This is a genomic window from Streptomyces graminofaciens (assembly GCF_030294945.1).
Lineage (GTDB): Bacteria > Actinomycetota > Actinomycetes > Streptomycetales > Streptomycetaceae > Streptomyces > Streptomyces graminofaciens.
In genome coordinates this window covers 6,485,442-6,543,112 of the sequence record NZ_AP018448.1, presented here as the reverse complement: position 1 = coordinate 6,543,112, position 57,671 = coordinate 6,485,442, and the positions used below count along the sequence as shown (strand labels likewise).

Genomic DNA, 57,671 nt, shown 5'->3' with positions numbered 1-57,671 from the left:
GGCATGGGTCGCCGGCGAGATCACCGAGCGCGGCGACCACGCCACGGGTGCCGAGCTGGTCGGCGACTACGCGAGCTGAGGTTCGCGGAGTACGCGAGCTGAGGTTCGCGACCGACGGCAGCACAAAACCCGGTCCGGCGGGGGTGACCCACCCGGACCGGGTGAAGCGCAGCTAGAGCGTCAAGCTCCGCGACGATGCGACGTGGGACCGGACTGGTCGTCCTCGTCCTCATCGTCGTCGTTGTAGAGATCCGCGTACTGGGCGTACGGGTCGTCTTCCTCGTCGTCGTCCTCGAAAGGCTCGCCATTCGGCGGCTGATTCGAAGTCGAAGCGCCCAGCTCATTGGCCAGACGCGAGAGGTCAGTCCCGCCGCTGCTGTACTTCAGCTGGCGGGCGACCTTCGTCTGCTTGGCCTTTGCCCGGCCGCGCCCCATGGCTCGACCCCCTCGGATACGGGGCTCGATGGCCCCAGAGTCTTGACACGCGTTCATGATCTGGAACGGGCTCTCCGTGGAGAGACCGGTCCGTAGGGCTTCCACGGTACCTGAGCCCACGCCCATACGGTACGTCGCCCGCAGGACGTGCCCGTGCCCAGAACCCTCGGGGTGCCCTGTCCCCGCTGGTCAACCGCGATTTTAACCAGTTCTTGGCGGGCGACCCGCCGATGGAAGTGAGAGTTCTCTCGAAATCCATCGGCGGGTACCGGCGTGACTTCTACGAGGCGTCCGCGGCGGGTCGGCGACCGCGCGCGGCGGCCGCCTCGTGCATCCGCTGCTCGGCGATCCGGTCGGCCGCCGCAGCAGGTGGAATTCCGTCCCGCTTCGCCTTCGCGAATATTGCCAGCGTGGTGTCGAAGATCTTCGCGGCCTTCGCCCGGCACCGCTCGAAGTCGAACCCCTGGAGTTCGTCGGCGACCTGGATGACCCCGCCGGCGTTCACGACGTAGTCCGGCGCGTAGAGGATCCCGCGGTCGGAGAGGTCCTTCTCCACGCCCGGATGCGCGAGCTGGTTGTTGGCCGCCCCGCAGACGACCTTGGCGGTGAGCACCGGCACGGAGTCGTCGTTCAGGGCCCCGCCCAGCGCACAGGGGGCGTAGATGTCGAGGCCCTCGGCACGGATCAGCGCCTCGGTGTCGGCGACCGCCGTCACACCCTCCGGATGCCGGTCGAGGATCCGCCGTACGGCGTCCTCGCGCACGTCCGTGATGACGACTTCGGCGCCCTCGTCCCGCAGGTGCTGGACCAGGTGGTGCCCCACCTTGCCGACGCCCGCGACGCCGACCCGGCGGTCGCGCAGCGAGGGGTCGCCCCACACGTGCTGTGCGCTGGCCCGCATGCCCTGGTAGACGCCGAAGGCGGTGAGGACCGAGGAGTCACCGGCGCCGCCGTTCTCCGGGGACCGGCCGGTGGTCCAGCGGCACTCGCGGGCCACGACGTCCATGTCGGCGACGTACGTACCGACGTCGCACGCGGTCACGTACCGGCCGCCGAGCGAGGCCACGAACCGTCCGTAGGCGAGCAGCAGCTCCTCGCTCTTGATCCGGTCCGGGTCCCCGATGATCACGGCCTTGCCACCGCCGTGGTCGAGCCCGGCCATGGCGTTCTTGTACGACATGCCGCGCGCGAGGTTCAGCGCGTCGGCGACGGCCTCCTCCTCGGTCGCGTACGGGTAGAAGCGCGTACCGCCGAGGGCGGGGCCCAGCGCGGTGGAGTGGATGGCGATGACGGCCTTCAGGCCACTGGAGAGGTCCTGGCAGAGCACGACTTGCTCATGACCGCCCTGGTCCGAGTGGAACAGGGTGTGCAGGACGCCGGCTGATACTTCGGTCACTGTGGTGACTCCTGGGCAAGTAGCGGCGGTTGGAGCAGCTCCCGTAAGGGTGGCGGGGGCTGTGGCACGAGATTAGGGCCTGTGGTGGCCCGAAAACGGCACACGCTCAGGATCACCCACTCCTGGAGTACGGCGATCGTTCGATCCGTACAGCTTTCGGGCCTGCTTGTGAGCGGATTCGGCAGGTTTCCCCGGTGGCTCGCGGGGGAGGGAGCAGGGGTGCCCAAGGTGTCCTCGGTGATCGTCCCGTACGCGTCCTACCTGCGTGTGTACGAGCCACTGGCCGCCTTCCCGGAACCGGAGCGCACCCACTGGGGCCGCTACGCCCGGCGCACCGACCGGCCCTCGTACCAGGACGAGCTGCGCCGCTCGCTGGCCGATCTGCTGCCCACTCCGCCGGTCCCGGTGCCGGTGCACGAGAGCGGCGACGCCTTCGTGCTGGATGTCGAGGGCGTGGTCTGCGTCTGCCCCTGGCGCACCCGGCTGCGCGGCTGGCAGGCGCTCGGAAGTCTGGCCGAGGAACTGCCCACCCCGGTCCTGGACGCGGTGCTGCCACCGGTCGTACGCCGCCAGGCCGGCCAGGACTACGAGCGCTGGCTGGCCGGCAACCCCGACGCGCGCCCCTGGATCCGCACCTCGACCTGGCATGTACCGCTGAACTGGTTCGTGCTCGTCTCCGACGAGGAGCGGACGTACGAGAAGGGTTCGGCGGAGGCCTCGCCGGTGCTTCGCTACCGCACGCCCATGGTCCAGGCCCGGCGCCGGGTGGCGCGGGGCCTGAGGGCCCTGCGGGAGAGCCTCGACGAGGGGCCGCTGATCGACGGGCTGGTGGACGTGGGCCGCTGGCTGGAGGAGTTCCACCCGCGCTCACTGGTCGAGCTGGACTACGGCGGGCTGGTGCACGTCCTGCCGGCGGCGGAGCTGGACGGCGATCATTCGGCGGCGGACGTCGCCGAGGGCATCGAGGCGCTGCGCGGCGGGGACGAGGAGGCCGCCACGGAGGCGTACGGGCGGCTCGTGGAGCGGTGGCGGGCGGTCCGGGACCGGCGCTCGGCCAACTGAACCGATCCTGACCGAATCGGTCTGAACCGATCCGCCCCCCGGTTCGTATTTGTGACTTGTGGGGCTCCTGAGGAAAAGGCTTTCCAGGAGGCCCGAAGCATGGTGAACTGTCCACTCTTGGCCTGAGCTTGACACAACGCACAGGTCCGTGGGGGGCATCGTAGGACTTAGGTCCCGATCCGGGCTTTTGCGTCAAGCTGTCGTCAAGCGTGACGGATTGCACTTACGTGGGCCTTGCCTCTTACGCACCTCCTCATGCCAAAATAGGACAAGGAGTCCGGGGGAGACTTCTTCTGCCCATGTATGGGCGGAATCTCAGCATTGCACGCTTTGGGGGGTCCTGTTGACTCCTGATCGCCACTGTGACTGATCGTCACAGTGGCGTGACTGTCCGCTATGGCATGGTCCATCGGCATCCGTCGCTGATGAACACCTGGGAGGGCAATTCCATCGGTTTGGCCGACGCGGCTGGACAGATGGTGTAGTTGTAGTGCCGAGGACAAGCCGTTCGTCCTATAACCGACTCGACTCGCGTCCGCCATTTCGGGCAACGCGGGTCAAGGTGCAGAATTTAGAGGAAAGAACCGAGAAGGTTCGGTTCTCCCGAGGAGGCCGCTCATGACCGCTCGCACCCCTGATGCCGAGCCGCTGCTGACCCCGGCTGAGGTCGCCACCATGTTCCGCGTGGACCCGAAGACGGTCACGCGGTGGGCGAAGGCCGGCAAGCTCACGTCCATCCGCACGCTCGGTGGGCATCGCCGTTACCGCGAAGCCGAGGTCCGCGCACTGCTTGCGGGTATTCCGCAGCAGCGCAGCGAGGCCTGAACAACTGCATAGAGGGGCATTTCGGAGGGTTCCCCCAATCAGCCGAGACGCCCGAATCCGCAGCTCAGTCGCTACGGCACCGAGTTGCTCAACCGCTCCAAACGACGCGGGCCCTGCCCCAACAGGTCCCACGCCCAGGCTCTTCAAGTACGTCTGAGGGTGCGTCGTCGATCGCGCTGGACTCCGCCGGGTCCAGCGCGATTTTTTTGTGCGCGGTGTGGGGGGCGGGTCCGGGGTGTGGGGGGTTCCGAAGCCCTCGGCGCGCCCGTCTGTGACCGGTCTTGTCGGACTCTGGGGAGGGCTGTCGGATCTCCTGCGAAGAGCTTACGAGGGTGGTGCAATTGCACATATTAAATTGACCAGTTGTAGGTGGGGGGTAAGTTCCACAGTTCTGAAAACTTATGCGGTGACACCCGTCACATGCCGTGCGCCTTGTTGCCGGAGCAGCATCCGCGGTATTAGGGGCGAGAGTTGAGGGAGGGGCGCCGCAGACTCGGGGCGGCTCGGGGCGGTTCGGTTCGGCTCGGCTCGGTTCGGGGCGGCTCGGTGAGGCTCAGGCCTTGGACGGGCTTTCGCTCTCCGTCGTTCCCTCGGTGCCGTCCTCGGCGCCTGAGCCGGGTTCCATGGCCAGGCGGAGGAGTTGGTGGCAGACGGGGCAGTGCCGCGTGAGATGGCGGTACGAGGAGGCGGCCGACAAGTGGGCGCGGAGTAACGCGCGCGTCTCGTGCCGAGCCGTCGCCGCCATGCGCCACCTCCGGGTCCGGGAGCCCTTGTCTCTGAGGTACCGACTGAATGTGACGCCGTCAAGCCTCCGGTGACTGGGCCGTTGACGGAGGAGGGATACGGAGGAGGAATTCCGCGCGGCCGCCGGACGCCGGCCGGCAGCCGACGAACCGGCCCCGGGCGAGGAAACTCCGTCAGGCACCCGTGGCCCGACACACGCGAGAGGCCCGCATCCTCACCGGATGCGGGCCTCTCGTAATCAATGCGGTCCTGACGGGATTTGAACCCGCGGCCTCCACCTTGACAGGGTGGCGAGCACTCCAAACTGCTCCACAGGACCAGGTTTCGCAGTCCGCGCCGTTTTTCCTGCGCTGGCCTGCGAGAAGAGACTCTACAGGAGTGGCGGCCCCTCGGTCGAACTCACCCAGTGTGCGGGCTCCGTCACAGATCCCGCTACGGCACCGCCGCGTCGATCGCCTTCACGATCCGCTTGTCCGACACCGGATACGCCGTCCCCAGCGCGTGCGCGAAGTAGCTGACCCGCAGTTCCTCGATCATCCAGCGGATGTCCAGGACGGTGGAGGGCACGGGCCGGCCCTGTGGCAACTGCTCCAGCAGCCACAGATACTCGTCCCGCATCTCATGGACCTTTTCCATGCGCGTCGTGTCCCGCTGGACGCCCGTCGGCATCTGCTGCAGCCGGCGGTCCGCCGCGACCAGATAGCGCATCAGGTCGGGCAGGCGCCGCAGCCCCGCCTCCGTCACGAATCCCGGCTTCACGAGCGCGTCCAGCTGCGCCCGTACGTCCGAGAGGTTCGCCAGCAGCGCCGCGCTCCGTGTGGCCTTCAGACGGCGCTCACAGGCCTGCCAGGCGGCCAGCACCTGCTGCACCTGCCCGACCGTACGGACCGTCGTGTCGACGATCTCGGCGCGCACCTTGTCGTACAGCTTGCGGTACGACTCCTCGTCCCACGCCGGCCCGCCGAAGTCGGCGATCAGCTTGTCGGCCGCCGCCATCGCGCAGTCGTCGAACAGCGCCTGGATGGAGCCGTGCGGGTTCGCCGACAGCGCCAGCTTCTGCGCGTTCGTGAGCTTCTCGGAGGCGAACTTCGCCGGGTTCACCGGGATGTTGCGGAGGATGAGCCGCCGCATGCCCTTCCACATGGCCTCCGCCTGCTCCTCCTCGGTGTCGAAGAGGCGGACGGAGACCGTGTCGCCGTTGTCGACCAGCGCCGGGTACGCCTTCACCGGCTGGCCGGCGCGACGGGTCTCGAAGACGCGGGTCAGCGAACCGATCGTCCAGTCCGTCAGGCCCGTCCGCTCCAGCGACTCGCCGCCCTGGCGCTCCGCCGTGGCGGCGGCCGCCTGCGAGAGCGCCTGGCGCGCCTTCGGCTTCAGACGGAGCCGCAGCGCCTCCAGGTCCTTGTCCTCGGCCAGCTTCCGGCGCCGCTCGTCGACGATTCGGAAGGTGATCTTCAGATGGTCGGGGAGGCGGCCCCAGTCGAAGTCCTCGGCCGTCAGCGGGACGCCCACCATGCGCTTCAGCTCGCGGGCGAGCGTCATGGGCAGCGGCTCCTGAAGCGGCACGGCCTTCTCCAGGAACGCCTTCGCGTAGTTCGGGGCGGGGACGTAGTGACGGCGGATCGGTTTCGGCAGGGATCTGATCAGTTCCGTCACCACCTCCTCCCGCAGGCCCGGGATCTGCCAGTCGAAGCCCTCGTCCGTCACCTGGTTGAGGACCTGGAGCGGCACATGGACCGTCACACCGTCCGCGTCCGCGCCCGGCTCGAACTGGTACGTGACACGGAACTTGAGCTGGCCCTGCCGCCAGGAGTCCGGATAGTCGGCCTTGGTGACCGCCTCCGCCGACTCCCGGATGAGCATCTCCCGCTCGAAGTCCAGGAACTCGGGCTGCTCATGCCGCTTGTGCTTCCACCAGGAGTCGAAGTGGGCGCCCGACACCACGTGTTCGGGGACCCGCTGGTCGTAGAAGTCGAAGAGCGTGTCGTCGTCGACCACGATGTCCCGGCGCCGGGCCCGGTGCTCCAACTCCTCGACCTCGCTGAGGAGTCTGCGGTTGTCGGCGAAGAACTTGTGGTGCGTACGCCAGTCGCCCTCGACGAGCGCGTTGCGGATGAAAAGCTCGCGGCTGGCTTCCGGGTCGATACGGCCGTAGTTGACCTTCCGCTGGGCGACGATCGGCACGCCGTACAGCGTGACCTTCTCGTACGCCATCACGGCTGCCTGGTCCTTCTCCCAGTGCGGTTCGCTGTACGTCCGCTTCAGGAGGTGTTCGGCGAGCGGCTCGACCCACTCGGGCTCGATCCTGGCGTTGACGCGGGCCCAGAGGCGCGAGGTCTCCACCAGCTCCGCGGACATCACGAAGCGCGGGGGCTTCTTGAAGAGGGCCGAGCCCGGGAAGACCGCGAACTTCGCGTTGCGGGCGCCCAGGTACTCGTTCTTCGCGCCCTCCTTCACGTCCTTCATGCCGATGTGGGAGAGCAGACCGGCGAGGAGGGAGAGATGGACGTGCTGCTCCGGTGCGTCGTCCTCGTTCAGATGGATGCCCATCTGCTTCGCGACCGTACGCAGCTGGCTGTAGATGTCCTGCCATTCGCGGATGCGCAGGAAGTTCAGGTACTCCTGCTTGCACATCCGGCGGAAGGACGACGAGCCGCGTTCCTTCTGCTGCTCGCGGACGTACCGCCAGAGGTTGAGGAAGGCGAGGAAGTCGCTCGTCTCGTCCTTGAAGCGGGCGTGCTGCTGGTCCGCCTGGGCCTGCTTGTCGGCGGGGCGCTCGCGCGGGTCCTGGATGGAGAGCGCGGCGGCGATCACCATGACCTCGCGGGCGCAGCCGTTCTTGTCGGCCTCCACGACCATGCGGGCCAGGCGCGGGTCGACGGGCAGCTGGGAGAGCTTGCGGCCCATCTCGGTCAGCCGCTTGCGTACGTCCTTCTGCGCCGGGTCCAGGGCTCCCAGTTCCTGGAGGAGCTGGACGCCGTCGCGGATGTTGCGGTGGTCCGGCGGGTCGATGAAGGGGAACTTCTCGATGTCGCCGAGGCCGGCCGCGGTCATCTGGAGGATGACGCTCGCCAGGTTCGTACGGAGGATTTCGGCGTCCGTGAACTCCGGGCGGGCGAGGAAGTCGTCCTCGGAGTAGAGGCGGATGCAGACACCGTCGCTCGTACGGCCGCAGCGGCCCTTGCGCTGGTTGGCGCTGGCCTGGGAGATCGGCTCGATCGGCAGGCGCTGCACCTTGGTGCGGTGGCTGTAGCGGGAGATGCGGGCGAAGCCCGGGTCGATGACGTACTTGATGCCCGGGACCGTGAGGGAGGTCTCGGCGACGTTCGTGGCCAGAACGATCCTGCGCCCCGTGTGCGCCTGGAACACGCGGTGCTGCTCGGCGTGCGAGAGGCGGGCGTAGAGGGGCAGGACCTCCGTGAAGCGGTACTGCTTCTTGATGAGGGCGTCCGCCGTGTCGCGGATCTCCCGTTCTCCCGAGAGGAAGACGAGGATGTCGCCCTTGCCCTCCCCCTGAAGCTCCTCGACGGCGTCGCAGATCGCGGTGATCTGGTCGCGGTCGGCGTCGTCGCCGTCCTCTTCGAGGAGGGGGCGATAGCGCACCTCGACGGGGTACGTACGGCCGCTGACCTCGACGATCGGGGCGTCGCCGAAGTGGCGGGAGAAGCGCTCGGGGTCGATGGTCGCGGAGGTGATGACGACCTTGAGGTCCGGGCGCTTGGGCAGCAGCTGGGCCAGATAGCCCAGCAGGAAGTCGATGTTGAGGGACCGCTCGTGGGCCTCGTCGATGATGATCGTGTCGTACGCGCGCAGCTCGCGGTCCGTCTGGATCTCGGCGAGCAGGATGCCGTCCGTCATCAGCTTGACGAAGGTCGCGTCCTGGTTGACCTGGTCGGTGAAGCGCACCTTCCAGCCGACGGCCTCGCCGAGGGGCGTGTTCAGCTCCTCCGCCACGCGCTCGGCGACCGTACGGGCCGCGATCCGACGGGGCTGGGTGTGCCCGATCATGCCGCGTACGCCGCGTCCCAGCTCCATACAGATCTTCGGGATCTGGGTCGTCTTTCCGGAGCCGGTCTCGCCCGCGACGATGACGACCTGATGATCACGGATGGCGTCCGCGATCTCGGCCTTCTTCTGGCTGACGGGCAGCTGCTCGGGGTACGTGATGGCCGGTACGCGCGCGGCGCGCTCGGCCATCCGGGCCTCGCCCTTGGCGACCTCCGCCTCGATCTCGGCGAGGACGGCGGCCCGGGCCTCGGGCTTGCGGATCTTGCGCGCGCCTTCGAGCCTGCGTCCGAGCCGGTGCGCGTCGCGCAGGGTCAGCTCGGCCAGGCGAGGGGCGAGGGCGCCGAAGGCGGGGGCGGGGTGAGTGGACATACGCGACCCAGCTTCTCACCTGAACGAAACGAGGGGCGAACGCTTTTGCGCTCGCCCCTCGTCACGTGTCTGTTGCGTGCGTCACCGTACGTCGACGTAGTCCTCGGCGCCGGCGCCCGCGTAGTGCTTGCTGTCGGGCTTCAGGAAGGCGGGCACCCAGGTGCCGTCGAGCTGGGCCTTGAAGCTCTTGCTGAAGGAGCCGTTCGCCTTCGTCTTGACCGTGCCCATCAGGTACCAGGTCTTCTCGCCCTTGGGCCGGAAGATGATCTGCACCGTCTTGGCGCCGTAGCCCTTCCAATCGTTCCAGCCCGGTGTGCTCGCGGGCTTCGCCTCCTGGAGGACGCCCGTCACGGTGAGCGCACGGCCCTTGCGGACCGGCTCGGGGGAGGCGTTCGCGCCCTTGACCCGGACGAGGGCCCGGTTCTTGCGCACGGCCTTGCTGATGGCGCCCTTGATGTCCTTGGTGGTGGACCCGGCGTACCGCAGTCGGAAGTAGCCGTCCCCGACGGTCTCGATGCCCTCGGCGCTGAACTGGCTGCCGAAGGTGGTCTTGATGGTCTTCTTGGTGCTCCAGCCGGTGCTGCCGTCGGCCGACCACTGGACGTCGACCTTCACCTGGCTGTCGTCGTAGTCCCCGACCAGGGCGAGCCGGCCGGTCACACTGAGCTGGGCCATCTGGTCCATCGACGCCGTGAACTCGGTGAACTTGGTCGTCGAGGTGACCTTGATGCTCACGTCGACGGCCGCAGGGCGCTTGAGCCAGGAGTGGATCGGGTACGGCGGGAAGGCCACCTCGTACGTGTTGTCGCCGTACGGACGCTTGACGAGGCTGAAGCGGCCGTTCGTGTCGGTGGTCGCCTCGGCCGGGTCGGTGATGCTGCCGTACTTGTAGTCCAACTCGACCGGGATGCCGGCCAGCGGCTTCCACTCCGAGCCGATCTGGTACTCCAGCTTGCCGGTGACGGGCACCTCGTCGCCGGCCGTGACGTGGAAGCTGGTCTTGTCCAGGACGAACCGGGTCGGCGCGTACTGGGGCGTGATGTCGATGCGCGGGGACGAGGCGGGGCCGTCGTCGCTCTGGTAGCGGGCCCAGGCCGTGCCGTTCTGGGTGACCTCGCGGGCGAGGGAGAAGTGGCCCGCCTCGTTCGTGGTGACGGTCTCCTGGCTCAGGCCCGGCAGGGAGACGATCACGGAGGCGCCGGGCGCCGGTGCGGTCTCACGGGTGCTGGGGTCGCGGAAGACCAGGTCACCGGCGGCCGTGACGATCTTGTTCTCGACGTTCGGCTCGGTAGGGGTGACCGAGAAGTCCTTGAACAGGGGCTGCTTCACATAGCGCAGCACGCCCACGTTCTGCTGGGCGGTGGTCTCGCCCGCGGTGTTCGTGGCCTCGATGTCGATCGTGTACTCACCGAGCGTGTCCAGGTGGACGGGCGAGGAGGCCCAGGTGCCGTCCGTGGCACCAGCCTGCTGCTTGGTGAAGTCGGTGATCGTGGCCACCGGGGTGTCCGTCTCGGCGCTGCCGAGGGGGCGCAGCTTCGCGGTGATCTTGTCGATCTCGGTGCTGTAGCCGAGGTTGACGTCGATGACCGACCAGTCGTCCTGGTCGCTGGCCGCACTCTTGATCGTCGGTGCCTCGGCGTGGGCCGTTCCGGGTATGGCGAGAGTGGAGAACAGGACGGCGCCGACCGTCACAAGTCCTCTGGTGATGCGTCGCAAGAACCCCCCAGGTTCTCGGTGAGCACTAAGGCTCTCTGTGAGCGACGAAAACCCCCTCCGGTTGCCCGGAAGGGGTTTACGTACGTTGTGGCTGGGGCCGGGGTCGAACCGGCGACCTATCGCTTTTCAGGCGATCGCTCGTACCAACTGAGCTACCCAGCCACGAGGTTTCACGTGAAACATGTAACCTCAGCGGTCCTGACGGGATTTGAACCCGCGGCCTCCACCTTGACAGGGTGGCGAGCACTCCAAACTGCTCCACAGGACCAAGATTGCGTACGACAGTGTCGCACACGTTCTTGCGTGCCCCCAACGGGATTCGAACCCGTGCTACCGCCTTGAAAGGGCGGCGTCCTAGGCCGCTAGACGATGAGGGCTATCGGCCCGCCTGGGCGCTTCGTCAGCGCGTCGGGGACGTGTGAAGCATATGGGATGGCGGGGGGTATCGCCAAAACGGTTTCCGCGGCCGGTTCGGGGGCGGGTTCTGTGGGCCTCAAGGGGTGGCTTTCGCGGGGCTGGGGGACGGGTGGCGCCCGGTTGCCCGCGGCGGGGCCGCTAATCGATGAGGTCTTCCGGCAGGTGGCGGCTGACCTCGGCCGTCGTCAGGCCCAGGCCGCCCAGTTCGATCTCGTCCCAGGCCTGGAGGCGGTGGGTGTCGGCGTCCAGGTAGAGGACCGAGGTCTGGATGGGGTCGGGATGGACGCCTTCCACGGCGCGCAGGCCGCTGCCGCCGGTGGAGCCCTCGACGCGGAGCCGGGTGCCCTTGCTCAGGACCTCCGTCTCGGGGTGGTGGATGTGCCCGGCGAGGACGAGCGGGACCGCGCCGTCCGTCTGGCGGGCGGCGTCCGGGTTGTGGGCGACGGCGATGTCCACCGGGGTGCCGGCCGCCTTCTGGGCGCGCAGGGCGTCGGCCAGGCGCTGTCCGGCGGCCTCCTCCGAGGGGAGGCTCGCCTGGTCGACCGAGCGGTCCGGGGTGAACTGCGGGTCGCCCACCCCCGCGAAGCGCAGGCCGCCCACGGTCACCGCCCGGCCCTCGTCGAGGACGTGTGCGTTCTTGATGCCCTCCAGATAGCGCTGGGTGGCCGTCGAGTCGTGGTTGCCGCGGACCCAGACATACGGAGCCCCGAGGTCGGCGATCGGGTCGAGGAAGGCGTTCTCGGCGGCGGTGCCGTGGTCCATGGTGTCGCCGGAGTCGACGATCACGTTGATGTCGTACTGCTCCACCAGCGAGGCGATGATCTTCCAGCTCGCGGGGTTGAGGTGGATGTCGGAGACGTGCAGGACGCGGATGGTGCTCGGGTCCGGCTGGTACGTGGGGAGGGTGGAGGTGACGTCGTAGAGCTTGGTCACGTTCGTCACCAGGCGGGCCAGTTCCTTCTGGTAGACGTCGAACTCGGTGACGATGCTGCGCGCGTTGCCGACGATCGAGGGGGCCGAGGAGAGCAGGCCGGAGAACTTGGGCTCCAGGACGGAGTTGGGGTTCCAGGTGGCGGCGGCCGTGCCTCCGGAGGCGGCCAGCAGGGCGAGGGCGAGGCCGCCGGCGGCGAGGGCGCGGCGCGGGCGGCGGTAGACGGCGAGGCCGAGCGCGGTGGCACCGGAGACGACCGCGACGCCGGAGCGTACGGCCAGGTCGAGGGTGCCGTGCTGGACGTCGGAGGCGATCTCGTCCTGGAGGCCGGAGATCCGCTCGGGGTGGTCGACGAGGGCCTGGGCGCGCTCGGGGTCGAGCTGGTCGACGTTGACGTCCAGGCGTACGGGGGCGTGGTGGCTGCGCAGCTCCAGGGCGCCGAGCGGGGAGACGTTGATCTTTGTGCCGCCGGTGAGGGAGGGGCGCAGGGTCATCGTGGTGTTCATGGGGCCGACGGGGGCGCGTACGTTGCCCACGATCAGCAGGCCCAGCCAGGCGCCGACGAGCACGACCGTGATCAGGCCCAGTGCGCGGGCCCAGGGGTGAGGGCGGTCGGCCGGTTCCAGGGTGGGGCGGGGGCGGTGGGTGAGGGCGCGCGGGAGCTGCCGCAGCCGGCGCAGGGCGGCGGGCGGGTCGGCTGGTGCGGCGGGGTCGCGGGCCATTGGTCCCGTATGCCCCGGGGCGGGGGTGGGTATGCGGCGGTCCGGCCGGTGTTCGTGGCTCCCGTACGAGCGTGGGGGGTGTGTCGTACCCGACAATGGCCGTGTGCTGGAGATGACGCGCGAGGAGTTCGAGGAACTGGTCGCCGAGGCGCTGGACCGTATCCCGCCGGAGCTGACGCGGTTGATGGACAACGTGGCGGTGTTCGTCGAGGACGAGCCGCCCGCCGACGATCCCGAGCTGCTCGGGCTGTACGAGGGGACTCCGCTCACGGACCGCGGGGAGTGGTACGCGGGGGTGCTGCCGGACCGGATCACGATCTACCGGAACCCGACGCTGCGGATGTGCGAGACGCGGGAGGACGTGGTCGCCGAGACCGAGGTGACCGTCGTGCACGAGATCGCGCACCACTTCGGGATCGACGACGCGCGCCTGCACGCCCTCGGGTACGGGTGAGCCTGTCGGTGAGGAGCGCGCGTGTCCTCTTGCGGGCGGCGGGAGTTGGGCAGGGGGACTCCCCCATCCGCCCCCCTCGGAGGTGGCCGCCGTGCGCGCCTTGTACGTACCTGTCCGTCTGGCCGCCACGGTCCTGGCCGTCGCGGCGACAGCCGGCTGTATGAGCGTCGGGGGTGACGGGCACAGGCCCGGACCCTCGCCGTCCGCCGGACAGCTGGGCGGTGAGCGGCCCGACGGGGGGACGGCGGTCACGGGCGGGGGCGGAACCGGGGACCAGGTGAGGCGGAAGGGGGCCGCCGCGGAGCCGGACGAGTCCGCCTCGGGGTCGGCGTCCGCGTCGGCGTCGGCCGCCGGGCGCGAGAAGCCGTCGCGGAAGGCGAAGCCGCCGAAGGGCGGGAAGGGGGACGGCAAGGGCGAGGGCCCGGCCGTCACCGAGCCTCCGAAAGGTGAGCCTTCTCCCACTCCGACGGTGGTGGAGTCCGAGCCGGGACCGTCGAATCCGGTGGAGTCGCCCGTGCCGGAGCCGTCCGTGGCGGAGCCGTCGTCGTCCGCGCACGAGCAGGAGACGCAGTTGGTGGAGCGGGAGCCGGCGCCGTCTGCGGGGGATGCGGCGGAGTGGTGAGGCCTGGTCGGGGGCGTTGCCGAGAGGGTTCCGCGTGAGGCTGTTGACCTGCGGTTATGCGCTCAATTTGCCTTGATGGGGTGAGGGTGCGTATGGTGGTAGATCGTTTGATCCCATTTGCCCGGCGCCAACGCAGAGCGCGCCGTGTGGCGCGTACTCTCCCTTGCCGTGGCGGACCGCATAGAGGCGGTCGTGTGCGAATCACGGAGTTGACGGGCGCGTGCCGACGAGACTCCGGAAGGTTTCGCATACGCATGTCCATTTCCAGTACTGATCACGTCGTCGTGCCCGAGAACGGCGAAGACGTCGACACCATCGACACCGTCGAGAACGTCGAGAACGCCTCCGTCGAGGAGACCCCCGAGGCCACCTTCGCGGATCTCGGTCTCCCCGAGGGCGTCGTGCGCAAGCTCGCGCAGAACGGCGTGACCGTCCCCTTCCCGATCCAGGCCGCGACCATCCCGGACGCCCTGGCCGGCAAGGACATCCTGGGCCGTGGTCGCACCGGCTCGGGCAAGACCCTCTCGTTCGGTCTGCCGACCCTGGCCACGCTGGCCGGCGGTCGCACCGAGAAGCACAAGCCGCGCGCCGTCATCCTGACGCCGACGCGTGAGCTCGCCATGCAGGTCGCGGACGCGCTGCAGCCGTACGGGGACGTCCTCGGGCTGAAGATGAAGGTCGTCTGCGGCGGTACCTCCATGGGCAACCAGATCTACGCCCTGGAGCGCGGCGTCGACATCCTGGTCGCCACCCCGGGCCGTCTGCGCGACATCATCAACCGCGGTGCCTGCTCGCTCGAGAACGTCCAGATCGCCGTCCTCGACGAGGCCGACCAGATGTCGGACCTGGGCTTCCTGCCCGAGGTGACCGAGCTGCTCGACCAGGTGCCGGCGGGCGGTCAGCGGATGCTGTTCTCCGCGACCATGGAGAACGAGATCTCCACCCTGGTCAAGCGCTACCTGGTCGCGCCGGTCTCGCACGAGGTCGACGCCGCGCAGGGTGCCGTGACGACCATGTCGCACCACATCCTGATCGTGAAGCCCAAGGACAAGGCGCCGGTCACGGCCGCCATCGCCGCCCGCAAGGGCCGGACGATCATCTTCGTCCGTACGCAGCTGGGCGCCGACCGTATCGCCGAGCAGCTCTGCGACGCCGGTGTGAAGGCCGACGCGCTGCACGGCGGTATGACGCAGGGCGCGCGTACCCGTGTGCTCGAGGACTTCAAGAAGGGCTACGTCAACGCGCTCGTCGCGACCGACGTCGCCGCCCGCGGTATCCACGTCGACGGCATCGACCTCGTGCTCAACGTCGACCCCGCCGGTGACCACAAGGACTACCTGCACCGGTCCGGGCGTACTGCTCGTGCCGGGCGGTCCGGCACCGTCGTGTCGCTGTCGCTGCCGCACCAGCGTCGCCAGATCTTCCGGCTGATGGAGGACGCGGGCGTCGACGCCTCGCGCCACATCATCCAGGGCGGTACGGCCTTCGACGCCGAGGTCGCCGACATCACCGGCGCCCGGTCGATGACCGAGGTCCAGGCCGAGTCGGCGGGCAACGCCGCGCAGCAGGCCGAGCGTGAGGTCTCGCACCTGAGCAAGCAGCTGGAGCGGGCCACGCGCCGCGCCGCCGAGCTGCGCGAAGAGGCCGACCGGCTGACCGCGCGCGCCGCGCGGGAGCGGGGCGAGGACCCGGAGGCCGCTGTCGCCGCCGCTGCCGCGGAGGCCGCCACGGCCGCCGTCGAGGCGGAGAGCGCGTCGGCGACCGAGGCTTCGGCCGCGATCGTCGAGCAGCCGGCCGAGCGGCAGGAGCGTCCGGCCTACGAGCGCTCCTCGTACGAGCAGCCGCGTCAGCGTCGTGACGAGCGGGGCAACTACGAGCGTCGTGACCGGGACAACGACCGCGGTGACCGGGGTGGCTTCCGCCGGGACAACGACCGTGGTGGCTTCCGTCGGGACGACCGTCGTGACGGTGACCGTGGTGGGCGTACGTTCGAGCGGCGTGACAACGAGCGCGGTGGCTTCGAGCGTCGTGACGACCGGGGCGGGCGTTCCTTCGACCGCAACGACCGGGGCGACCGGGGCGACCGTGGCGGCTTCCGCCGGGACGACCGTCGGGACGACCGGCGTGACGGCGACCGTGGTGGGCGTACGTTCGAGCGGCGTGACAACGACCGTGGTGGGTTCCGTCGGGACAACGAGCGCGGTGGCTTCGAGCGTCGTGACGACCGCGGTGGCCGTTCCTTCGACCGCAACGACCGTGGCGGCGACCGTCCTGGCTTCCGTCGGGACGGCCAGGGCGGCCAGGGCGGCCAGCGTTCCTTCGAGCGGCGCGACGAGCGCGGTGGGCACCGCGGCAGCGACCGTCCGTTCAACCGTGACCGTCAGGGCGACCGCCCGGGCTTCCGCTCCGGCGGCCACGAGCGCCCGTACGGCCGTCGTGACGACCACCGTGGCACCGGCTCCTCTTCCTCTTCTTCTTCCTCCTCCTTCGGCCGTCGTGACGACAAGCCGCGCTGGAAGCGCAACGGCTGACGTTCAGTAGGCAGTAGGGCCGGCAGTAGGTACTGAGCGCCGTGGCCCCCACCGATCCGGTGGGGGCCACGGCGTTTTTTCGGTCTTCCGCGCATGGGGGGCGTGTTTTAGCCATCCTGTGACGTGTGTCACGACTCCGGTGAGGGAATTGCTGGGGGCATGACAGATGACGCCATAGTGAGCGGGCGGTCGGACACCGCCGCCCCGGCACGTGGGTTGTCGGACGAGGAACGCCTGGCCCAGCTGGGGTACACCCAGGTCCTCGCCCGTCGTATGTCCGCGTTCTCGAACTACGCGGTCTCCTTCACGATCATCTCGGTCCTCTCCGGCTGTATGACGCTGTACCTGTTCGGCATGACCACGGGCGGCCCCGCGGTGATCACATGGGGCTGGGTCGCGGTCGGCCTGATGACGCTGTTCGTCGGCCTGTCGATGGCCGAGATCTGCTCGGCGTATCCGACGTCGGCCGGTCTGTACTTCTGGGCGCACCGGCTCGCCCCCGAGCGGAGCGCGGCGGCCTGGGCGTGGTTCACGGGCTGGTTCAACGTGCTCGGCCAGGTCGCCGTGACCGCCGGCATCGACTTCGGCGCGGCGTCGTTCCTGGGGGCGTATCTGAACCTCCAGTTCGGCTGGGAGGTGACGCCGGGTCGGACGATCGTGCTCTTCGCGGCGATCCTGCTGCTGCACGGCCTGCTCAACACCTTCGGCGTACGCATGGTCGGTCTGCTCAACAGCGTGAGTGTGTGGTGGCACGTGGTGGGCGTGGTCGTCATCGTCGGCGTGCTGGCCGTGGTCCCGGACCACCACAGGTCGGCGTCGTACGTCTTCACGGAGTTCGTGAACGAGACGGGCTGGAGCAGTGGTGTGTACGTCGTGCTCCTCGGCCTGCTGATGGCGCAATACACCTTCACCGGGTACGACGCGTCCGCACACATGACCGAGGAGACGCATGACGCGTCGACGGCGGGCCCGAAGGGCATCGTGCGCTCCATCTGGACGTCATGGGTGGCCGGATTCGTGCTGCTGCTCGGCTTCACCTTCGCCATCCAGTCGTACGAGGGGGCGCGGACCTCGCCGACCGGGGTGCCGCCCGCCCAGATCCTGCTGGACGCGCTGGGCGCCACGACGGGCAAGCTGCTGCTGCTCGTGATCATCGGGGCGCAGCTGTTCTGCGGGATGGCGTCGGTGACGGCGAACAGCCGCATGATCTACGCCTTCTCACGCGACGGCGCGCTGCCGCTCTCCCGCGTCTGGCACACGGTGAGCCCGCGCACCCGCACCCCTGTCGCGGCGGTGTGGCTGGCGGCGGGCGCGGCGCTGGTCCTCGGCCTCCCGTACCTGATCAATGTGACGGCGTACGCGGCGGTGACGTCCATCGCGGTCATCGGCCTCTACATCGCGTACGTCATCCCGACGCTGCTGCGGCTGCGCAAGGGCGAGGCGTTCGAACGGGGCCCGTGGCATCTGGGCCGGTGGTCGCGGGTGGTCGGGCTGGTGTCGGTGGTCTGGGTGGGGGTCATCACGGTCCTGTTCATGCTCCCGCAGCTGGCCCCCGTGACCTGGGAGAACTTCAACTACGCGCCGCTGGCCGTGCTGGTGGTGCTGGGGTTCGCGGCGGGGTGGTGGAGGGTCTCGGCCCGACACTGGTTCCTCAACCCCGAACATCCGCGGCATGCGGGGCGGGGGAAGGGCGTGGGGTAAGGGGTGGGGTAGGGCTACCGGCGGAGGACGCCGCCGGGGTCCGCGCGCCCGGCGGAGAATACGGTGCCGGGCCTGCCCGCCGGGTCCGGAAGCCGGTCATGGTGCTCGACTTCCGCCGTTCTTCCGCCCGTTCTGTTCTGCGGCGGACCTTTTTGCGGCCCTCGACGCGGCCGGGAGACCGATACCCGATCGGACTCCCGGCCACCTCCGGCTATGCTCGGGGAGGCAACATCGCCTGGGCCCTTAGCTCAATTGGCAGAGCAGTGGACTTTTAATCCATTGGTTGTGGGTTCGAGTCCCACAGGGCCTACGTTTCGCAGGCAGGGGAAACCCCATCTGACCTGCGGTGCAGCGCCCGGGTCGGCTTCGGTCGGCTCGGGCGCTGTGGCGTTTCGGGGCCCGTGTGAGCGGGCATCGTCGGCGCCTTCACCTCACCAACAGGCAGTGAAACTCAACTCCGGGCCAGGTTCTTCTCCATGACGTCGATGTAGTTGAAGATGAAGTGGTCCCTGATGCCATCGCTTCCCGGGGCGAAGAGGTCGGCCGTCAGGCCTCTGGCCCGGTCGGTCAGCTCACCCAGCAGAGGCATGGATTCGCGCAGCTTGCCGGCGGAGTCGATGTACCGCAGGAGCTGGGTGTGGGTGTAGACGGGCTCGGGTGGCAGGTGGGGCACGATGTCGTTGTTGTTGACGAAGCGGTGTGTGCGCTTGGCGAAAGCCTTGTCGCAGGCGGCGGCAAGCACCCGGTCGCACACACGGGGCTGACCGAAGGTGATGACGCCGTCGGCCAACAGATTCGGCTCCTCGAAGTGCAGCCGCGCGCCGGCGAGCATGGCGAGGGCGCCCCCGAGGCTGTGCCCGGTGATCCAGACCGTCTGGCCGTTGGTCCGTGATGCCTCCAGTACTTCCTTGACCTGCGGAAAGACTGAGTCCAGGGCTGCGCCGAAGCCGTAGTGGACGAACCCCTTCTTCCCCGGGCCGGGCCACGGGGGCGTGTTGATGTCCGCGAGCCAGTCCTTGATGTTCAGCGGCTCGGTCCCCCGGAAGGCGATGACGATCATGTTGTCGCTCGCCATTGTGTATGCCTGCGTGTCCTGGAGCGGGAAGGGCGGCGTGAATGCCGTGTGGTGGTGATGGACCCGATCGAAGCCCCATTCCCCGGCCTGGGCCTCGATGGTGGCCTCGTCCTTGTAGGCGAGCTCGGAAGCCCTGCACATCCAGTAGGCGTGCTGCAGGTTGTAGGTCTTCGTCTGGTGATCGATTGTGGGGATGGGCATCGCGCTCTCCCGGTGATGGCTGGTCAGGGGCAAGGCCACAGAACGGGGCCTTGATCGTCATAGCCGTAACTGCGTGTAAGGGAGGTAATCGGCACAAAGAATCACCCGGACGAGTCGCCGCCGGATGAACACCCCGATGCCCTCGGCCCGATGAACGAACGGCCCCTGAGGGATGGCGCAGAACTCGTTCCGCTCGGGGTCGGCCACCACCGGGAAGCCCCCCCCGCCGCCATGCTGGAGTAGGTTGAGCAGATGTCCACGCCGCCGGTGATCCTGCTGCTGTCGGGGAGTCTGCGCGCCGGCTCGTCCAACGAGGCCGTGCTGCGGACCGCGTACGCCGTGGCGTCGGACGCGCAGGTGAGCGCCGTACTGTACGACGGCCTCGCGCAGCTTCCGCACTTCAACCCCGATGAGGACACCGACCCGTTGCCGGCCCCGGTGGCCGGGTTGCGGGCGGCGATCGACCAGGCGGCCGGGATCCTGATCTGCGCCCCGGAGTACGCGGGCACCTTGCCTGGTTCGTTCAAGAATCTGCTGGACTGGACGGTCGGCGGCACCGAGATCGGCGACAAGCCCGTCGCCTGGATCAACGCGGCCGCCCCGGGCCGTGGCGGGGGCGCGGAGACCACGCTGCGGACCGTCCTGGGCTACACCGGCGCCGACATCGTGGAGCCGGCCTGCGTGAGGATCCCGGTGGACCGGGGGATGCTGGGCGCGGACGGACTCGTCACCGACGCGGGGGTACGTCGGCAACTCGGCGAGGTGCTCGGCCTGTTGGCGGCGTCAGCGAAAGTGACACACGGGCAGCGGTGACCGGTCGGGGGTGATTCCTCGCCGCTGTCGGCCGAACATCGACGTACCCATACCCTCCACGGGGCCGCACGGCATCCGTCGAACGCGGAAGATCACTACCCTGCACAGGTGCTCTCATACGATGAGTTGACCGTGCCGGAGCGGGCGTTGTGGGACGCGTTCCCCGAGGGGCGCCTGGTGGATCTGCGTGCGGGGCGCCCCGAAGACGACCAGGACGAGGACGACGTCGCCGGGGGCGGGGCGTGGGGACCCGGGCGTACGGTTCGCGCCGAGGTGGTCGTCGCGCTGTTGCTGGGAGCGAACAGTGGTCGGCCGGGGACCGTCGCCTCCCTGTGGCTCGCCGGGGCCCGGATCAGTGGACGACTCGACCTGGCCGGGGCACAGCTCAACCACCAGTTGTGGCTCGAGAACTGCTGGTTGGAAGAGAGCGTGGACCTCTTCGGGGCGTCCACGCACACCATCGCGATCGTGGGCAGCCGAGTGCCCGGCATCGAAGCCGGGTCGGCCCGGGTGGAGGGGCGCCTCGACCTGCGCGGCTCCGTCCTGACGCGTGGCCCGGCCTCGCCCTACCACCGTCGGCGTACCGCCCTGTCGCTGATGAACGCGCAGGTCAGCGGAGGTGTCGTCCTCAACGGGGCCGAGATCGCCGCGCCGGGGGAGTGGGCCGTGTCCGGCGGGGGCCTGGTCACGGAGGGCGGTGTGTTCTGCAAGGACGGCTTCATCGCGCACGGTGAGGTCCGGCTGGTGGGAGCGCAGCTGCCGGGCGGACTGTTCATGCAGGGCGCCCGTCTGGAGAGCCCCAGCGCGGACGGCGTGGCCCTCGCCCTGGACAACGCGGTGGCGCCGACGGTCGACCTCTCCGAAGGGTTCGCCGCGAACGGGACCGTACGGCTGAGGGGCGCCCGGGTCGCGGACGGCCTGACGTTCGAGGGGTCCGTCCTCAACGGGCCGCCCGGCGGCGACGGCGAAGGCGACGGCCGTGGCCCGGCCCTGGTCGCCCTTCTCCTCCAAGCCGTCGACTTCGACCTCACCCTCGCCCGGCGGCCCTCCGGCTCGGTGGATCTGCGGGGCGCGCAGGTGTCGTATCTCCATGACAGCGAGCACAGTTGGCCGGACGCGCCCCACGTGGTGGAGCTGGACGGGTTCGTCTACGGCTCCATCAAGATCGTCGGGCCTGACGGGGAGCGGCGGGAGGCGGTGGGGGACCGGGAGTCGGTGGCCCGCCGCGTGGAGTGGATACAGCGCGGCCCCGGCTACAGCCCTCAGCCGTACGAGCAGTTGGCGAGCTGGTACCGCAAGGCCGGGCACGACGACGACGCCCGCCGCGTCCTGCTCGCCAGACAACGCCACCGGCGGCGCACCCTCCACCCCGCCGCGCGCGCCTGGAGCCACCTCCTCGACGCGACCGTCGGCTACGGCTACCGCCCCTGGCTGGCCGGAGTCTGGCTCCTCGCCCTCACCCTGCTGGGCACACTCACCTTCGCCACCCACACCCCGACCCCGACGAAGCCGGACGAAGGCGCCCCCTTCCAGCCCCTCGCCTACACCCTCGACCTGCTGATCCCCATCGGCGGCCTGGGCCAACGCACGGGTTGGTACTGGACGGACGACGCCGTGCAGTGGACGGCGTACGCGTTGATCGCGTTCGGCTGGGTGCTGACCACGGCGGTTGTGGCGGGGGTCACCCGGGCTTTGCAGAAGAGCTGATCGGCAGCGGGGGGCGCGGGGCAGACAAACCGCGCCGTTCGTTCAGTCTCAAGGCTGTATCGCGTCCCGCTCAGGTGTGAACAGCTACCGCTCGATGGTGGCTGGAATGTGGGCGCTCACGAGTCTGCCGCCGGGTGCGATGCCTTTCGATCGCCGTGTCTGTCGCTCGTTTTTCTCCGCTTCCCGCCCATTCATGAACGTGCTTTTTCGGCCACTCTTCAGCATTGACGTGACATATACAGTTCGGTGCCCGGTTAAGGGTGACATGTTCACTGTTGTGTGGGGAGGAACGCGTGAAGAGGGCGCTGCTGGTCACGGGGCTCGTCGGGATGCTGGTGGTGGGGGCGGGGGTGCCGACCATGGCCATCTCCGACAGAGGGTCCACGTCGCTGCCGGGTACGGGCGCGAGGGTCGAGGTCACTGCCTGGCAGTGCAACGCCTACTCCGACAAGTGCTCCTTCAAGACGTCCACCAAGACCATGAAGGGCGGCACCAGGTTCAAGGTCAGCAAGATCAGTAACACGGCGACCGTGAAGGCCAACGGGTGGCAGGCGACGCTCGCGCTGAGTCCGAGCGGTACGCAGGTGAGCGAGAGCACCCGCCGGGTCAGCTGGACCAACCAGAACACCTGGATCGCCGACGTCAGCGGCATCGCCGATCCGGGCGGCTCGCTCAACACGAGCATCACCACCTGCTCCGACGGCGGTGCCTTCACATCCGGTGTCAAAGCTTTCGCTTCGGCCTGTGCCAACGACTGACCCGTGCGGACCCCGCTTCTTCGCCGCTGTCCCGAGGGGCGCACCCGGCGCCGTGGTCATGCCCTCGCCGTCGTGACCGTCGTCGCAGCCGCCCTCGGCGCTTCGATGCTCGGTGGCGGGCCCGTGGAGCGGCCCGAGCGGCCCGGTGGTGCGCTGGCCGGCCAGCTCGACGCCCTGCGTGGGGCAAATGACCTGGTACGCGGCACCCGTGCCGACGTCGGGCGGGATCCCGCCCTGTACCCGACCGCGTACGGGCGGCTGGAGGCCGCGCTCGCCACGGGCAGGCCGATCCGTGGCATCCGTCCGGGAGCCCTCGCCGACCTCGCCCGGACCGATGTGCTGGACACACCTGCCTGGCGGGCGCACTACGTGTGCCTGGCCCTGGGCTCCTCCACCACGGGCGACCCCGTGGCCGTTCTGGAGCGGGCCGGCATCCGTGAACAGGCCGAGAAGGAGGCGCTCGGCTATCTGCTCGTGCCGGACGACGGGGACGACTCCCTGACCTCTCTCGCCACGCGCGCAGCCTTCCTCCAGACCCTGACCTGCCTGGGGCACGACGACCAGGTGCCACGCTCCATCCTCGACCGGCTCGCGTCGGACACCGCGCGGGCCGGCCAACCCGTACCGGCGCTCCATGCTGTCGAGGCCTTGGGACAGGCAGGGGTGCGGGCGCGTGCCACTCGGGTTCTCCGTGACGCGGACGCCGAGCTGTCGCGGACCGGCTGCCGTGGCAGCGATCCGATTCAGCGGGCCGCACTGACCCTCCTGCGGCAGCGGCTCACACCGTCCACCCGCTCCTGTCTGCTGCCCGCGCTCAACGACCCCGACACACAGACGCGGTGGCTGGTTCGGCGCGCGCTCGTCAGTCGATCCGCCACCGCTCACTCGCTGCCCGTATCGCTTCCCGCTCCCGTGGGACGCCTGCGCTCCGACGGCCTCGTCGGCAAGTCCCCGGTCCAGCTCGGCACCCTCACGGCCACGTACAACGCCGCCCGGGCCCTCACCGCCAGTGCACAGCAGACGCACACACCCGACTGGCTGGAACGCCGGCTCCGGCGGATGGGCTCGGCCGCCGGCCCGGATCTCGATCCGTCCGACCGGGTGCTGCTCGCCATGATCTGTCATCGGCTGGCCCTCTCGGACTGTGGGCCCCAGGCCGAGAAAGGAGCCGAGGAGGCGGCCGGGCTCGAGGTCCCTGCACGGCTGACGGCCGAGAACCAGCGCGCTTGGTACGGCGCCATGGCGGCGCGCGCCGAGTTCGGGCCGGGCTGTCGGCGTACCACCGTCGAGTTGCCCGAAGGGCAGGACGCCGGGCAGTTGCCCGAGAGCCAAGGCTCCCGGCCCGCGTCTCTCTCCTCCCGCTCGCTGCGCATCGCCGCCGTACTCGCCGACTCGGGGTGTACTGCGCTGGCGACACGGCTGACCGAGGAGTACGACCTCGTCGCCCGGGCCCGGCAGGCGCTGCGGGACGGGGACCTGCTGACCGCTTCCGACGCCGTCCAGGCGGCCCTCGCCTCCGATCAGGTGATTCCGCAGGACTTCTGGGACGGGCTCCCGGCCTTGCTTGAGCCCTACCGCGACGCGAAGTTCCCGGACCTGTACGCCCCCTCGCCGGGTGGTGTCGCCTCTGCGGACGCCACCAGGGCCGCCTACTACCTCCTGGCCTGACCCCTCCGTCCCCTTCGACCGCACAAGGAAACCGCGTCGTATGAACACCGCCTCCCCACCCGCCGTCGTGGCCGAAGGCCTCGCCTTCCGGTACGCGCCCGGCGGTGGTCTGACCCATGCGGACCTCACCCTCGACCCGGGAACGATGGCCGCGGTGGAAGGGCCCTCCGGCTCGGGCAAGAGCACGCTGCTCGCCCTCCTCGGGCTGATCCTCTCGCCGACTTCGGGCTCCCTCCACGTCACCGGCACGGACACCGGCGCCCTGACCCCAGCCGAACGGGACCTGCTCCGGCGGCGCTCGATCGGCATCGTCCTGCAGGATCTCGGGCTCCTGCCGTTTCTCAACGCCTGGGAGAACGTCGCCGCGGCCTTCGGCCCCCGTCTCACCCGTCACCGTACGGCCGCCCGCGCCCTTCTCGGCGACCTCGGCATGGCGGAGCTGGCCGACTCCCCGGTCACAGAACTCTCCGGTGGCCAGCGGCAACGTATCGCCGTCGCCCGGGCGGCCGTGAAGCAGCCGGTGCTCGTCCTGGCCGACGAGCCGACCTCCGGGCTCGACCCGAGAACCGCGGACTCCGTGATGGGCGCCCTGCGTTCGTGCGCCGAGCAGGGCGCGGCCGTCCTGCTCGTCACACACGACACCGCAGTTGCCGGAGCGTGCGACGAGCGCTACACGCTCGATGCGGGCCGGTCGACCGCTCCCCGGAAGAACGTGCGTGAGGAGAGCCTGGGATGAGTCACTGGAGTCTCTACACCTGGACCCGGGACGGGCGGTCGCTGCGCCGGGCGTTGCCCACCCTCACCGTGCTGGCCGCGTTGTTGACCGCGTCCGCCGGGGTGGCGGCGGGTGCCGCCGGTGCCGTCGAGCGGGATGTGCTGGGGTCGGGCGGGCTGACGCAGATCGAGCTCTCCTCCTTCGAAGGCGACGAGTCGGTCCGCCCGCTCACCACCTCGGCCCTGGGAAAGGCCGGGGCCGTACCGGGGGTCCGCCGGGTCGTCGCCGACTACTCCTCCGCCCTGTACGCGGAGGAGGACGGTACGTACGACCTGGCGGCCCGCACCCTGACCCCGGCCGACGACCTGCCCGTCACCAAGGGACGACTACCGCCCGGCGCGGCGGAGTTGGGCAAGGACGAGGTCGTACTGCCCGCCACCGCCCAGGGAACCGACTTCGCCTCGTACGTCGGCCGGTCCATCGCGTTCGGGTACACGAAGGCGACGGGTGCCGAGTCCGGTGCCACCTCGGTCGTCGTGCTTCGGGTCGTCGCCCTGTACGACCCGAGCTGGCAGGCCGACGGGCCGGGCGTCGCCTATCTCTCGGAGGAGACGGCCGCGTCACTGGCGGCGGCTCGGGCCGGTCTGTCGCCGAACGACTTCCGGGACAGGAAGGGCGCGCAGTCCGCCGTCGTCGTGGTCGGGCACCAGCGGCAGGTGGCCGCCGTCACCGAGGCGCTCCAGGCCCAGGGGTTCTCGGCGTCCCCGGTGTCGGACCGGGTGCGCAACCTGCCCGGCCTGTTCGGGGTGGCGGATCTCGCGATGCGCGCCGGGGTGCTGGCCCTTGCGGTGGGGGCCGTCGTGCTCGGCGCGGTGCGGGCCTCGGACAGTACGCGGGCCCGGCTCGGGCAGTTCGCCGTCCTACGGATCCTCGGGTGCGGTCGGCCGGAACTGCGCCGGATCCTGCTGGGCGAGGCACTGCTGTCGGGCGGGGTGGCGGCGGTGGCGGGAGTGGCCTCCGGGACCGTGCTCTCCGTGGCCCTGGCCGGTCCGCTCAGCGATGTACTGGGGCTGCCCATCACCGTCACGGACGCCCTGCCCGCACCGATCTGGGCCGCCGCCGCGCTCCTGACACCCGCCGCCGGTCTGGCCGTCGGCGCGCTGCTCGGCAGCCGTGACGTGCTTCGCCGGGATCCCTATCTCACGGCACGGGCGCACGGCTGATCGGTGACGGGTGACGGGAGCGCAGCTGACGGCAAGAGTTTCCGCCGGGCTGTCACACTCCCGCCCCGCCCCGTGTCAGGGAAGCGACGAACTCACCGCAGCGGCCGGAGCGACAGCGCACCTCGGTCGCCGTCATCACGAGGAGTGCTTCTCATGTCTGTCGCGCATGTTGTCGTGACCCTTCTGGCCGCCGCCATGGTGGGGTACTCGGCCTCCGCCGTTCTCTTCCACGCCCAGTGGGTCGTGCAGGCACTCGGCGACTACGGCATCCCCCGCGCCTGGTGGCCCTGGCTCGGTGCGGCCAAGGCGGCGGGGGCCGTCGGGCTGCTGGTCGGGCTGGCGGTGCCGGTCGTCGGGGTCGTGGCCGGCGTCGGGCTGGTGCTGTATTTCACCGGTGCCGTGATCAGCGTCGTACGGGCGCGCTGGTACTCGCACATCCCGTTCCCGCTGGTGTACGCGGCGCCGGTGGTGGGGGCGTTGGTACTGGGGGCTGTTGCCTGAGAAGCGCCCCGAGTGTGCCGCTGGAGGGGCTGATGACCGACGCCGTCTGCGTCTCGGTCACCAGCCCCTCCGGCCCACTTGCTTGCCGTCAGGCAGTCGGCGCCTCCAACGGCTCGATGACGATGCCCTCCAACCGCTCCCGTTCCGCGATGATCTCGATCCCGGTGATCCGGTCGCCGGCGTCGGCGACCTCGGCCCCGATCTCGAAGCGCAGCACCAGCCGCAGCCGCCCTTGCGGAGCCATGACCAGGCCGACCGTGCCGTCGATGAGGGCCAGGCCGCTGTAGCGGGCCCGGGCCATGGCGACGACCGCGCCCGCGGCCACGTTCGTGGCGCCGCGTACGACGACGGGCTCGGGGGTCGGGCCGACGCGGCGGTCGGCGTGGAGGACCACGCTCGGGTCCAGCACGGCGACCAGCGCGTCCAGGTCGCCGCCCCGGGCCGCGCTCAGGAACGCGTCGACCACACGGCGGCGGCGGGCGAGATCGCCGCGGACCGGGCGCGGGGTCCGCCCCTGGACCCGGCGGCGGGCGCGGCTCGCCAGTTGTCGCGTCGAGGCCGGGGAACGTTCGAGGATCTCCGCGATCTCGTCGAACGGCATCGCGAACATGTCGTGCAGGACGAACGCCACCCGCTCGACCGGCGCCAGCGTGTCGAGCACCACCAGCAGGGCCACCCCGACCGAGTCGGCCATCAAGGCCTCCTGCTCCGGTTCGCGGCCTCCGTGCCCACCGAGTCGCCCACCGAGTCGCCCATCGGATCGCCCATCGGATCGAACATCGAGTCGCCCGTCGGGGCGCCCATAGGGGCGATCACCTGCCCGTTCGGTCAGCTCGTCGAGGGACTCCTCGCTCCGGGTCCTGCGCGTCCGCAGCAGATTCAGGCACACCCGGGTCACCACCGTGGTGAGCCAGCCGCTGAGGTTGCGTACGTCGTCGATGTCGGCCTGGCCGGCGCGCAGCCACGCCTCCTGTACGGCGTCGTCGGCCTCGGTGAGCGAACCGAGCATCCGGTAGGCGACGGACCGCAGATGCGGCCGGTCCTCCTCGAAACGCGCGGCCAGCCGCTCCCGGTCGTCGTCATCCACCCCTGTGTAACCCCTGTCTCCGTCGCCGTCGCCGTCCCTCGTCACCCGGCCACGAAACAGTCGAACGAACCGAGGATCAAGGGGTTTTCACTCCCGTGGTGCAGCCGGCTACACCACGGGACGGGTGGCTGCTCTCCCGCGCCCGGACCCCGCCGCGCCTAGCGTCGACGGCATGTTCCCTACGCTGCGGCAGGCCGCGCGTGCCACGCTCTGGTTGGCCATGGCCGCGGTGCTGACCTTCGGTACGTACATCTTCATCACCGTGCTGCTCCTCGCGGCCGGCGGGACGGTCGTGCTGGTCGGCGCCTGGATGCTGCCCGAGGCGGTACTGCTGATCCGCAGGATCGCCGCGGTCAAGCGCCGCCAGGCCGCCGCGTGGACGGGCCGGGAGATCCCCGAGGCGTACGAGCCGATCCAGGGCACTGTGCGCGAGCGGCTGCTCATCGCCGTACGCGACCCGGGCACCCTCGCCGACCTGCGGTGGATGGGTTCGCACTACGTCTACGGCGGGCTGTTCCTCCTCGCGCTGCCGCTGTGGGCGGTGGGGTTGGTCGTGGACGGTGTGTGGGCCGGGCTGCTGCGGCGGCCCGCGGTCGTACTCCCGCTGGTCAGCCGCCTCGCCGGCCTGGACGCGCACTGGTCGGAGACCCTGCTCAAGCCGTCCCCGAAGGCCCGCCTCGCCGAGCGCGTGCAGGAACTGACGGCGACCCGCGCCGACGCCATCGCCGCGCACGGCGCGGAGCTGCGCCGTATCGAACGGGACCTCCACGACGGCGCCCAGGCCCGTCTGGTCTCCCTCTCCATGCGGATCGGTCTCGCGCAACGGGCCTACGACCGCGACCCGGCGGGCGCGCGCAAGCTGCTGGTGGACGCGCAGGAGCAGGCCGAGGCGGCGCTGAGCGAGCTGCGGCATGTCGTACGCGGTATCCATCCGCCGATCCTGACCGACCGTGGGCTGGCCGGTGCGGTACGGGCGTTGGCGGCCGGCAGCGGCCTGGAGACGACCGTGTCCGTCGACGGGCTGGAGGACGCCGACGGGCCGCGTCCCCCGGCCGCCGTCGAGGCCGCCGCGTACTTCGTCGTCGCCGAGGCACTCACCAACGCCGCCAAGCACAGCGGGTCCCCACGGGCAGCGGTCCACCTCGAACGGGTGCGTACGGGGCTGCGGGCCGTGGTCCGGGACGAGGGGCTGGGCGGCGCGGACGAGACCGGCGGTGGCACCGGGCTGCTGGGGATACGGCGCCGGGTCGCCGCGCTGGACGGCATCGTGACCGTCACCAGCCCGATCGGCGGCCCGACCATGGTCGCCGCCGAGCTGCCGTGCGTGTGGTGAGCTCGCGGGGAAGCCCTTTCGGGGACCCGGCAGCAGAAGCGTCCGTCGCCCGCCCGCCGCCACGAGGGGGTGCCTTCCCGAACCGGGGGTGTAGCGGGCTGCACCCCCGGGGAGGCGTAGGGGGCAGACGGGGTGAGGAGGAACCGCTCGTGATCGAGGCGGAGTTGAAGGCCCGGGTCCGCACCCCGGAGGAGGCCGCGCGGCGCCTCGACGAACGCGCCGAGGGCCGCATCGAGACGTACCAGGACACGTACTACGACCGCCCCGACGGCACCCTGCGAGCGAGTGACGAGGAGCTGCGCGTACGGACCGTCCACTCCTCGGCCGGGCCCGACCACCGCAGCGGCGACCTGCGGACCCTCCTCACCTTCAAGGGCCCGGCGGTGGACGAGGCGTCCGGCTCGAAACCCGAGTACGAGACCCGGGTCGCCGACTCGCAGGCGACGCACGCGATCCTCCAGCACCTCGGCTACGTACCGGCGATCGTGTTCGAGAAGCGCTGCCGGACGTATGTCTTCGAGGCGTACGGCAGGCCCGTGCACGCCACGCTCGTCCGGGTCCCCGAACTCGACGGCACGTTCCTGGAGGTCGAGACGCTGGTCCTGGAGGAGTCCGCCCTCCCGGCCGCCCTGGACGACCTCCGCGCGCTGCTCACCGACCTCGGCATCGACGCGCGCGACGTGACACGCGAGCTGTACACGGAGGCGGTGGCCGCGGCCCGCCACACCCCATAGGCAAAAAAACACCCGGGGCCGGAATCCTCATCGGATTCCGGCCCCGGGCCTTCAGTAGCGGGGACAGGATTTGAACCTGCGACCTCTGGGTTATGAGCCCAGCGAGCTACCGAGCTGCTCCACCCCGCGTCGTTGAAACCAGCATACGCCATCTGCGGGACCCCCAGCACCACGGTTTACGGCACACCGGCTCAGGCTGGGTCCTCCACTGCCGTCGCCGCAGGTCAGCGGCCCAGCAGATGCCCGTTCGGCGCCTTCGCCCGCTCCTCGTACTCCGGCAGTACGACCACGTCGACGCCCTTCGCCGTGAGGACCCCGGTGCCGTCGGCGGCCTCGACGAACGTGTCGGGCTCGCGCCAGGCCGTGACGACCCGGCGTACGCCCGCGTCGAGGATGAGCCGGGCGCAGGGTGCCGGGCGGGAGGCGCGGCGGGCGCACGGTTCCAGGCTGCTGTAGACGGTCGCGGAGGAGAGGCGCGGATCGGCGGGGTCGAGCCCCGCGAGGGCGGCCTCCTCGGCGTGGACCACCGGGTCGCCGGCCTGCCGGGAGTGGCCGCGCGCCAGTTCCGTACCGTCGGCGGCGACGATCACCGCGCCCACGCTGAACGCGGTCTCGGAGGGCGGGCACTCGGCGGCCAGCGCGCAGGCGAGGTCCAGCCAGTGCCGGTCGGCGGCGGACACCGCGGGGCCGGTGCCGGGCACGGACGGCACGTACCGCATGAGGACGACGTCACCGACCGGCCGGGTCTCCAGCAGTCGCATCCGGCTGCGCGGCCCCCCGGGGTAGGCGCCCGCCCCGAACATCCGCGGCGCGTCCGGCTCGCCCACCAGCAGCGGCGCCAGGACCAGCTGGAGTTCGTCCGCGAGTCCCTGCTGGAGGAACTGGGTGTGGACCCGGCCGCCGCCCTCGACCATGAGGCGCCGGACGCCACGTACGTCGCCGAGGTGGGCGAGGACGGCCGGCCAGGGCAGGTCGGACCCGAGGGGCACGACGTCGGCGGCGATCCCGGCCTCGGTGAGGCGCTTCGCACCCTCGTCCGTCGTGTAGACGACCTTCTCGCCGCCGGTGTGCCAGAACCGGGCCTCCGGGTCGAGGTCGCCGGACGCGCTGACCGTGACCTTCAGCGGATACTCCGGGAGCCCGGCGGCGAGGCGGGCCGCGCGGCGCTCGGGGGAGTTGACCAGCAGCCGGGGGTTGTCGGTGCGCAGGGTGCCGGCGCCGATCAGGATGGCGTCGCTGCCCGCGCGCACCTCGTCGACCCGGTCGAAGTCGGCGGGGCCCGACAGGAGCAGCCGTCCGGGCCCGGTGTCGTCCAGGTAGCCGTCGAGGGAGACGGCGGCGGACAGCAGGACGTAGGGCTGGGGCATGGACGCGCTCCCTGAAGGTGGTCGGTCTTACAGCAGGCAGTGATTCAAGTTTTAAACACTATCTCCCTACACTGTAGGCATGACGACCCGCTGGCTCACCCCCGAGGAGCAGCGTGCGTGGCGCGCGTACGTCGCCGCCGCCACTCTCCTCGAGGACGCGCTCGACCGGCAGCTCCAGCAGGAGGCCGGGATGTCGCACCTCTACTACTCCGTGCTGGCCGGCCTCTCCGAGGCGCCGGACCGGCGGATGCGGATGACCGATCTCGCCGAGCGACTGAAGATCACGCGCAGTCGGCTGACGTATGTCGTGACGCGGCTGGAGAAGGACGGCGCGGTGCGGCGCGAGGACTGCCAGTGGGACAAGCGGGGCAGTGTCGCGGTGCTCACCGACGAGGGCATGGCGCTGCTGGAGCGGGCCGCGCCGGGCCATGTCGAGACGGTCCGCAAGGCCGTCTTCGACCACCTCGGACCGGAACAGATCACCCAGCTGGAGGAGATCTGCTCGGGCATCGCGGCCGCGATACAGGGCGATCGGGGCGAGGGTCCGCGGGCGAGCGGCTCGGCCGAGCTGCCGTGGCGCCGCCGGTCGTGTTCGTCGTCGGGCGAGTGATCGGCGCCTGAAAATCCCTCGCGAAATTCCTTCCGTGGCGGAAGTGTGATCCTCCTCCAAACGGGTTGCTTGAAATTTGAAGCAGGGGATAGAGTCCCTCTGAGCGTTGTGCTTCAAATCTGAAACACGACGGGCAACCCGCACCTGGACCGGAGAACCGCATGCCCGACTTCCCCGCAGCCACCCAGCGTGCCCGCGTCCGGGTACCGCTGCGCTTCCACGACGGTTACGGCGTCGACGCCGAACTGGTCACGTTCCACGGCCTCGTCGACGGTCAGGAACACCTCGCGCTCGTCCTCGGCGACCCGGCCCCCGGCACCGCGCCGCTCGTCCGCCTGCACTCCGAGTGCCTGACCGGCGACGTCTTCGGCTCGGCCCGCTGCGACTGCGGCCCGCAGCTGCGCGAGGCGGTGGAGCGCATCGCCGACCGGGGTGGCATCCTCCTCTACCTCCGCCAGGAGGGTCGGGGCATCGGCCTCTACAACAAGCTCGACGCGTACGCCCTCCAGGACCAGGGCCTCGACACGTACGAGGCGAACGCGGCCCTCGGGCTGCCGGAGGACGCCCGCGACTACACGGCGGCGGCCCAGATGCTGACGGCCCTCGGTGTCGACGAGCTGGACCTGCTCTCCAACAACCCCGACAAGGCGCAGCAGTTGCGCGATCTGGGCGTCGGCGTCCGGGACCGGGTCCCCACCGGTGTCTTCACCACCGCCCACAACGTCCGTTACCTCCGCGCGAAGGTCCTCCAGACCCAGCACACGCTGCCGCTCGCGGAGTTGACGGAGCTGACGGCGGGCTGAGGACTCCTCACGGCTTCTTCACTTTCGGTGACCACTCCATCCCCCTGCGCATCACAACTGACGTAGTGTCAAATGAGACGAGGATGATCGAGAGCGGTGAAGGGTGGTCAACTCGCCCGTTTTCCGCCCCTCGTGACCTGTAAGTCCAGGCCAAGAAGCGTTAATGATCAACGAGAACCGCTTGGAATACGACCCACGCGTCTATTAACGTTCGATAACGCAGCGCGGTCGTCCCAGCCGTCACAAGAGTCGGCTCCGTGCGCACGCGCCGAATCCCGTACCTGTACGGGAACCGGGGAACCACCACCCTGGGGTGAATCGCACGGAAGCCGCCGTGGAAACACGGCAGGTTTACGCGCGTAGGAGACCTTCCTGCTCCGAACCCGTCAGCTAACCCGGTAGGCGAGAAGGAAGGAAAGGAGTACGCCCACGTGGCGTCAAACCGGCCTGCGACCGAAGCCCCGTCCGTTCCGAGCCAACGCGGCGGCGAGAGCCGCACGTTCGGCTACGGCAGCTACAACAGCGAGAACGAGGGCCCCTGGCAGGAGTGGAACCCCACCGCGGAGTCCACTCGCCCCGTCCGCGGCCGGCACCGTGTCGCCAAGCAGCGTGGCGGACTCGCCCGCAGCTCCACGGTTCTCGGCGTCGGCGTCATAGCCGCCGTCGGCGCGGGCGGTATGGCCAGTGCGCAGACCGGCAAGCCCCCCGTCTCCATCTCGATGCCCGACATGCCGAACGTCGGCTCGGTCTTCGAGGACGAGGCCGACGAGGAGCCGCAGGGCTCCACCACCCCGCTCAGCAGCGCCGGCCTGATCGCCGCCGACACAGAGCAGGGCAACGCGAACGCCGGTGAGGCGCTGCGCGCCCGCATCATGCAGCAGGCCGAGTCCCAGCAGGACCAGGTCGACCTGAAGGCCGCCGAGGCAGCGCAGGCCGAGGCCGCGAAGAAGGCCTCCGAGCAGGCCGCCAAGGAGAAGAAGGAAGCCGAGAGGAAGGCCGCCGCCGAGAAGAAGAAGGCGGAGGAGGAGGCCGAGGCGAAGGCCGAGGCGAAGGCCGAGAGCGAGCGCCTCGCCAAGCTGGCCGGGCAGTTCACCCTCCCGACCTCCTCGTACACCATCACCTCGACCTTCGGCCAGGCCGGCTCGTACTGGTCCTCCGGCTACCACACCGGTCTCGACTTCGCCGCCCCCACCGGCACCCTGATCAAGGCCGTCCACAGCGGCACGATCACGCAGGCCGGCTGGGACGGTTCGTACGGCTACAAGACCGTCCTCACCCTCGACGACGGCACCGAGCTGTGGTTCGCCCACCAGTCCTCGATCGGCGTGAAGGTCGGCCAGAAGGTCGCCACCGGCGAGGTCATCGGCCGCGTCGGCGCCACCGGCAACGTCACGGGCGCCCACCTCCACCTGGAGGTCCACCCCGGCGGCGCCGCGAGCGGCATCGACCCGGCGGCGTGGCTGCGCAGCAAGGGCCTCAACCCCTGACCCGGGGCCCCTGGTTCACAAAGCTTTGACATCCCTTGGCCGGGCGCTCGGAATGCGGGCGTCCGGTCTTGGCGTTGCCGAAAGGTATGACCCTTCTTCGCCCCCTGGGCTCCTCCGACCTCGAAGTCTTCCCCCTCTCCCTCGGCGGCAACGTCTTCGGCTGGACGGCGGACGAGGCACAGTCCTTCGCCGTCCTCGACGCCTACGCGGCCGCCGGCGGCAACTTCGTCGACACCGCGGACTCCTACTCGGCCTGGGTCGAGGGCCACACGGGCGGTGAGTCCGAGACCATCATCGGCAAGTGGGTCAGGGCCCGCGGCAACCGCGACGACGTGGTCATCGCGACCAAGGTGAGCCAGCACCCCGAGTACAGGGGCCTGACGGCGACGAACATCAAGAAGGCTGCGGACGCCTCCCTCAGCCGCCTGGGCACGGACCACATCGACCTCTACTACACCCACTTCGACCAGCCCGAGGTGCCGGTCGAGGAGATCGTCACCGCCCTCGACGAGCTGGTGAAGGCGGGCAAGGTCCGCGCGATCGCCGCCTCCAACATCACCCCCGAGCGACTGAAGGCCTCGCTGGACTTCTCCGACCGCGAGGGCCTGGCCCGCTACGTGGCCCTCCAGCCCCACTACAACCTGGTCTCCCGCGACACCTACGAGGGCCCGCTGCGGACCGTGGCCGCCGACGCGGGCCTGGCCACCGTCCCGTACTTCGCCCTCGCCAAGGGCTTCCTCACGGGCAAGTACCGCCTCGGCACGACGGTCGACAGCCCGCGCGCCGAGGGCGCCGGCGCCTACCTCGACACCCCCAGGGGCCTCCGTGTCCTGGCCGCCCTGGACGAGATCGCCGAGTCGCGGGAGGCGGACCTCGCCACGGTCGCCCTGGCCTGGCTCGCCGCCCAGCCGACGGTGGCGGCCCCCATCGCCTCCGCGCGCACGGTGGACCAGCTCCCGGCCCTGCTGAAGGTGGCGGAGCTGACGCTGACCGACGAGGAGCTGAAGCAGCTGACGGAGGCGTCGGAGTAGTTCTCCGCAGCCCTCTCGGTCCTACCTGCTGCTTCCCCGGCGGTGCCGAACGCCCTGCGACTGCGCTACGACCGATAGGGGTTGTAGGCGGGATACGGCATCGCCGGCCTCGCCCCGTACGCCGCCGCCGGGGCGTACCCGTAGCCGTGCCACGGCGGCGGTGTGACCACCGGCACGACCCCGTGCCCGGCGTACGCCAGCGCCGGCCGCGCGATCTCCCGCCTGCGCCACAGCTCGAAGAGCAACTGCCGCTCCCGCAGCACGAAGTCGGACCCGGCCCGCCCCTGCCGCCCGCGGTGCCGCAGAAACGCCAGTGAGGTCGCGTAAGCCTCGTACTCCGCGACCGACCGCGCCCCGGGCCGCCCGAACTGGTGCGAGGCGTACTCCCTGGCGATCCGCCGCGCCCGCATGGACCCGAGGACGAACGGCTCCGGCGGCGTCAGCCACCCGGCGGCCGCGTACGCGGGCAACTCCTCCCGGACGGTCCGCAGCTCGCGCTGCCGGGTCCAGATGACGAGCCACGTCAGCAGCCCGAACATCGGCACCATGAACGCGGCGTACACCGCGAAGAAGCCGTACCCCCCGAAGGTCGCCGCCCCGTTCCAGATCGCGTGCATGCCCATGGCGAGCAGCAGCCCGCCCAGCGGCAGCAGCACCCGACGTACGCGGTGCCGCTCGGCGGACAGCGCGGCGATCCCGAAGCCGATGCCCGTGAGCACGGTGAACAGGGGGTGCGCGAAGGGCGACATGACGATACGGACGAAGAAGGTCGCGGCGGTGACGGAGTCGAGCCAGCTGTCGCCGCTCAGCTGGTCGGTACCGAAGGCGGTACCCAGATACAGAATGTTCTCGGTGAAGGCGAACCCGGTGGCGGTGACCCCCGCGATCACCACCCCGTCCACCAGCCCCGTGAAGTCCCGCCTGCGGAAGAGGAAGATCAGCAGCACGGCCGCGGCCTTGGCGGTCTCCTCCACGACGGGCGCTATGACGGTCGAGCCCAGGGTGTCCGCGCTGGACGGATCGGCGGTGGCGATGGCTATCCACCGGGTCGCGAAGCTGTTGGCGACGATCGCGATCAGCGCGGCCGCGCAGGCCCCCCAGGCGAACGCGAAGACGAAGTTCCGCCAGGGGCCGGGCTCCACCCGGTCCAGCCAGCGGAACGCGGCTATGAGCAGCGGCACGGGCAGCACCGCGAGCCCGAGCCCGACCAGGAACCCCTCCGTGCCGGTCTGCTCGCGCACGAGGGCGAGGATGACGAGCCCGGAGAGCGCGAGAAGCGCGATCAGGGCGCCGTACTTGACCGTCTTGCGCTGCCACCAGTGCGCGTGCCGCCGCATACCGCCGACGGGGCCGCTGGAGTGCGAGGGGTAGGGGAAATCGGTGGCCACGGCATTGACCCTAACGGTGCCGACGGGCGGGGGGACGGGGTGTTCTCGACGAGGTGTCAGCGCTGCTCTCGGGCCTGCTCCGAGGCCTGGTCACCGCCCTGTACGCGGCGGAACAGCAGATCGTTCACCACATGTCCCTTGTCCAGCCCCTGCCCCTCGAAACGCGTCAGTGGCCGGAAGCCGGGACGTGGCGCGAACCCGCCGTCGGCCCGGGTGTTCTCGAAGTCGGGGTGGGCGCCGAGCACTTCCAGCATCTGCTCCGCGTACGGCTCCCAGTCCGTCGCGCAGTGCACGATCGCCCCCGGCCTGAGCCGTGACGCGACGAGCGTGAGGAACTCCGGCTGGATCAGCCGCCGCTTGTGATGCCGCTTCTTGGGCCAGGGGTCGGGGAAGAACACCCGCAGCCCGTCCAGCGATTCGGGGGCGAGCATCTCCCGCAACAGAATGATCGCGTCTCCGTTGGCGACCCGGATGTTGGACAGCCCGTCCCGATCCGCGAGATTGAGCAGGTTCCCCTGCCCCGGGGTGTGCACGTCGACGGCGAGGATATTGGTGCCCGGATCCCCGGCGGCCATCTGCGCGGTGGCCTCCCCCATCCCGAACCCGATCTCCAGCACGACGGGCTTGTCGTCCCCGAACAACTCGCTCAGATCCAGCGCGTGCCCATCGATGTCGAGCCCCCACTTGGGCCACAACCGCTGCAGGGCATCCGCCTGCCCGGCCGTCACCCGGCTCCGCCGAGGCTGAAAACTCCGAATCCGCCGCTCGAAGTGCGCCCCGGCCGGATCAGCCTTCGGCCCATCGGGAAAACGAGGCTCCCCCTTGGCCCGCACATGACGAAGGGACGCCTCGGGGACGGGGGCGCTGGGCTCGGGGGTGATGGGGGAGTCAGACACAGTGGAACAGATTTTACGGCGAGTCGAACACCGCACGCTTCCGGCTCGGGCCGGCCACCTTCACCCCAGCCGCCGCTTGAGGACGAGGCCGTGCAGGCCGATGGAGGTGGCCTGAGGGCGCAGCCCTCAGGGGCGGGACGGGGCGGGACGGGAAGGGACGGGCAGGGGCGGGGGCGGGGGCGAGAAACCTCAGGCCCCGGCCAACGCGGCCAGCGCCCGCCTCCCCACCTCCCGCCCGATCGGCAGCGAAGCGGTAGCCGCGGGCGAAGGCGCGTTCAGCACATGCACAGCCCGCGCCCCCTCCCGAATCAGAAAGTCATCCACCAGCGTCCCGTCCCGCAACACGGCCTGCGCCCGCACCCCCGCCGCCGTCGGCACGAGATCGTCCTCACTCACCACCGGCAACAACCGCCGCACAGCCTGAGTGAACGCCCCCTTGGACAGCGACCGCCGCAGCTCCCCGGCCCCGTACCGCCAGTGCCGCCCCGCTATCCGCCACGCCCCCGGCCACGCCAGCGTCGCCCCCAGCTCCCGCACCCGCACGGTCCCCCACCCGTACCCCTCCCGGGCCAGCGCGGGCACGGCGTTCGGCCCGACGTGCACCCCCCCGTCGACACCCCGGGTCAGATGCACCCCGAGGAACGGGAACGCCGGATCCGGCACCGGATACACCAGCCCCCGCACCAGCTCGGGCCGGGCGAGCTCGTAGTACTCCCCCCGGAAAGGAACGATCCGCATCCCGGGCTCGTCCCCGGTCATCCGGGCCACCTCGTCGCAGTGCAGCCCGGCGCAGTTCACCAGCACCCGCCCGCGTACGACGTCTCCGCCCCGGATCCGCACGGCGACCCCCAGCGAGGCCCGCCGGTCGATCCGCTCGACCTCGGCCCCGTACCGGATCTCCGCGCCGGAGGCCCGCGCGAGCTGCCGGGCGACCCCCACGAAGTCACAGATCCCGGTGGTCCCGACGTGTATGGCGGCGAGCCCGCGCACCTCCGGCTCGTACTCGGCTATCTGGGCGGGGCCCAGCTCCCGCACCGGAATCCCGTTCTCCCGCCCGCGCTGGACCAGCGCGTGCAGCCGAGGCAGCTCGGATTTCTCCGTCGCGACGATCAGCTTCCCGGTGACGGCGTGGGCGATGCCGTACTCGGCGCAGAACTTCACCATCTCGGCGGCGCCCTTGACCGCGTACCGCGCCTTCAGCGACCCGGGCCGGTAGTAGATCCCGCTGTGGATGACCCCGCTGTTCCGCCCCGTCTGGTGCCGGGCGGGCCCGGGCTCCTTCTCCAGCACGGTGACCCGCGTGCCAGGCGCCGCCCGCGTGATCGCATACGCCGTGGACAGCCCGACGATCCCACCGCCGACCACGAGCACGTCACAGTCGTACACGACCTGCCTCGGCACGCACCCCACCTCCCGCATTCGATAGTGCACTGCACCACTGACAATGCCCTCAAACCCGGAAGACGTCTTCATGACCCCGGTCACGCAGGGCCGCGCCCCAGAGGGGCACGGGGCGGTGCCGATATAGGGCTGCGTCGCGTGGGCGTGACCAGCCACAATCCACCCGCGGCCGCGAAACAGGCACCGACCCGGCAGACGAGTGGGCACCCGAAAACTACGCCGGCGTCATCAACAGGGGCCGCGCCCTCTCCCGCAGCTCGATCACTCGCGGCTCGTCCCCGTACGGCTCCAGCCGATGCAGAAGATCCTTCACATACTCGGTCGTGCGAGCCGAGGAGATGCGCCCCGCGACCTCCACCGCCCGCACCCCCTGCTCACACGCCGCATCGAGGTTGCCCGATTCCAGCTCGGCGACCGCCGACACGACGAGCCGCAGCCCGTGCGAGCGTACGAACTCCTCCGTCGGCCGCGACAGCGCCTGCTCGGTGAAGCGGCGGACCTGACGCGGCGCCTTGAGATCGCGGTAGCACTCCGCGGCGTCCGCGGCGAACCGGTCGTAGCCGTAGAACCCGAGCCAGGACGGATCGTGGTCGCCGTCCCGGGCCCGCTCCAGCCAGCCCTCGGCGGCCTTCAGGGCCGCCCCGGCCGCCTGGGCGTCACCCGCGCGCGCGTGGGCCCGTGCCTCGACGAGCCGGAAGAAGCTCATCGTGCGGGCCGTGGCGAGGCCGCGGTTGCGCTCCAGGGCGGCCTGCGCGAGGTCGACGCCCTCGTCGCCGAAGCCCCGGTAGGTCGCCTGCAGCGACATCGTCGCGAGGACATAGCCGCCCAGCGGCACGTCCGCCGCGGCGCGCGCGAGCCTCAGCGCCTGGATGTAGTACCGCTGCGCGGCCTCCTGTTGACCCGTGTCAAAAGCCATCCACCCTGCGAGGCGGGTGAGTTCCGCAGACGCTCCGAACAGGGCGCGACCGACCTCGTCGGAGTACGCCCCGAGCAGCAGCGGCGCGGCCTCGACCCGAAGGCACTCCGGCACCATCGAAGAACGCCAGTCGCCGCCCCCGTACTTGGAGTCCCAGCGCCTGGCGTCCTCGGCGGCCTCCCGCAGCTTCCGCACATCGCTGTGGCCGACCTTCAGCGGCGACCCGGAGCCCTCCGCGGAGGATGCCTCCCGCGCCACCGAACTGTCGGCCGGGGTTATGAGCCAGCGTGAGGCGGGCGTCGCGTACGCGCTCACCGCGAACGATCCGGCGAGGGACTGCCAGATGCCGCCGGAGCCGGCCCGGCGCCCGGCGAGGTCGAGGCGGTACAGCTCGGTCGCCGACTTCACCGCCTGTCCGACGTCCCGGGGGAAGGCGAGGCCCACCTCCGGTGCGGGATCCGCGTCCGCCAGGCCGATCTCGTGGAGCGGCACGGGGCGGCCGAGCTTCTGGCCGATCGCGGCCGCGATGAGATGCGGCGCGGCGCCCTGGGGCACCATGCCCTTGGAGACCCACCGCGCCACCGAGGTCTTGTCGTAGCGAAGTGTCAACCCGCGTTGAGCGCCAAGATCGTTGACGCGACGCGCGAGTCCTGCGTTGCTGATTCCCGCGAGGGCGAGAACGGCGCCGAGCTTTTCGTTCGGCCCGCGTTGCTCCCTGGACATTGCGCCACCCCTCGAACAGACGGCTGCCGCGGCGGCATAGGCACGCGGCATTCGTACAACCCAGCGTAGTTCGCCGCATCCCAAGCGTTAAGGGGCCCAAATCCGGATGGCGTGTTTGTGGTCCGTAAGAAAGTACGGACAATGCACGGAGTGTTGCCACGTGCTCCCGCTGTGTGGCCGTGCGCCCGGCCGTGCGCTCTTCTCCGGCCATCGAGGGAGCGCTTCCATGGTCGTGCGTGGGTCGGCCCGCTGTACTGGATCCAGTGGGCTGGGGGACACCGCCGCCTCCATCCCCGCGGGCGGCGGACCGGTCCGGGGGGCGAACTCCGCCTCCCGGACTGTGCGTTGACAGTCCGTGGTCGCCGGGGCTCGCACAGGGTGTGCGCCGACTGTGCCCTCTGTTCCCGATTTGGCCGAAAATCGACGGTGGCCCTGGGGTCCGATTACCGCTCCGACCACGCCACTTGAGGGCGCATGGGGTGTCGTAGGGGAGCGTATCGGGGGCGCATTCACGTCGTAGAACCGGGGTCGCTCTCTGGCGACCGTCCGGCGATCTCCCAGCGACCCGCCGCGCGATCTTCAGCTGATCCTCCGTCGCCCTTCCGCCCCGCCGTTCGCCGAACGAGCCTTCAGGGGGCGCCCCTTGGGGCTGGTGGGGGAGCACTCGGGGTCTACCGGGGGCGCATCTACCGGTGCACAAGCCGTCCCACACGCCCTCCGACAGGCGTCCTTCGTGGCAGCATGGGTGCCGTTCGTACGGTGCACTGGTTGTCCACAGTCTGTGGAGGCGTCGATGCGGTGGTTGGTGGGATGGAGCAGTACCGCCGCCGGCACCCCCATGACCGGGTCGGCCGGAGCGACCGGATTCGACGGCGAGACCGTGCACCCGGTCGGCTCCCAACTCCTGTGGGGCGACCCCGATCCGCTGTGGGCCGTCGGCGACTGGCGCCCCGACGAGGTGCGTGTCGTGCAGGCCGACGAACAGACCAGGATCGCGGTCCTCGGCATCTGCGGAGCCTCCGACGAACAGCTGCGCGTGGGACTGTTCGCCGCCCGCGGCGGGGCACTTCGCCATCTGACCGCCTGGCCCGGCAGCTACACGGCCGTCGTCCAGGTCGGCCGCCGCGTGACCGTCTGCGGCGACCTCGCCGGTGCCCGCCCCGTCTTCCACACCCCGTGGGCCGGCGGCACGGCGTACGCGACGGCCGCCCTCCCGCTCGCCGACCTCATCGAGGCCAACCTCGACTTCGGGCACCTCGCGGCGCTCCTCGCCGCCCCCGACGTACCGGACGCCCTCCATGACTCCACCCCGTACGACGGCGTGCGCCGCATTCCCCCGGGGCATGCGCTGATCCTGCGCGCCGGGGCGCGCGAGATCGCCGGGTACGAGCCCGTCGCCTCCCTCGCGGTCGCCGCCCCCGCCGCCGACCCGGCCGGCGCGGTGGACGCCGTAAGGGACTCCCTCGTAGAAGCAGTACGCGTGCGTCTGGCGGCCCCGCGGCACGTTCCGGACGTCGACCCGGGGCCGGTACCCGGCATGGGCCCCGCCGAGCGCCGGGCCGCGCGCGGCATGCCCGCCCCCGGCCTCGGCGCCGACCTCTCCGGCGGCCCCGCCTCCGGCACCCTGGCCCTCCTCGCGGCGGGCCTCCCGGGCGCCCCCGGCACGCTCCTGGGCCACGGCACCGGCGCGGGCGAACGCCTCCTCGCCGTCACCTTCAACGACCTCGCCACCTCCGGCCGCGAAGCAGAACTGGAGCGCGCGGGCACCCTCGCCGCCAACCCCCGCCTCCACCACGTGGTCGTGACGGGCGGCGAGGAGGTCCTCCCGTACGCGGACCTCGACGGCCCGCTGACGGACGAGCCCGGCCCCTCGCTGATCATGGCGGTCCGACACCGCGCGCGCCTCGCCTCCGGCAGCGCCGACCACTTCACCGGCTACGGCGCCCGCCAGGTCCTCGACGCCCACCCCGCCCGCCTCGCCGACCTCCTGATGGACCGCAAGCGTCGCCACCTGGTCCGCCCGGTCGCGGCCCTCGCGAAGGCCGACGGCTCGGTACTGGTCCCGGCCCGCGTCTACGGCGCGGCACGGAAGCTGGCCCGCACCCCGTACCGCGCCGGGGTGGAAAGCCTCGCCGACCGCCTCATGCAGCGCCGCTTCGAGGAGCCCGGGGGCGCGGTCGGAGCCTCGCTCGCGGCCCTCACCTGGGCGAGACCGGGCCCCGCCGCCCGCTGGCTGACCGGCGAGGCACTGGCAGAAGTATCGATTCGCCTCCAGACCGTCACCGGCCGCCCGAGCGTCGGCCCCGGCCAGCGCCCCGGCGACTACCGCGCCCGCGCCGCCCTGGCCCGCCACGCCGCCGACCTCCGCGTCCTCGAACAGGCCGCCGAGATCCGCTCCCAGCGCCTGCACGCCCCCTTCCTCGACAACCAGGTCGTCCGCGCCTGCCGCGCCCTGCCCGAGGCCCTGCGCGTCCAGCCCGGCGCCCGCGCGGCCATCCTCCGCACGGTCCTGGAGGGCGCCGGCGTCACCGACCTCCCGACGGGCTGGGGCGCGCCCTCGCACGCCACCTCGGCGGCCGCCGCCCGTACGGGCCTGAGGGTCGCCGCCGATTCGCTCCTGACCCTCTTCGACACCCCGCTGCTCGCCCAGGCCGGCCTGGTGGAGGCCCGGGTCGTCCGCAAGGCCCTGCGCGCCGCCGCCGACGGCGAACCCCTGCCCCTGGACGGCCTCGCCGACCTCGTCTCCCTCGAACTCTGGCTCCGCCGCCTGCTCTCCCGCCGCGGCACCTGCTGGACGGGCACCCCGGCGAGGCAGCGCGCGGTCCCCGCGGGTATCACTCCGCAACGCGGGGCACTGGGGACGGGGGCGACGGCCCGACGGGCCTAGAGCCTGTCGTCAAATTCCCGCCTGCCGCGCGACGCGATGCACGCTCCCTCACTGCCTCAAGGGAGTGGGAGGTGCCCCCGCTCACCGCACCGGACACAGGCCCGCGTACAACCAGCACGAGGGCGTGCGCCCGGCACGCCGAGAGCACGCCCCCCCACTCTCGGCCCCGCTCGAGCGGGAGGTACCCCTCCGCCGCGCGACGCCATGCGGCGCCCTCTCGCCGCACCGGGCGGCCGCCGACTACCCGCAGGTGAACCGCGACTCGGCCCAGTCCGCCAACGTCACCGCGTCGAAGTGGCTGTGCGGTTCGACGACCAGCCGTACGGTCTCGCGCCCGGCGAGGTTCACATGGACCGGGAGCGCCGGGTCGCCGCCCTCGACCAGGCCGGATCTCCAGAGCCGGACCCCGTCGCCGTAGACGGAGAAGTAGACCTTGCCGAGCCCGGCGGTCGTGTCGTCGACACCGACGAGGGCGTCGAAGGCGTCGCACGAGCGGTTCAGGTCGATCGTGACGGAGGAGAGGCCGTGGACGGTGACCCCGTGCGCGTAACTCTTCTCGGCGATCGACACGCCGTACCGCTGCCACACCCAGGTGCTCTCGCCCAGCCGCATCTCGGGCTTGGTGCCGTCGCCGGTGAGGGCGTACTCCAGCTCGCTCCACCGGTAGACGGCCGGGACCGGGGGCGGAGGGGGCGTGGGTGTCGAGGTGGAGGGCGGCGTGGGGGTGGGTGAGGCCTTTGACGGTGTCGGCGTGGGGGTTGGGGTGGGCGTCCGCTTCGGGCTGGGCCCCGAGGGCGGAGTGGTCGACGGTGTGGTCGCGGGGGCGGCGGCCGGCGCGATCGGCGGAGCGGAGGGCTCCTCCGGGGGCGTCGACGGGCGGTCCGACGGCCCGGGCGTGGACTCGACGGCCCGGGTGACCGGCGGCGGGTTGGCCGCCCGGTCCTTCGGCTCGTCCTCGCTGGCGACCAGCGCGATCGCCACCGCCGCCGCGGCCACGGCGACGACACCCGCGGCGACCCCGGCCTTCACGGGCGCGGCGGCCGCCTCGGAGGCCGCCGCACCGCTGCCGGCGCCCGCCCCGCCGGAACCCCCGCCCGCGGCGGAGGCGGCACCCGCGGCCCCGGCCGCCCCGGCGCCCCCGGCGACGAGCGCGGCCACCTTCGCGTACCCGGCGGCTCCGAACCACCCGATGACCGCGACCGGTACGACAGCGGGGATGCCGCTCGCGACCTCCTTGATCTGCCCGGCGGCCAGTCGGCACTTGGCGCACTCCTCCAGGTGCTTGCGCAGACCCCGCTCGGCCCGGGTGCGCAGGCTCCCTCGGGCGTACGCGCCGAGGCGGTCGGCGTAGCGCGCGCACTCCGCGGAGTCGCCGGCGAGCGTGGCGCTGACGTGGGCCTGGAGATAGGCCTGCTTGAGGCCCTCGCGCGCACGGCTGGCGAGCACCCGCGTGCCGTTGGCGTCGAGCCCGAAGACCGTGGCGACCTCGCTCGGCGATTCGTCCTCGACCTCGGTGTGCCACAGCACGGCCTGCCACCGCTCGGGCAGCGACCGGAACGCCCGCATGGCGAGGGACTGCTCGGCCTCGTGCATCGCCCGTACGTCCGCGCCGAGGTCCATCGTGTCGCTGTCCGACACCTCGCCACCGCGCGAGGCCTGCGCCGCGAACACCGCGAAGTCGTCGACCAGTTGCTCCCGCTTGGCGGAACGGGTCCAGGTCGCGGCGACCCGCCGCACGGAGGTCAGCAGATAGGCCCGCACGGCGTGCTCGGGCCCGGAGCCCCTGCGCACGGCCTGCAGCATCCGGGCGAAGACCTCGGCGGTCAGATCGTCCGCGGTGTACGCGTCCCGGCAGCAGGTACGCGCATACCGGCGCACCGCCTCCGCATGGCGCCGGTACAGCTCCTCGTACGCCGTGTCGTCGCCGCCGCGCATCCGCGCGATGAGATCGGCGTCGGAGCGGGGCCGCCGCCGGGGAGCGGGCAGAACACCCGAGTCGTATCCGGTGTCGTACGCCGCGTCGAGGCGGTCCCACTGCGCGGGAACCCCACCGCCCGGCCGTGCGGGACCCCCACCGCCCGGCCGTGCCGTGCCTCCCGCCCGACCACCCTGGCTCGGCACCTGCGGCGACTCCGGCGCCCCGGCCTCCGCGTCACCGTCGCCCCGCGATTCGTTCTGCCCGTAAACGCTCATCGCGGAAAGCCCCCGCCGCCTGCCGACCCGGTCCCGAACACCGGGTCAGAGTGCCATATTGGCTTTTGGTCAGGCCGGGCAGTACGTACATACCACTCGTCTGAGGGGCCGGCGAGGAGTGTGATCCACGGATCCACCCGAACGAGGACAGTGCCCCGTCAGGGGCGGGGCGCCGTATCGATTTGCGGCTCCGCCGCGTGGGCGCGAGAAGCCCCACGGGCCGGCAGCCAACGAACCAGCCGGGCGGGGGGTCTGGGGGCGCAGCCCCCAGGGATGGGACGGGTAGGGGCGGCGGGGGCGATCCCACTCACGGGCACCCCCACCGCCCCACAGCCTCACTTCGCACCGGCCTCACACCGGAACTCGGGCCGGTACTCGCACCGACCCTCACCCCGACACGACACTCAGACCGGCCGAGACCGCAACCCCTCCAACAGAATGTCGAGCAACCGCGCAGACGCCGCAGCCTGCTGCGCCGCATCCGGCAGAGAAGGCGCAGCCGTGGCGATCACCAGCAGCACATCCGCCACGGTCACGTCCGCCCGCAGCTCACCCGCTGCCCGAGCGCGGTCCACCAACTGCCCCACGACCTCGAGCAGCGCGGACGCCCCGGCGTCATCGGCAGGAGACCCGACGGAGGAACCCCCGCCGACCTCCCCCGACACCAGCCGCAACTCCGCCGTCGGCTGGGACCGCTGCTGCGGCACCCGCGCCTCGTCGGCCACGACCTCGTCCGCGTCCTCCTCGGCGACCCCGACGCGCAGCACCTGCGGCGGCAGCAGCCGCCCCGCGCCCGAGGCCACCGACGTCCGCAGGAACCGCGAGAGCGCCGACCACGGCTCGTCCTCCTGGCCGAGCGCGGCCCGGGCCTGCTCGGTCAGCCGGGAGGTCTCCTCCTCGGCTATGCGCCGGACCAGTACGTCCTTGCTGGGGAAGCGCCGGTACACCGTGCCGACACCCACCCTCGCGCGCCGCGCCACGTCCTCCATCGGCGCGCCGTACCCCAGCTCGCCGAAGACCTCGCGCGCCGCACGCAGTACGTGCTCCAGATTGCGCTGTGCGTCCACCCGCAGCGGAGTCGAACGCGCGACATTCCCGCGTCCGCTGCCAACCGCCGCGCTCACCGCACCGCCGTGCGCATGCGCGACGGCGGACGGCCAATGAGAGTCCTGAATATGCATATGTGATCCCCCGGTAATGACGTCTCCCCCCGGAGACACTCCCCGTCATCGGAAGCCGGAGCGCTGGAACGAGCACTCGTCGGCCGAACCCGGCACGCTTCGGCGCCTTCGATGTCCGAACAGAATCAAACATCGCCGAACCGAAACCCGGACGACCTCCGAACGCATCCCCCCTTACACCCCGTCGACACACGAACATAGTTGAGAGGGAGTCAATTCAGAAGGGGCAGGTTCCGCACGGAGCGCCCCTCGATTGGAGTACGGGCCTGATACGTCCCGTTTGCGCCCCCTCCTGCTACCCGTCTCACACCATCTGACCTGCGCACCTGCCTCGCACTCCGGTAAATCGGCCAACCCCGCGCCCCCTGGATCACCGGTCACACAAATTGCCGGGGCTGTGGACAAACCAACGAGCTGGGTGCGTCATGGGATGGTGAAGGAACGGATGCGCATCCTCATCGTCGGCGGCGGCTACGTCGGGCTGTACACCGCCCTGCGTCTGCAGAAGCAGCTCAAACAAGAACTGACGCGAGGCGACATCGAGATCGTCGTCGTCTCCCCCGACCCTTATATGACGTATCAACCCTTCCTTCCGGAAGCCGCCGCGGGCTCCATCTCCCCCCGCCATGTCGTCGTACCGCTCAGGCGCGTCCTCGACCAGTGCAAGGTCGTCATCGGCGAGGCCACGGCCATCAACCACGCCAAGCGCACGGCGACCCTCACCACCCTCGCCACCGAGGAGGAGGGCGCCGGCTCCGAGCAGCTGACGTACGACGAACTCGTCCTCGCCCCCGGTTCGATCTCGCGCACGCTGCCCATCCCCGGGCTCGCCGAGTACGCCATCGGCTTCAAGACCGTCGAAGAGGCCATCGGGCTGCGCAACCACGTCATCGAACAGATGGACATCGCCTCCTCCACCCGCGACCCCGCGATCCGCGACGCGGCCCTGACCTTCGTCTTCGTGGGCGGCGGCTACGCCGGCGTGGAGGCGCTCGGCGAGCTGGAGGACATGGCCCGCTACACCGCGCGCTACTACCACAACGTCCAGCCCGACGACATGAAGTGGATCCTCGTGGAGGCCTCCGACCGCATCCTCCCCGAGGTCGGCGAGGAGATGGGCCGCTACACGGTCACCGAACTGCGTCGCCGCAACATCGACGTACGCCTGCACACCCGCCTCGACTCCTGCGCGGACCGCGTCGCCGTCCTCAGCGACGGGTCCCGCTTCCCGACCCGCACGGTCGTCTGGACGGCCGGCGTCAAACCGCACCCGATCCTCGCCGCCACAGACCTCCCGCTGAACGAGCGCGGACGCCTGAAGTGCACCCCCGAGCTGTCCGTGGAAGGCGTCTCGCACGCGTGGGCGGCAGGCGACGCGGCCGCCGTCCCCGACGTCACGGCCGAGCCCGGCAAGGAGACCGCCCCGAACGCCCAGCACGCCGTACGCCAGGCCCGGACCCTCGGCGACAACATCGTCCGCTCCCTGCGCGGCCAGACCCTCCAGGCGTACTCCCACAAGTACGTCGGCTCGGTCGCCTCCCTCGGCCTGCACCAGGGCGTCGCACATGTCTACGGGCGGAAGCTGAAGGGCTACCCTGCCTGGTTCATGCACCGCGTCTACCACCTGAGCAGGGTGCCGACCTTCAACCGCAAGGCCCGCGTCCTCGCCGAGTGGACCCTCTCCGGGCTCTTCAAGCGGGAGATCGTCTCCCTCGGATCACTCGAACATCCCCGTGCGGAGTTCGAACTGGCTGCCGGTGGAAAGACTCCTGAGGACCCGAAGGGGTCGTCCTGACCGGATCCAGGAACTCCACCGTTCAGGCCGACGTCTGACGGATGTCGGTCCGGTCGGCCAGACTGGTTCCCGACGTGATCCATGACGTACCGACGACCTCGGGCGAGGCCCACCACCACGCCCACGAAACACCCACCCATCACCACCCGGCGCCCCCACCGCCGTACCCCGGGGCAACCCGGACCCCGGCCGGATCCGGAACCGGTCGCAGACAACAACACGAGGCACGAGGCAAGGATTCGGTGAACTTCACGCGCTGGAGCGCCCGGCTCCCCGGTACGCAGCGCCGCGCCGCAGCGCGGACCGAACACACGGTCACCCCGGACCGGAGGGGGGACTCCCCGGATCGGCGCGGCGAAGGCTCCGTGCCCGCGGCCCGCGCCGAACGACCGACGGACGCCACCCCGTCCCCGGACGACATCCCGGCCGGCCCCGCGGTCGACGACCTCCCCACCCGCGAGGTCCTCGACCGCATCCCGGCCCTCGTCGCCCTCGTCCACGGCCCGGACCACCGCATCGCGTACGTCAACGACGCCTATACGGCGGCCTTCGGCATCCGCCCCCTCGGCGAACCCGCCCGCGCGGCCCTGCCCGAGCTGGACACCCTCGGCCTGCTCCCGCTCCTCGACCAGGTGCTGCGCAGCTCCCGGCCACGCACGGTCAAGTCCCGCAAGGCCCCCAGCGGCCGCTCGTACACGATCACCTGCACGCCCGTCGACGTACCGATCGGCGCCAAGCCCGGCGACGGCGGCGTCCTCATCTTCGCTGCCGACGTCACCGACCACGCCGAGGCCGCCGAGCGCCTGCGCGCCAGCGAACGCCGCCAGCGCGAAACCGCCGTCACCCTCCAGCGATCCCTCCTCCCCCAGGAACTGGAGGAGCCGGACGACCTGCGCATCGCCGCCGTCTACCACCCCGGCGGCACGGAGACCGCGGTCGGCGGCGACTGGTACGACGTGATCACCCTCGGCGGCGGCCGCACGGCCCTCGTCATCGGCGACGTCATGGGCAGAGGCGTCCGCGCGGCGGCCGTCATGGGCCAGCTCCGCACAGCGGTCCGCGCCTACGCCCGCCTGGACCTCCCTCCGCACGAGGTGCTCCAACTCCTGGACGGCCTCGCCATGGAGATCGACGCCAACCAGATCGCCACCTGCGCCTACGCCGTCCACGACCCCAACGAGGGCCGCCTGGTCTATGCCTCGGCCGGCCACCTCCCGATCCTCGTCCGCGACGAGAGCGGCATGGTCCAGCGCGCCGACGAGCCCACCGGCCCACCCCTCGGCACGGGCGGCTGGATGCACTCCTCGGGCTCGATCCCCCTGGGCCCCGGCTCCACGGCCGTCCTCTACACGGACGGCCTGGTCGAACGCCGCAACGAGGACCTGGACGAAGGCATCGCCGCCCTGGAGCGCGCGCTGGCGGGCGCCACCGGCACCCCCCAGGTGATCTGCGACCGCCTCGTACGCTCCACGGGCGTCACGGCGGACCACGACGACGACGTGGCGGTACTGGTCCTCCAGCACCCGTCCCGCACGGGCCCCGACGGCGAACTCTTCCGCAACGCGGCACTCGAACTGCTGGGCGGCGTGGAAGCGGCCCCCCGAGCCCGAGCCTTCGCCTCCGGAGTCCTGACCAGCTGGCGCTTCCCTCCCGAACTCCACGACCTGGGCGTCCTCGCCGCCAGCGAACTGGTGGCGAACTCCCTCCAGCACGGCACCCCACCGATGCGCCTGCGCCTGCGCCGCACCGACCGCCGCCTCATCGTCGAGGTCACCGACGGCGACGACCACCTCCCCCGCCGCCGCCGAGCCGAACCCGGCGACGAGTCCGGCCGAGGCATCGCCATCATCGCCACGATCGCCTCCAACTGGGGCAGCCGCCGCACCCCGGGCGGCGGCAAGGCGGTGTGGTGCGAGTTCGCACTCCCGCGCGCCACGACGTAACCAGGCGGCACCCACGATCTCCCGGCGGGGGCGAAGAAACCCCTCAGGCGCGCACGGCGACCGGCTCGGTGGTCGCGCCACCCCGCGCGACCACGCGCCCCCGCCCGAGCGACGGCTGATCCTGCACGGCTGTCAGCTCCCGACCCAGCCGAACCGCCAGCACACTGATCCCCAGCGAGAACAGCAGAAACAGCACGACATACGGCCTGTGCAGCGACGCCCCCATGGGCCCGCCCACCGCCGGCCCCACCGCCAGCGCGAGCTGCTTCACCAGGGCGAAAGCGGAGTTGTACTGCCCAGCCATCCCGGTCGGCGCCAGATCCGCCACCAAGGGCGCCACGGTCGGCGACAACATGGCCTCACCGAGCCCGAACAACGCGTACGTCGACACGAACGCGGCGGTCGCCATGGTCTGGCTCACTTCGCCCAGCCCGGCGAACCCGGCCACACCCCACGCCACGGCCCAGATCAGCCCGACCACCGCGATCATCCGCGACCGCCGGCGACGCTCCACGAACCTCAGCACGGCGAACTGCGCGACCACGATCATCGCTGTGTTCGCCGCCAGCGCCGTACCGAGCGCGGACGTCGATATCCCGACCGCCTCGACCCCGTAGGCGCTGAGCCCCGACTCGAACTGCCCGTAGCAGGCGAAGAACAGCACGAAGCCCAGCACACACAGCTGCACCATGGCCCGGTTGCCGAGCAACTGCTTCCAGCTCCCCTGCGCGGACCCCGCCCCGGCCGGAACCTTCTCGACCTTCGGGGCACGCGGTATCCGGACCGTCGCCATCACTCCGGCCAGCAGCAGGAACATCGCCGCCTCGATCGCGAACAGCAGCGTGAAGGAATCGGCGCGTGTGGGGTCGACGAGATGGCCGCCTATGAGTCCACCTATGCCCAGCCCGAGGTTCTGCAGAAAGAACTGGGTGGCGAAGGCTCTCGACCGCGTGTCCGTCGTCGAGCAGTCGACGATCATCGTGGCAAGCGCCGGCTGCATCACGGCCTGCCCGGCCCCGAGCGCCGCCGCGGAGAGCAACACGGTCGTCGCACTCGTGGCCAGGCCCAGACTCAGCGCGCCGACGGCGGCGGTGACCAAGGCGGCGAGCAGCACCGGAAGCGGGCCCCGCCGGACTATGGCCCGTCCGGCGAAGGGAAGCACCACCAGCGCCGCCACGGCGAAGACGGCCAGCATCAGCCCCGCGGTCGTGGCACCGAGCTCCCGCACCTGCGCCACATAGACGTACAGATACGGGACGGTGAAGCCGAGTCCGAACGCGCTCAGCGCGTTACCCACATGAATCCGACGCATCGCTGCGCCCAACCCCCTGGTCACGTTCACCTGCCTAGGTAAGGGGAAGCCCACAGCAAGAGGTTAGAGCTGAAGACTTCGAAGCTAAAACTTAGACCTAAACAGTACATCCCGAAGGACTTCGATGCCAAGCCCGCGTGCCATACTGCGGAGATGGGCGACACCCCCGGCACCGACGAGCCGACACTCGAAGAGCAGATCGCCGGCTACCAGCGCGAGTTCCAGGGCCTCGACCCCCAGGTCGAGAAGATCGTCTCGGCGCTCTCACGCCTGAACCGTCGTATGAACGTGGCCTACGGCCGCCAGACCGCCGGCCTCGGCATCAGCAACGCCGAGTGGGAGGTCCTCAAGGCCCTCGTGCTCTCCGGCGCCCCCTACCGCATGGGCCCGAGCGACCTCGCCAAGCGGTTGGGTCTCACTCCGGCCGCCATGACCCACCGCATCGACCGCATGGTGGCCGAGGGCCTGGTGACGAGGGAGCGCGACGAGAACAACCGCGTCCGCGTCATCGTGGAGCTGACCACCGAGGGGCGCGAGAAGTGGCTGGAGGCCATGCGTCGCGCCTCGGTCTTCGAGGAGGACCTCCTCCAGGACCTGTCTCCCGTGGAGCGAACGGTCCTGGGTGAGGTGCTGACCAGGCTCCTGCGACGGGTCGAGGAGACCCAGCATGACGCGGGCGGCCGCCTCAACGACCTTGACTGAAGGCATACTTGGGGGCGAGTTCGAGGTTTGACTGCGGCTCACCCAGGGGATGCTTGACAGTCCGCCCGTCGATGCGTAAAGTTCTTCGGGTTGCCACGGAGCCGTAACGGTTCTGCGACAGCACCTCCGCCGCTCAAGCGGCACCCAAGCCAACAGCAGGATCTCCCAACGGGATCGAATTCGGCGTGCCCGAATTCAATTCGAATGGGGTTCGGCGGCCCCGATTGGGAACTGCCGAGCAGATCCGCTAAGGTTTGAAACGTCGGAACGGCCCAACGGCCGCGAGGACAAACCCAGTTGACTGGGAGTCGGGACCGAGGGAAACCGAGGATCTGATAGAGTCAACATCGCCGGAAAGGGAAACGCGAGAGCGGGAACCTGGAAAGCACCGAGGAAATCGGATCGGAAAAGGATCTGATAGAGTCGGAAACGCAAGACCGAAGGGAAACTGCCCGGAGGAAAGCCCGAGAAGATACTCGGGTGAGTACAAAGGAAGCGTCCGTTCCTTGAGAACTCAACAGCGTGCCAAAAATCAACGCCAGATATGTTGATACCCCGTCTCCGGCCAGTTCGTCTGGTTGGGGCGAGGTTCCTTTGAAGTAAACACAGTGAGGACGCTGTGTGCGAGAGGATCATTCCTCCTCTTGCACCGCTCTCGTGGTGTCGACCCGATTACGGGTACACATTCACGGAGAGTTTGATCCTGGCTCAGGACGAACGCTGGCGGCGTGCTTAACACATGCAAGTCGAACGATGAAGCCCTTCGGGGTGGATTAGTGGCGAACGGGTGAGTAACACGTGGGCAATCTGCCCTTCACTCTGGGACAAGCCCTGGAAACGGGGTCTAATACCGGATACAACCACCGGCCGCATGGTCTGGTGGTGGAAAGCTCCGGCGGTGAAGGATGAGCCCGCGGCCTATCAGCTTGTTGGTGAGGTAGTGGCTCACCAAGGCGACGACGGGTAGCCGGCCTGAGAGGGCGACCGGCCACACTGGGACTGAGACACGGCCCAGACTCCTACGGGAGGCAGCAGTGGGGAATATTGCACAATGGGCGAAAGCCTGATGCAGCGACGCCGCGTGAGGGATGACGGCCTTCGGGTTGTAAACCTCTTTCAGCAGGGAAGAAGCGAGAGTGACGGTACCTGCAGAAGAAGCGCCGGCTAACTACGTGCCAGCAGCCGCGGTAATACGTAGGGCGCGAGCGTTGTCCGGAATTATTGGGCGTAAAGAGCTCGTAGGCGGTCTGTCGCGTCGGATGTGAAAGCCCGGGGCTTAACCCCGGGTCTGCATTCGATACGGGCAGACTAGAGTGTGGTAGGGGAGATCGGAATTCCTGGTGTAGCGGTGAAATGCGCAGATATCAGGAGGAACACCGGTGGCGAAGGCGGATCTCTGGGCCATTACTGACGCTGAGGAGCGAAAGCGTGGGGAGCGAACAGGATTAGATACCCTGGTAGTCCACGCCGTAAACGGTGGGAACTAGGTGTTGGCGACATTCCACGTCGTCGGTGCCGCAGCTAACGCATTAAGTTCCCCGCCTGGGGAGTACGGCCGCAAGGCTAAAACTCAAAGGAATTGACGGGGGCCCGCACAAGCAGCGGAGCATGTGGCTTAATTCGACGCAACGCGAAGAACCTTACCAAGGCTTGACATACACCGGAAACGGCCAGAGATGGTCGCCCCCTTGTGGTCGGTGTACAGGTGGTGCATGGCTGTCGTCAGCTCGTGTCGTGAGATGTTGGGTTAAGTCCCGCAACGAGCGCAACCCTTGTTCTGTGTTGCCAGCATGCCCTTCGGGGTGATGGGGACTCACAGGAGACTGCCGGGGTCAACTCGGAGGAAGGTGGGGACGACGTCAAGTCATCATGCCCCTTATGTCTTGGGCTGCACACGTGCTACAATGGCAGGTACAATGAGCTGCGATGCCGTGAGGCTGAGCGAATCTCAAAAAGCCTGTCTCAGTTCGGATTGGGGTCTGCAACTCGACCCCATGAAGTCGGAGTTGCTAGTAATCGCAGATCAGCATTGCTGCGGTGAATACGTTCCCGGGCCTTGTACACACCGCCCGTCACGTCACGAAAGTCGGTAACACCCGAAGCCGGTGGCCCAACCCCTTGTGGGAGGGAGCTGTCGAAGGTGGGACTGGCGATTGGGACGAAGTCGTAACAAGGTAGCCGTACCGGAAGGTGCGGCTGGATCACCTCCTTTCTAAGGAGCATTTCTTACCGGGTTCTTCGGGACACGGTCAGAGGCCAGTACACCGGCGAACGTCCGGTGCTGGTTGCTCATGGGTGGAACGTTGATTATTCGGCTGGGTTTCCGGGTCGGAGGCTGTGAGTACTGCTCGTCAGAGCGTGGAAAGCATGATCTTCGGACGGAGTCCGGTCGGGCACGCTGTTGGGTGTCTGAGGGCACGGCCGGTTACGGCTGCCTTCAGTGCCGACCCCAGTGCACTCGGATCTGCTGGTCCGGGGTGATGGGTGGTTGGTCGTTGTTTGAGAACTGCACAGTGGACGCGAGCATCTGTGGCCAAGTTTTTAAGGGCGCACGGTGGATGCCTTGGCACCAGGAACCGATGAAGGACGTGGGAGGCCACGATAGGCCCCGGGGAGTCGTCAACCAGGCTTTGATCCGGGGGTGTCCGAATGGGGAAACCCGGCAGTCGTCATGGGCTGTCACCCTTGCCTGAACACATAGGGCAAGTGGAGGGAACGCGGGGAAGTGAAACATCTCAGTACCCGCAGGAAGAGAAAACAACCGTGATTCCGGGAGTAGTGGCGAGCGAAACTGGATGAGGCCAAACCGTATACGTGTGAGACCCGGCAGGGGTTGCGTATGCGGGGTTGTGGGATTTCTCTGTCACAGTCTGCCGGCTGTGAGACGAGTCAGAAACCGTTGATGTAGGCGAAGGACATGCGAAAGGTCCGGCGTAGAGGGTAAGACCCCCGTAGTCGAAACATCAGCGGCTCGTTTGAGAAACACCCAAGTAGCACGGGGCCCGAGAAATCCCGTGTGAATCTGGCGGGACCACCCGCTAAGCCTAAATATTCCCTGGTGACCGATAGCGGATAGTACCGTGAGGGAATGGTGAAAAGTACCGCGGGAGCGGAGTGAAATAGTACCTGAAACCGTGTGCCTACAAGCCGTGGGAGCGTCGCGCATCGAGTTTACTCGGTGCGTCGTGACTGCGTGCCTTTTGAAGAATGAGCCTGCGAGTTTGCGGTGTGTTGCGAGGTTAACCCGGGTGGGGTAGCCGTAGCGAAAGCGAGTCCGAACAGGGCGTTTCAGTAGCACGCTCAAGACCCGAAGCGGAGTGATCTAGCCATGGGCAGGTTGAAGCGGAGGTAAGACTTCGTGGAGGACCGAACCCACCAGGGTTGAAAACCTGGGGGATGACCTGTGGTTAGGGGTGAAAGGCCAATCAAACTCCGTGATAGCTGGTTCTCCCCGAAATGCATTTAGGTGCAGCGTCGTGTGTTTCTTGCCGGAGGTAGAGCACTGGATAGGCGATGGGCCCTACCGGGTTACTGACCTTAGCCAAACTCCGAATGCCGGTAAGTGAGAGCACGGCAGTGAGACTGTGGGGGATAAGCTCCATGGTCGAGAGGGAAACAGCCCAGAGCATCGACTAAGGCCCCTAAGCGTACGCTAAGTGGGAAAGGATGTGGAGTCGCAGAGACAACCAGGAGGTTGGCTTAGAAGCAGCCACCCTTGAAAGAGTGCGTAATAGCTCACTGGTCTAGTGATTCCGCGCCGACAATGTAGCGGGGCTCAAGCGTACCGCCGAAGTCGTGTCATTCCAGCATGAGGGCCAACGCCCGCTGGGATGGGTAGGGGAGCGTCGTGTGCCGGGTGAAGCAGCCGCGGAAGCGAGTTGTGGACGGTTCACGAGTGAGAATGCAGGCATGAGTAGCGATACAAACGTGAGAAACGTTTGCGCCGATTGACCAAGGGTTCCTGGGTCAAGCTGATCTGCCCAGGGTAAGTCGGGACCTAAGGCGAGGCCGACAGGCGTAGTCGATGGATAACCGGTTGATATTCCGGTACCCGCTGTGAAGCGTCAAACATTGAACCAGGCGATGCTAAGTCCGTGAAGCCGCCCTGGAGCCTTCGGGCAAAGGGGAGTGGTGGAGCCGACGGACCAGACTTGCAGTAGGTGAGTGATGGGGTGACGCAGGAAGGTAGTCCATCCCGGGCGGTGGTTGTCCCGGGGTAAGGGTGTAGGACGTCAGGTAGGCAAATCCGCCTGACACGTAGTCTGAGACCTGATGCCGAGCCGATTGTGGTGAAGTGGATGATCCTATGCTGTCGAGAAAAGCCTCTAGCGAGTTTCATGGCGGCCCGTACCCTAAACCGACTCAGGTGGTCTGGTAGAGAATACCGAGGCGTTCGGGTGAACTATGGTTAAGGAACTCGGCAAAATGCCCCCGTAACTTCGGGAGAAGGGGGGCCATCACTGGTGAGAGGACTTGCTCCTCGAGCTGGGGGTGGCCGCAGAGACCAGCGAGAAGCGACTGTTTACTAAAAACACAGGTCCGTGCGAAGCCGTAAGGCGATGTATACGGACTGACGCCTGCCCGGTGCTGGAACGTTAAGGGGACCGGTTAGTCACATTTCGGTGTGGCGAAGCTGAGAACTTAAGCGCCAGTAAACGGCGGTGGTAACTATAACCATCCTAAGGTAGCGAAATTCCTTGTCGGGTAAGTTCCGACCTGCACGAATGGCGTAACGACTTCTCGACTGTCTCAACCATAGGCCCGGTGAAATTGCACTACGAGTAAAGATGCTCGTTTCGCGCAGCAGGACGGAAAGACCCCGGGACCTTTACTACAGTTTGATATTGGTGTTCGGTTCGGCTTGTGTAGGATAGCTGGGAGACTGTGAAGCTTGGACGCCAGTTCAGGTGGAGTCGTCGTTGAAATACCAGTCTGGTCGTGCTGGATGTCTAACCCGGGTCCGTGATCCGGATCGGGGACAGTGTCTGATGGGTAGTTTAACTGGGGCGGTTGCCTCCCAAAGGGTAACGGAGGCGCCCAAAGGTTCCCTCAGCCTGGTTGGCAATCAGGTGGTGAGTGTAAGTGCACAAGGGAGCTTGACTGTGAGACCGACGGGTCGAGCAGGGACGAAAGTCGGGACTAGTGATCCGGCGGTGGCTTGTGGAAGCGCCGTCGCTCAACGGATAAAAGGTACCCCGGGGATAACAGGCTGATCTTCCCCAAGAGTCCATATCGACGGGATGGTTTGGCACCTCGATGTCGGCTCGTCGCATCCTGGGGCTGGAGTC

At 69.6% G+C, this 57,671-nt stretch carries 40 protein-coding genes, 6 tRNA genes, 2 rRNA genes and 1 riboswitch (2 of these 49 cut by a window edge); of the genes, 27 read left to right on the top strand and 21 right to left on the bottom strand.

The features are described 5' to 3' along the window. Nucleotides 1-79: the final stretch of a phosphoribosylformylglycinamidine cyclo-ligase gene (gene purM / locus SGFS_RS28195; protein WP_286254425.1), read on the top strand. 989 nt of this gene lie to the left of the window's left edge; 79 of the gene's 1,068 nt are visible here — the last part of the coding sequence; its start codon lies beyond the left edge, outside the window; it ends in the stop codon at nt 77-79. A gap of 101 nt (nt 80-180) precedes the next feature. Here purM and SGFS_RS28190 read toward each other — a convergent pair whose 3' ends face one another. After that, on the bottom strand, nt 181-435 hold the full coding sequence (locus SGFS_RS28190; RefSeq protein ID WP_286254423.1) for a DUF3073 domain-containing protein: 255 nt from the start codon (nt 433-435) through the stop codon (nt 181-183). 280 nt (nt 436-715) lie between these two features. Then, a complete protein-coding gene (locus tag SGFS_RS28185; protein WP_286254421.1) occupies nt 716-1,831 on the bottom strand; it encodes a Leu/Phe/Val dehydrogenase in 1,116 nt (371 codons plus the stop codon). 219 nt (nt 1,832-2,050) lie between these two features. On the opposite strand from SGFS_RS28185, the gene SGFS_RS28180 reads away from it, so the two are divergent. Both SGFS_RS28180 and bldC read left to right on the top strand, forming a co-directional pair. Then, entirely contained in the window at nt 2,051-2,893 is an 843-nt protein-coding gene (locus SGFS_RS28180) for a hypothetical protein (protein ID WP_286254419.1), read from the top strand. A gap of 618 nt (nt 2,894-3,511) precedes the next feature. After that, entirely contained in the window at nt 3,512-3,718 is a 207-nt protein-coding gene (gene bldC, locus SGFS_RS28175; protein WP_003949541.1) for a developmental transcriptional regulator BldC, read from the top strand. 553 nt (nt 3,719-4,271) lie between these two features. Here the strand turns inward: bldC and SGFS_RS28170 are convergent. The 8 genes from SGFS_RS28170 to SGFS_RS28135 form a co-directional block, all read right to left on the bottom strand. Further along, entirely contained in the window at nt 4,272-4,463 is a 192-nt protein-coding gene (locus tag SGFS_RS28170) for a DUF6274 family protein (RefSeq protein ID WP_286254416.1), read from the bottom strand. 243 nt (nt 4,464-4,706) lie between these two features. After that, nucleotides 4,707-4,781, bottom strand: a tRNA-Asp gene (locus SGFS_RS28165). 113 nt (nt 4,782-4,894) lie between these two features. Next, nucleotides 4,895-8,839 (bottom strand): ATP-dependent RNA helicase HrpA, encoded by a 3,945-nt coding sequence (gene hrpA / locus SGFS_RS28160; RefSeq protein WP_286254414.1) that lies wholly within the window; start codon nt 8,837-8,839, stop codon nt 4,895-4,897. An 81-nt stretch (nt 8,840-8,920) separates the two neighbouring features. Continuing rightward, nucleotides 8,921-10,531 (bottom strand): hypothetical protein, encoded by a 1,611-nt coding sequence (locus SGFS_RS28155; protein ID WP_286254412.1) that lies wholly within the window; start codon nt 10,529-10,531, stop codon nt 8,921-8,923. A gap of 112 nt (nt 10,532-10,643) precedes the next feature. Beyond that, nucleotides 10,644-10,717, bottom strand: a tRNA-Phe gene (locus SGFS_RS28150). A 31-nt stretch (nt 10,718-10,748) separates the two neighbouring features. Further along, a tRNA-Asp gene (locus SGFS_RS28145) sits at nt 10,749-10,823 on the bottom strand. A gap of 36 nt (nt 10,824-10,859) precedes the next feature. Continuing rightward, nucleotides 10,860-10,932 (bottom strand) — tRNA-Glu (locus SGFS_RS28140). Between the two features lie 178 nt (nt 10,933-11,110). Then, nucleotides 11,111-12,625 carry a metallophosphoesterase family protein gene (locus tag SGFS_RS28135; RefSeq protein WP_286254410.1) on the bottom strand — a complete coding sequence of 505 codons (1,515 nt, stop codon included), beginning with the start codon at nt 12,623-12,625 and terminating at the stop codon, nt 11,111-11,113. A gap of 103 nt (nt 12,626-12,728) precedes the next feature. Between SGFS_RS28135 and SGFS_RS28130 the strand changes: the two genes are divergently transcribed. From SGFS_RS28130 to SGFS_RS28110, 5 genes are all read left to right on the top strand, one after another. Then, on the top strand, nt 12,729-13,079 hold the full coding sequence (locus tag SGFS_RS28130) for a metallopeptidase family protein (protein WP_286254408.1): 351 nt from the start codon (nt 12,729-12,731) through the stop codon (nt 13,077-13,079). A 91-nt stretch (nt 13,080-13,170) separates the two neighbouring features. Then, complete coding sequence (locus SGFS_RS28125) at nt 13,171-13,701, top strand: hypothetical protein (RefSeq protein WP_286254406.1); 531 nt, start codon at nt 13,171-13,173, stop codon at nt 13,699-13,701. Nucleotides 13,702-13,955: 254 nt separating this feature from the next. Next, complete coding sequence (locus SGFS_RS28120; RefSeq protein WP_286254404.1) at nt 13,956-16,232, top strand: DEAD/DEAH box helicase; 2,277 nt, start codon at nt 13,956-13,958, stop codon at nt 16,230-16,232. A gap of 159 nt (nt 16,233-16,391) precedes the next feature. Beyond that, nucleotides 16,392-17,933 (top strand): amino acid permease, encoded by a 1,542-nt coding sequence (locus SGFS_RS28115; protein WP_286254402.1) that lies wholly within the window; start codon nt 16,392-16,394, stop codon nt 17,931-17,933. A gap of 237 nt (nt 17,934-18,170) precedes the next feature. Further along, nucleotides 18,171-18,243, top strand: a tRNA-Lys gene (locus SGFS_RS28110). Nucleotides 18,244-18,384: 141 nt separating this feature from the next. Here the strand turns inward: SGFS_RS28110 and SGFS_RS28105 are convergent. Next, complete coding sequence (locus SGFS_RS28105) at nt 18,385-19,209, bottom strand: lipase family protein (RefSeq protein ID WP_286254401.1); 825 nt, start codon at nt 19,207-19,209, stop codon at nt 18,385-18,387. A 252-nt stretch (nt 19,210-19,461) separates the two neighbouring features. On the opposite strand from SGFS_RS28105, the gene SGFS_RS28100 reads away from it, so the two are divergent. From SGFS_RS28100 to SGFS_RS28070, 7 genes are all read left to right on the top strand, one after another. Beyond that, nucleotides 19,462-20,022, top strand: a complete 561-nt coding sequence (locus SGFS_RS28100; RefSeq protein WP_286254400.1) for an NADPH-dependent FMN reductase — start codon at nt 19,462-19,464, stop codon at nt 20,020-20,022. A gap of 108 nt (nt 20,023-20,130) precedes the next feature. Next, entirely contained in the window at nt 20,131-21,729 is a 1,599-nt protein-coding gene (locus tag SGFS_RS28095) for an oxidoreductase (protein WP_286254399.1), read from the top strand. 293 nt (nt 21,730-22,022) lie between these two features. Beyond that, nucleotides 22,023-22,487: a hypothetical protein gene (locus SGFS_RS28090; protein WP_286254397.1), complete on the top strand. Its 465-nt coding sequence runs from the start codon at nt 22,023-22,025 to the stop codon at nt 22,485-22,487. Nucleotides 22,488-22,559: 72 nt separating this feature from the next. Next, a complete protein-coding gene (locus SGFS_RS28085; protein WP_286254396.1) occupies nt 22,560-24,155 on the top strand; it encodes a hypothetical protein in 1,596 nt (531 codons plus the stop codon). A gap of 40 nt (nt 24,156-24,195) precedes the next feature. Further along, on the top strand, nt 24,196-24,891 hold the full coding sequence (locus SGFS_RS28080; protein ID WP_286254395.1) for an ABC transporter ATP-binding protein: 696 nt from the start codon (nt 24,196-24,198) through the stop codon (nt 24,889-24,891). Next, nucleotides 24,888-26,093: an FtsX-like permease family protein gene (locus SGFS_RS28075; protein ID WP_286254394.1), complete on the top strand. Its 1,206-nt coding sequence runs from the start codon at nt 24,888-24,890 to the stop codon at nt 26,091-26,093. The genes SGFS_RS28080 and SGFS_RS28075 overlap by 4 nt, the downstream gene beginning before the upstream one ends. A gap of 153 nt (nt 26,094-26,246) precedes the next feature. Next, nucleotides 26,247-26,594, top strand: a complete 348-nt coding sequence (locus SGFS_RS28070; protein WP_286254393.1) for a DoxX family protein — start codon at nt 26,247-26,249, stop codon at nt 26,592-26,594. A gap of 88 nt (nt 26,595-26,682) precedes the next feature. Here the strand turns inward: SGFS_RS28070 and SGFS_RS28065 are convergent, their stop codons facing one another. After that, nucleotides 26,683-27,681, bottom strand: coding sequence for a sigma-70 family RNA polymerase sigma factor (locus tag SGFS_RS28065; RefSeq protein ID WP_286254392.1), 999 nt, complete (start codon nt 27,679-27,681; stop codon nt 26,683-26,685). 172 nt (nt 27,682-27,853) lie between these two features. Between SGFS_RS28065 and SGFS_RS28060 the strand changes: the two genes are divergently transcribed. Both SGFS_RS28060 and cyaB read left to right on the top strand, forming a co-directional pair. Beyond that, nucleotides 27,854-29,014, top strand: coding sequence for a sensor histidine kinase (locus SGFS_RS28060; RefSeq protein WP_286254391.1), 1,161 nt, complete (start codon nt 27,854-27,856; stop codon nt 29,012-29,014). Between the two features lie 149 nt (nt 29,015-29,163). Then, nucleotides 29,164-29,748 carry a class IV adenylate cyclase gene (gene cyaB, locus SGFS_RS28055; RefSeq protein ID WP_286254389.1) on the top strand — a complete coding sequence of 195 codons (585 nt, stop codon included), beginning with the start codon at nt 29,164-29,166 and terminating at the stop codon, nt 29,746-29,748. 55 nt (nt 29,749-29,803) lie between these two features. Here the strand turns inward: cyaB and SGFS_RS28050 are convergent. Together SGFS_RS28050 and SGFS_RS28045 are read right to left on the bottom strand one after the other, a co-directional pair. Continuing rightward, a tRNA-Met gene (locus tag SGFS_RS28050) sits at nt 29,804-29,877 on the bottom strand. Between the two features lie 95 nt (nt 29,878-29,972). Next, entirely contained in the window at nt 29,973-31,115 is a 1,143-nt protein-coding gene (locus SGFS_RS28045) for a dihydrofolate reductase family protein (RefSeq protein ID WP_286254387.1), read from the bottom strand. 79 nt (nt 31,116-31,194) lie between these two features. Here SGFS_RS28045 and SGFS_RS28040 point away from each other — a divergent pair, with 79 nt between their 5' ends. The 4 genes from SGFS_RS28040 to SGFS_RS28025 all read left to right on the top strand — a co-directional run bounded on the left by SGFS_RS28040 (nt 31,195) and on the right by SGFS_RS28025 (nt 35,046). After that, on the top strand, nt 31,195-31,725 hold the full coding sequence (locus SGFS_RS28040) for a MarR family winged helix-turn-helix transcriptional regulator (protein WP_286254386.1): 531 nt from the start codon (nt 31,195-31,197) through the stop codon (nt 31,723-31,725). Nucleotides 31,726-31,886: 161 nt separating this feature from the next. Beyond that, nucleotides 31,887-32,528 (top strand): GTP cyclohydrolase II, encoded by a 642-nt coding sequence (locus SGFS_RS28035; RefSeq protein ID WP_286254384.1) that lies wholly within the window; start codon nt 31,887-31,889, stop codon nt 32,526-32,528. Between the two features lie 256 nt (nt 32,529-32,784). After that, nucleotides 32,785-32,948, top strand: a riboswitch (cyclic di-AMP (ydaO/yuaA leader). Between the two features lie 11 nt (nt 32,949-32,959). Beyond that, on the top strand, nt 32,960-34,015 hold the full coding sequence (locus SGFS_RS28030) for a M23 family metallopeptidase (RefSeq protein WP_286254383.1): 1,056 nt from the start codon (nt 32,960-32,962) through the stop codon (nt 34,013-34,015). Nucleotides 34,016-34,101: 86 nt separating this feature from the next. Further along, nucleotides 34,102-35,046: an aldo/keto reductase gene (locus SGFS_RS28025; RefSeq protein ID WP_286254381.1), complete on the top strand. Its 945-nt coding sequence runs from the start codon at nt 34,102-34,104 to the stop codon at nt 35,044-35,046. A 65-nt stretch (nt 35,047-35,111) separates the two neighbouring features. Here the strand turns inward: SGFS_RS28025 and SGFS_RS28020 are convergent, their stop codons facing one another. The 4 genes from SGFS_RS28020 to SGFS_RS28005 all read right to left on the bottom strand — a co-directional run bounded on the left by SGFS_RS28020 (nt 35,112) and on the right by SGFS_RS28005 (nt 40,370). Next, entirely contained in the window at nt 35,112-36,434 is a 1,323-nt protein-coding gene (locus tag SGFS_RS28020; RefSeq protein ID WP_286254380.1) for a PrsW family intramembrane metalloprotease, read from the bottom strand. Between the two features lie 56 nt (nt 36,435-36,490). Further along, complete coding sequence (trmB, locus tag SGFS_RS28015; RefSeq protein WP_434028080.1) at nt 36,491-37,330, bottom strand: tRNA (guanosine(46)-N7)-methyltransferase TrmB; 840 nt, start codon at nt 37,328-37,330, stop codon at nt 36,491-36,493. A gap of 189 nt (nt 37,331-37,519) precedes the next feature. Beyond that, nucleotides 37,520-38,749, bottom strand: coding sequence for an L-2-hydroxyglutarate oxidase (lhgO, locus tag SGFS_RS28010; RefSeq protein WP_286260095.1), 1,230 nt, complete (start codon nt 38,747-38,749; stop codon nt 37,520-37,522). 196 nt (nt 38,750-38,945) lie between these two features. After that, nucleotides 38,946-40,370 (bottom strand): MFS transporter, encoded by a 1,425-nt coding sequence (locus tag SGFS_RS28005; protein ID WP_286254378.1) that lies wholly within the window; start codon nt 40,368-40,370, stop codon nt 38,946-38,948. A gap of 793 nt (nt 40,371-41,163) precedes the next feature. Between SGFS_RS28005 and SGFS_RS28000 the strand changes: the two genes are divergently transcribed. Then, entirely contained in the window at nt 41,164-43,257 is a 2,094-nt protein-coding gene (locus SGFS_RS28000; RefSeq protein WP_286254376.1) for an asparagine synthase-related protein, read from the top strand. A gap of 240 nt (nt 43,258-43,497) precedes the next feature. Here the strand turns inward: SGFS_RS28000 and SGFS_RS27995 are convergent, their stop codons facing one another. Continuing rightward, a complete protein-coding gene (locus SGFS_RS27995; RefSeq protein WP_286254375.1) occupies nt 43,498-45,450 on the bottom strand; it encodes a sigma-70 family RNA polymerase sigma factor in 1,953 nt (650 codons plus the stop codon). A 404-nt stretch (nt 45,451-45,854) separates the two neighbouring features. Next, nucleotides 45,855-46,631, bottom strand: coding sequence for a TetR/AcrR family transcriptional regulator (locus tag SGFS_RS27990; protein WP_286254373.1), 777 nt, complete (start codon nt 46,629-46,631; stop codon nt 45,855-45,857). 430 nt (nt 46,632-47,061) lie between these two features. Between SGFS_RS27990 and SGFS_RS27985 the strand changes: the two genes are divergently transcribed. Together SGFS_RS27985 and SGFS_RS27980 are read left to right on the top strand one after the other, a co-directional pair. Further along, on the top strand, nt 47,062-48,426 hold the full coding sequence (locus tag SGFS_RS27985) for an NAD(P)/FAD-dependent oxidoreductase (protein ID WP_286254371.1): 1,365 nt from the start codon (nt 47,062-47,064) through the stop codon (nt 48,424-48,426). 242 nt (nt 48,427-48,668) lie between these two features. After that, a complete protein-coding gene (locus tag SGFS_RS27980; RefSeq protein ID WP_286254369.1) occupies nt 48,669-50,369 on the top strand; it encodes an ATP-binding SpoIIE family protein phosphatase in 1,701 nt (566 codons plus the stop codon). A gap of 43 nt (nt 50,370-50,412) precedes the next feature. On the opposite strand, the gene SGFS_RS27975 is transcribed toward SGFS_RS27980, so the two are convergent. Then, nucleotides 50,413-51,681, bottom strand: a complete 1,269-nt coding sequence (locus tag SGFS_RS27975) for an MFS transporter (RefSeq protein WP_286254367.1) — start codon at nt 51,679-51,681, stop codon at nt 50,413-50,415. Nucleotides 51,682-51,834: 153 nt separating this feature from the next. On the opposite strand from SGFS_RS27975, the gene SGFS_RS27970 reads away from it, so the two are divergent. The 3 genes from SGFS_RS27970 to SGFS_RS27960 all read left to right on the top strand — a co-directional run. Next, nucleotides 51,835-52,383 carry a MarR family winged helix-turn-helix transcriptional regulator gene (locus tag SGFS_RS27970; RefSeq protein ID WP_286254365.1) on the top strand — a complete coding sequence of 183 codons (549 nt, stop codon included), beginning with the start codon at nt 51,835-51,837 and terminating at the stop codon, nt 52,381-52,383. A gap of 685 nt (nt 52,384-53,068) precedes the next feature. Continuing rightward, nucleotides 53,069-54,595: ribosomal RNA gene (locus SGFS_RS27965) — 16S ribosomal RNA — on the top strand. Nucleotides 54,596-54,914: 319 nt separating this feature from the next. Then, a 23S ribosomal RNA gene (locus SGFS_RS27960) occupies nt 54,915-57,671 on the top strand; it runs 366 nt beyond the window's last position. Together the 16S and 23S rRNA genes form the textbook arrangement of a ribosomal RNA operon.

Coding starts and splice junctions, on each gene's coding strand:
- SGFS_RS28035 (WP_286254384.1), top strand. CDS start 31,887: ATGCCCGACTTCCCCGCAGCCACCCAGCGTGCCCGCGTCCGGGTACCG.
- SGFS_RS28045 (WP_286254387.1), bottom strand. CDS start 31,115: ATGCCCCAGCCCTACGTCCTGCTGTCCGCCGCCGTCTCCCTCGACGGC.
- SGFS_RS28005 (WP_286254378.1), bottom strand. CDS start 40,370: ATGTCCAGGGAGCAACGCGGGCCGAACGAAAAGCTCGGCGCCGTTCTC.
- SGFS_RS28115 (WP_286254402.1), top strand. CDS start 16,392: ATGACAGATGACGCCATAGTGAGCGGGCGGTCGGACACCGCCGCCCCG.
- SGFS_RS28080 (WP_286254395.1), top strand. CDS start 24,196: ATGAACACCGCCTCCCCACCCGCCGTCGTGGCCGAAGGCCTCGCCTTC.
- SGFS_RS28070 (WP_286254393.1), top strand. CDS start 26,247: ATGTCTGTCGCGCATGTTGTCGTGACCCTTCTGGCCGCCGCCATGGTG.
- SGFS_RS28040 (WP_286254386.1), top strand. CDS start 31,195: ATGACGACCCGCTGGCTCACCCCCGAGGAGCAGCGTGCGTGGCGCGCG.
- SGFS_RS28000 (WP_286254376.1), top strand. CDS start 41,164: ATGCGGTGGTTGGTGGGATGGAGCAGTACCGCCGCCGGCACCCCCATG.
- SGFS_RS27970 (WP_286254365.1), top strand. CDS start 51,835: ATGGGCGACACCCCCGGCACCGACGAGCCGACACTCGAAGAGCAGATC.
- lhgO (WP_286260095.1), bottom strand. CDS start 38,749: ATGCGGGAGGTGGGGTGCGTGCCGAGGCAGGTCGTGTACGACTGTGAC.
- SGFS_RS27995 (WP_286254375.1), bottom strand. CDS start 45,450: ATGAGCGTTTACGGGCAGAACGAATCGCGGGGCGACGGTGACGCGGAG.
- SGFS_RS28025 (WP_286254381.1), top strand. CDS start 34,102: ATGACCCTTCTTCGCCCCCTGGGCTCCTCCGACCTCGAAGTCTTCCCC.
- SGFS_RS27990 (WP_286254373.1), bottom strand. CDS start 46,631: ATGCATATTCAGGACTCTCATTGGCCGTCCGCCGTCGCGCATGCGCAC.
- bldC (WP_003949541.1), top strand. CDS start 3,512: ATGACCGCTCGCACCCCTGATGCCGAGCCGCTGCTGACCCCGGCTGAG.
- SGFS_RS27985 (WP_286254371.1), top strand. CDS start 47,062: ATGGTGAAGGAACGGATGCGCATCCTCATCGTCGGCGGCGGCTACGTC.
- SGFS_RS28120 (WP_286254404.1), top strand. CDS start 13,956: ATGTCCATTTCCAGTACTGATCACGTCGTCGTGCCCGAGAACGGCGAA.
- SGFS_RS28100 (WP_286254400.1), top strand. CDS start 19,462: ATGTCCACGCCGCCGGTGATCCTGCTGCTGTCGGGGAGTCTGCGCGCC.
- SGFS_RS27975 (WP_286254367.1), bottom strand. CDS start 51,681: ATGCGTCGGATTCATGTGGGTAACGCGCTGAGCGCGTTCGGACTCGGC.
- hrpA (WP_286254414.1), bottom strand. CDS start 8,839: ATGTCCACTCACCCCGCCCCCGCCTTCGGCGCCCTCGCCCCTCGCCTG.
- SGFS_RS28170 (WP_286254416.1), bottom strand. CDS start 4,463: ATGGCGGCGACGGCTCGGCACGAGACGCGCGCGTTACTCCGCGCCCAC.
- SGFS_RS28060 (WP_286254391.1), top strand. CDS start 27,854: ATGTTCCCTACGCTGCGGCAGGCCGCGCGTGCCACGCTCTGGTTGGCC.
- SGFS_RS28105 (WP_286254401.1), bottom strand. CDS start 19,209: ATGCCCATCCCCACAATCGATCACCAGACGAAGACCTACAACCTGCAG.
- SGFS_RS28135 (WP_286254410.1), bottom strand. CDS start 12,625: ATGGCCCGCGACCCCGCCGCACCAGCCGACCCGCCCGCCGCCCTGCGC.
- SGFS_RS28075 (WP_286254394.1), top strand. CDS start 24,888: ATGAGTCACTGGAGTCTCTACACCTGGACCCGGGACGGGCGGTCGCTG.
- SGFS_RS28190 (WP_286254423.1), bottom strand. CDS start 435: ATGGGGCGCGGCCGGGCAAAGGCCAAGCAGACGAAGGTCGCCCGCCAG.